The 57,671-nt window shown below is 37.9% G+C and carries 49 protein-coding genes and 1 CRISPR repeat array (1 of these 50 running past the window's edge); of the genes, 19 read left to right on the forward strand and 30 right to left on the reverse strand.

From position 1 onward, the window contains the following. The first annotated feature begins 144 nt into the window (after positions 1-144). Entirely contained in the window at positions 145-279 is a 135-nt protein-coding gene (locus DSM02_RS20730) for a site-specific integrase (RefSeq protein WP_317128242.1), read from the forward strand. Positions 280-663: 384 nt separating this feature from the next. Here the strand turns inward: DSM02_RS20730 and DSM02_RS12235 are convergent, their stop codons facing one another. From DSM02_RS12235 to DSM02_RS12260, 6 genes are all read right to left on the reverse strand, one after another. Then, positions 664-1,767, reverse strand: coding sequence for a hypothetical protein (locus DSM02_RS12235; RefSeq protein ID WP_128765910.1), 1,104 nt, complete (start codon positions 1,765-1,767; stop codon positions 664-666). Positions 1,768-1,848: 81 nt separating this feature from the next. Next, positions 1,849-2,577 carry a Qat anti-phage system TatD family nuclease QatD gene (gene qatD / locus DSM02_RS12240; protein ID WP_128765911.1) on the reverse strand — a complete coding sequence of 243 codons (729 nt, stop codon included), beginning with the start codon at positions 2,575-2,577 and terminating at the stop codon, positions 1,849-1,851. A gap of 2 nt (positions 2,578-2,579) precedes the next feature. Continuing rightward, positions 2,580-3,911 (reverse strand): Qat anti-phage system QueC-like protein QatC, encoded by a 1,332-nt coding sequence (qatC, locus tag DSM02_RS12245; RefSeq protein ID WP_128765912.1) that lies wholly within the window; start codon positions 3,909-3,911, stop codon positions 2,580-2,582. Next, entirely contained in the window at positions 3,908-4,741 is an 834-nt protein-coding gene (gene qatB / locus DSM02_RS12250) for a Qat anti-phage system associated protein QatB (protein WP_128765913.1), read from the reverse strand. The genes qatC and qatB overlap by 4 nt, the downstream gene beginning before the upstream one ends. 3 nt (positions 4,742-4,744) lie before the next feature. Next, positions 4,745-6,583, reverse strand: coding sequence for a KAP family P-loop NTPase fold protein (locus DSM02_RS12255; RefSeq protein ID WP_128765914.1), 1,839 nt, complete (start codon positions 6,581-6,583; stop codon positions 4,745-4,747). A 178-nt stretch (positions 6,584-6,761) separates the two neighbouring features. After that, the gene (locus tag DSM02_RS12260) at positions 6,762-7,001 is read right to left on the reverse strand and encodes a helix-turn-helix domain-containing protein (RefSeq protein ID WP_128765915.1); all 240 of its coding nucleotides are present in this window, start codon (positions 6,999-7,001) and stop codon (positions 6,762-6,764) included. Between the two features lie 457 nt (positions 7,002-7,458). Between DSM02_RS12260 and DSM02_RS12265 the strand changes: the two genes are divergently transcribed. The 7 genes from DSM02_RS12265 (at position 7,459) to DSM02_RS12295 (ending at position 14,097) form a co-directional block, all read left to right on the forward strand. Continuing rightward, complete coding sequence (locus DSM02_RS12265) at positions 7,459-8,250, forward strand: sigma-70 family RNA polymerase sigma factor (protein WP_128765916.1); 792 nt, start codon at positions 7,459-7,461, stop codon at positions 8,248-8,250. A gap of 2 nt (positions 8,251-8,252) precedes the next feature. Continuing rightward, on the forward strand, positions 8,253-9,350 hold the full coding sequence (locus DSM02_RS12270) for a hypothetical protein (RefSeq protein ID WP_128765991.1): 1,098 nt from the start codon (positions 8,253-8,255) through the stop codon (positions 9,348-9,350). A gap of 1,222 nt (positions 9,351-10,572) precedes the next feature. Then, entirely contained in the window at positions 10,573-10,857 is a 285-nt protein-coding gene (locus DSM02_RS12275) for a hypothetical protein (RefSeq protein ID WP_128765917.1), read from the forward strand. Positions 10,858-10,979: 122 nt separating this feature from the next. Then, positions 10,980-11,381 (forward strand): DoxX family protein, encoded by a 402-nt coding sequence (locus DSM02_RS12280; protein ID WP_128765918.1) that lies wholly within the window; start codon positions 10,980-10,982, stop codon positions 11,379-11,381. Positions 11,382-11,383: 2 nt separating this feature from the next. Then, positions 11,384-11,806, forward strand: coding sequence for a DsrE family protein (locus DSM02_RS12285; protein ID WP_128765919.1), 423 nt, complete (start codon positions 11,384-11,386; stop codon positions 11,804-11,806). A 21-nt stretch (positions 11,807-11,827) separates the two neighbouring features. Next, positions 11,828-13,480, forward strand: coding sequence for a bifunctional metallophosphatase/5'-nucleotidase (locus tag DSM02_RS12290; protein WP_382402998.1), 1,653 nt, complete (start codon positions 11,828-11,830; stop codon positions 13,478-13,480). A gap of 11 nt (positions 13,481-13,491) precedes the next feature. Continuing rightward, complete coding sequence (locus DSM02_RS12295; protein ID WP_128765921.1) at positions 13,492-14,097, forward strand: TlpA family protein disulfide reductase; 606 nt, start codon at positions 13,492-13,494, stop codon at positions 14,095-14,097. Between the two features lie 578 nt (positions 14,098-14,675). Here the strand turns inward: DSM02_RS12295 and DSM02_RS12300 are convergent. From DSM02_RS12300 to DSM02_RS12310, 3 genes are read right to left on the reverse strand one after another with little or no spacing between them, the layout of a single operon-like run. Then, positions 14,676-15,656 carry a type II toxin-antitoxin system HipA family toxin gene (locus DSM02_RS12300; protein ID WP_317128243.1) on the reverse strand — a complete coding sequence of 327 codons (981 nt, stop codon included), beginning with the start codon at positions 15,654-15,656 and terminating at the stop codon, positions 14,676-14,678. A gap of 5 nt (positions 15,657-15,661) precedes the next feature. Continuing rightward, positions 15,662-15,985 (reverse strand): HipA N-terminal domain-containing protein, encoded by a 324-nt coding sequence (locus DSM02_RS12305; protein ID WP_317128244.1) that lies wholly within the window; start codon positions 15,983-15,985, stop codon positions 15,662-15,664. 2 nt (positions 15,986-15,987) lie between these two features. Beyond that, complete coding sequence (locus tag DSM02_RS12310; protein WP_128765924.1) at positions 15,988-16,200, reverse strand: helix-turn-helix domain-containing protein; 213 nt, start codon at positions 16,198-16,200, stop codon at positions 15,988-15,990. A 600-nt stretch (positions 16,201-16,800) separates the two neighbouring features. Here DSM02_RS12310 and cas9 point away from each other — a divergent pair. The 4 genes from cas9 (at position 16,801) to DSM02_RS12330 (ending at position 27,148) form a co-directional block, all read left to right on the forward strand. Beyond that, entirely contained in the window at positions 16,801-21,063 is a 4,263-nt protein-coding gene (cas9, locus tag DSM02_RS12315; RefSeq protein WP_128765925.1) for a type II CRISPR RNA-guided endonuclease Cas9, read from the forward strand. Positions 21,064-21,073: 10 nt separating this feature from the next. Continuing rightward, a complete protein-coding gene (cas1, locus tag DSM02_RS12320) occupies positions 21,074-21,991 on the forward strand; it encodes a type II CRISPR-associated endonuclease Cas1 (protein ID WP_128765926.1) in 918 nt (305 codons plus the stop codon). Further along, a complete protein-coding gene (gene cas2, locus DSM02_RS12325) occupies positions 21,991-22,338 on the forward strand; it encodes a CRISPR-associated endonuclease Cas2 (RefSeq protein WP_128765992.1) in 348 nt (115 codons plus the stop codon). Before cas1 ends, cas2 begins: the two co-directional genes overlap by 1 nt. Before the next feature lie 173 nt (positions 22,339-22,511). Then, positions 22,512-26,047: a CRISPR direct-repeat array (repeat unit 46 nt; unit sequence CCTGTGAATCCTCACTAAAATTAGCATTCTGAAAGCAATTCACAAC). Positions 26,048-26,338: 291 nt separating this feature from the next. Continuing rightward, on the forward strand, positions 26,339-27,148 hold the full coding sequence (locus DSM02_RS12330; protein WP_128765927.1) for an endonuclease/exonuclease/phosphatase family protein: 810 nt from the start codon (positions 26,339-26,341) through the stop codon (positions 27,146-27,148). A gap of 1 nt (position 27,149) precedes the next feature. On the opposite strand, the gene DSM02_RS12335 is transcribed toward DSM02_RS12330, so the two are convergent. The 11 genes from DSM02_RS12335 to DSM02_RS20390 form a co-directional block, all read right to left on the reverse strand. Beyond that, complete coding sequence (locus DSM02_RS12335) at positions 27,150-28,061, reverse strand: hypothetical protein (RefSeq protein ID WP_128765928.1); 912 nt, start codon at positions 28,059-28,061, stop codon at positions 27,150-27,152. Continuing rightward, complete coding sequence (locus DSM02_RS12340) at positions 28,061-29,323, reverse strand: ABC transporter permease (protein ID WP_128765929.1); 1,263 nt, start codon at positions 29,321-29,323, stop codon at positions 28,061-28,063. The genes DSM02_RS12335 and DSM02_RS12340 overlap by 1 nt, the downstream gene beginning before the upstream one ends. A 2-nt stretch (positions 29,324-29,325) precedes the next feature. Beyond that, positions 29,326-29,718 (reverse strand): hypothetical protein, encoded by a 393-nt coding sequence (locus DSM02_RS12345; RefSeq protein WP_128765930.1) that lies wholly within the window; start codon positions 29,716-29,718, stop codon positions 29,326-29,328. Between the two features lie 3 nt (positions 29,719-29,721). Then, positions 29,722-30,024: an excalibur calcium-binding domain-containing protein gene (locus DSM02_RS12350; protein WP_128765931.1), complete on the reverse strand. Its 303-nt coding sequence runs from the start codon at positions 30,022-30,024 to the stop codon at positions 29,722-29,724. Positions 30,025-30,055: 31 nt separating this feature from the next. Beyond that, a complete protein-coding gene (gene yidD / locus DSM02_RS12355) occupies positions 30,056-30,394 on the reverse strand; it encodes a membrane protein insertion efficiency factor YidD (protein ID WP_317128245.1) in 339 nt (112 codons plus the stop codon). Continuing rightward, positions 30,322-30,558, reverse strand: a complete 237-nt coding sequence (locus DSM02_RS12360) for a hypothetical protein (protein WP_128765933.1) — start codon at positions 30,556-30,558, stop codon at positions 30,322-30,324. The genes yidD and DSM02_RS12360 overlap by 73 nt, the downstream gene beginning before the upstream one ends. 65 nt (positions 30,559-30,623) lie before the next feature. Then, positions 30,624-31,085 (reverse strand): SH3 domain-containing protein, encoded by a 462-nt coding sequence (locus DSM02_RS12365; RefSeq protein ID WP_128765934.1) that lies wholly within the window; start codon positions 31,083-31,085, stop codon positions 30,624-30,626. 408 nt (positions 31,086-31,493) lie between these two features. Then, positions 31,494-31,661, reverse strand: a complete 168-nt coding sequence (locus DSM02_RS20385; RefSeq protein ID WP_164918307.1) for a hypothetical protein — start codon at positions 31,659-31,661, stop codon at positions 31,494-31,496. Between the two features lie 109 nt (positions 31,662-31,770). Further along, a complete protein-coding gene (locus tag DSM02_RS12375) occupies positions 31,771-32,436 on the reverse strand; it encodes a response regulator transcription factor (protein WP_128765936.1) in 666 nt (221 codons plus the stop codon). An 11-nt stretch (positions 32,437-32,447) separates the two neighbouring features. Next, the gene (locus DSM02_RS12380) at positions 32,448-34,391 is read right to left on the reverse strand and encodes a tetratricopeptide repeat protein (RefSeq protein ID WP_128765937.1); all 1,944 of its coding nucleotides are present in this window, start codon (positions 34,389-34,391) and stop codon (positions 32,448-32,450) included. A gap of 80 nt (positions 34,392-34,471) precedes the next feature. After that, a complete protein-coding gene (locus tag DSM02_RS20390; protein WP_164918308.1) occupies positions 34,472-34,639 on the reverse strand; it encodes a hypothetical protein in 168 nt (55 codons plus the stop codon). A gap of 484 nt (positions 34,640-35,123) precedes the next feature. On the opposite strand from DSM02_RS20390, the gene DSM02_RS12385 reads away from it, so the two are divergent. Next, positions 35,124-35,810, forward strand: coding sequence for a hypothetical protein (locus DSM02_RS12385; protein ID WP_128765938.1), 687 nt, complete (start codon positions 35,124-35,126; stop codon positions 35,808-35,810). 157 nt (positions 35,811-35,967) lie between these two features. Here the strand turns inward: DSM02_RS12385 and DSM02_RS12390 are convergent, their stop codons facing one another. From DSM02_RS12390 to DSM02_RS12410, 5 genes are read right to left on the reverse strand one after another with little or no spacing between them, the layout of a single operon-like run. Further along, complete coding sequence (locus tag DSM02_RS12390; RefSeq protein WP_382402997.1) at positions 35,968-37,029, reverse strand: cellulase family glycosylhydrolase; 1,062 nt, start codon at positions 37,027-37,029, stop codon at positions 35,968-35,970. 1 nt (position 37,030) lies between these two features. Then, a complete protein-coding gene (locus DSM02_RS12395) occupies positions 37,031-38,056 on the reverse strand; it encodes a glycoside hydrolase family 43 protein (RefSeq protein ID WP_128765939.1) in 1,026 nt (341 codons plus the stop codon). Between the two features lie 5 nt (positions 38,057-38,061). After that, the gene (locus tag DSM02_RS12400; protein ID WP_128765940.1) at positions 38,062-39,129 is read right to left on the reverse strand and encodes a glycoside hydrolase family 43 protein; all 1,068 of its coding nucleotides are present in this window, start codon (positions 39,127-39,129) and stop codon (positions 38,062-38,064) included. A gap of 44 nt (positions 39,130-39,173) precedes the next feature. After that, on the reverse strand, positions 39,174-40,709 hold the full coding sequence (locus tag DSM02_RS12405) for a RagB/SusD family nutrient uptake outer membrane protein (protein WP_128765941.1): 1,536 nt from the start codon (positions 40,707-40,709) through the stop codon (positions 39,174-39,176). A 29-nt stretch (positions 40,710-40,738) separates the two neighbouring features. Continuing rightward, entirely contained in the window at positions 40,739-43,855 is a 3,117-nt protein-coding gene (locus DSM02_RS12410; protein WP_240674049.1) for a SusC/RagA family TonB-linked outer membrane protein, read from the reverse strand. 302 nt (positions 43,856-44,157) lie between these two features. On the opposite strand from DSM02_RS12410, the gene DSM02_RS12415 reads away from it, so the two are divergent. Beyond that, positions 44,158-48,147, forward strand: coding sequence for a hybrid sensor histidine kinase/response regulator transcription factor (locus tag DSM02_RS12415; RefSeq protein ID WP_240674050.1), 3,990 nt, complete (start codon positions 44,158-44,160; stop codon positions 48,145-48,147). A 465-nt stretch (positions 48,148-48,612) separates the two neighbouring features. Here DSM02_RS12415 and DSM02_RS12420 read toward each other — a convergent pair whose 3' ends face one another. Continuing rightward, positions 48,613-48,819 (reverse strand): hypothetical protein, encoded by a 207-nt coding sequence (locus DSM02_RS12420; protein WP_128765942.1) that lies wholly within the window; start codon positions 48,817-48,819, stop codon positions 48,613-48,615. Between the two features lie 335 nt (positions 48,820-49,154). Here DSM02_RS12420 and DSM02_RS12425 point away from each other — a divergent pair, with 335 nt between their 5' ends. From DSM02_RS12425 to DSM02_RS12445, 5 genes are all read left to right on the forward strand, one after another. After that, a complete protein-coding gene (locus DSM02_RS12425; RefSeq protein ID WP_128765943.1) occupies positions 49,155-50,228 on the forward strand; it encodes a sensor histidine kinase in 1,074 nt (357 codons plus the stop codon). Next, positions 50,221-50,898, forward strand: coding sequence for a response regulator (locus DSM02_RS12430; RefSeq protein ID WP_128765944.1), 678 nt, complete (start codon positions 50,221-50,223; stop codon positions 50,896-50,898). Before DSM02_RS12425 ends, DSM02_RS12430 begins: the two co-directional genes overlap by 8 nt. A 203-nt stretch (positions 50,899-51,101) precedes the next feature. Next, positions 51,102-51,398, forward strand: a complete 297-nt coding sequence (locus tag DSM02_RS12435; protein WP_128765945.1) for a hypothetical protein — start codon at positions 51,102-51,104, stop codon at positions 51,396-51,398. Continuing rightward, positions 51,391-52,953 carry a TrkH family potassium uptake protein gene (locus DSM02_RS12440; protein WP_128765946.1) on the forward strand — a complete coding sequence of 521 codons (1,563 nt, stop codon included), beginning with the start codon at positions 51,391-51,393 and terminating at the stop codon, positions 52,951-52,953. The genes DSM02_RS12435 and DSM02_RS12440 overlap by 8 nt, the downstream gene beginning before the upstream one ends. 22 nt (positions 52,954-52,975) lie before the next feature. Next, positions 52,976-53,653, forward strand: a complete 678-nt coding sequence (locus tag DSM02_RS12445) for a potassium channel family protein (protein ID WP_128765947.1) — start codon at positions 52,976-52,978, stop codon at positions 53,651-53,653. Between the two features lie 608 nt (positions 53,654-54,261). Here DSM02_RS12445 and DSM02_RS12450 read toward each other — a convergent pair. From DSM02_RS12450 to DSM02_RS12460, 4 genes are all read right to left on the reverse strand, one after another. Beyond that, positions 54,262-55,641 carry a glycoside hydrolase family 43 protein gene (locus tag DSM02_RS12450; protein ID WP_128765948.1) on the reverse strand — a complete coding sequence of 460 codons (1,380 nt, stop codon included), beginning with the start codon at positions 55,639-55,641 and terminating at the stop codon, positions 54,262-54,264. Between the two features lie 569 nt (positions 55,642-56,210). Beyond that, entirely contained in the window at positions 56,211-56,435 is a 225-nt protein-coding gene (locus DSM02_RS12455) for a hypothetical protein (protein WP_128765949.1), read from the reverse strand. Continuing rightward, positions 56,432-56,578, reverse strand: a complete 147-nt coding sequence (locus DSM02_RS20395) for a hypothetical protein (protein WP_164918309.1) — start codon at positions 56,576-56,578, stop codon at positions 56,432-56,434. Before DSM02_RS20395 ends, DSM02_RS12455 begins: the two co-directional genes overlap by 4 nt. A gap of 212 nt (positions 56,579-56,790) precedes the next feature. Next, positions 56,791-57,671: the 3' portion of a TolC family protein gene (locus DSM02_RS12460; RefSeq protein ID WP_128765950.1), read on the reverse strand. Its footprint extends 544 nt past the window's final position; 881 of the gene's 1,425 nt are visible here — the last part of the coding sequence; its start codon lies beyond the right edge, outside the window — the gene reads right to left on this strand; its stop codon occupies positions 56,791-56,793.

Genomic DNA, 57,671 nt, shown 5'->3' on the forward strand with positions numbered 1-57,671 from the left:
CAACTGGCACAAATCGAACCGATACAGGCTTAACTAAAAACCCAAAAGTGGCACAATTCAAACCGAAATGCCTGGCACTAACCGACCGAAATCAGTGGCACAATTTGATCCGAGTTATCCAGACACAGCTTTGCCACTCAGGCTATGCTTCAGGAAGTGCCGTTACAGGCTATATCAGAAATGTTAGGGCATACGAGCTTAAATACTACTCAGGTTTATTTAAAATCGCTACCCAGTACGGTATTAGACGGGTATAATGAACGCATCGTGATGCTTTGATAGCTAATTAGAGATACTTTATTCCCCTAAAAAAGCAGGGTGACTCCACAATGAGTCCACAGTGAACCCACACTGCAACCACACTTTTCCATTCTTTTTGTGGGTAGATATGGGTTTATAATGGTAAGAATGTTGAAGCATATAAGAGCATCTGAGCCTTTAGATTACCGCATACGAAGTCGGTATAGAAAGAGTGGAGCTATACAAACAGGCCTTCTAAAAGCTTTAGTACCTGAAAAAAGGGTTTGTATGTTATATTAGGATTAATTCAGATAAAATACACATTTTTTAATATTTTCTCTTAGAAAGATTAATAAGGAACTCCTTTTACGTTATCTTAATCTTTTTATGTATGCAGCTATCGAACCGGGTCGAAGTAAAAAATTATTCAATGAGAAACTCTCGATCAAGATTATTAGACTTTCCAAATCTAATATATCCTTTAGTGATTAAATTATAAATAAAAATGTCTTTTAAATAATTTAAACTTTTTTGATCATTTATACCTATCGGGTTTTTAATTCTGTCCTCTAAAACTTCGATTATTCGTTTTATTATTCGATCTTTTTTATGCCAGCTCTGATTTTTAAACTTTTTATTAGCATGTCTATTTGTTATCGATCTTTCAATACTACTTTCTAGAAAGAATTTTGTTTCAAAATAATCTTCGTGTTCTTTTGCGTAAATATGGCAAAATGTCGTTATGAATGAGGGAGATTTAAGTTCTTCTGTAATATTTTGAATTTTCCGATACTTAAAGTTTTTATATAACAGGCTTAGGAAAATAAAGCCTAAAATTATTATTAAAACTAGGTTAAAATAATCTAGTTTGATTGGTAAGAAGTCTAAAAAAATAGCACTTAATCTTTGTATTTGAACTGATATATTTATAAGGATCAAAAGGAATGCAGAAATTCCTAACACTAAAAAGCTAGACCTCTTGGGTTCGTAATAATTTTTTAGTTTGTCAGTTAATTCTTGAGATTTATCCTTCTGGATTTTTTTTAGGGTTGATTTTAATTTTTTGTTTTCTTTTTCTTGTTTTTTTATTACTTTCTTTAAATCAAGTATATCTTTTTCAAGTCTTAGTATTTTACTTCTATCATTGATTTTTTCATAGTCATTTTCAAAGAGTATTAAAGAGCTGGAGGATTTTAAGTTGTGTCTGTCTATGTAGATTTTAAGTTCTTTTAATAAATTATTTAAAATACTAAATCGTTCTTTGGCTTTTTCTTTTAATTTTTCGTCAACCTTATCAGGGTGAGTCAAATTTCTTTCTTTGTAAAGTTTATCATGTAGTTCAATAATAGAAACCTCATCAGAGATATTTAATTCTTTTTTGATCTTTTCAATAATAGTCAATTCCAAGTTAGTCATAAAATTTTTGCTAGCGCGTCTATATAGGTAACCTATTTTTTGGCGAGGAGTTTGCAGAAGAAAATTAGAGATAGTAAATACAAAATTATCAAACGGCTTAAATAAAGTCAATAATGATTTTAAAAACTGCAATTAGCTTCTGAAAATAAGCTAGTTAATTAAAAATATTTTATGGATAAAATTTTCTAATGACTATTTTAAAAGCTTTTTGAAATTCTTGTTTAAAGATAAAATTATATCATTTACACTTAATTTTTTTAATCTAGCAAGATCGAATACCATCTCTTGAAATAATAAGGAGTGGTATTCTTGATTTTGAGATAGTGTAAAGGGGGCATCAGATTCTAATAATAAACGATCTATAGGTAGCTTTTGTAGAATCTTTCTACCATTATTTGATTTTAACATTTTTAAGTTAAATGAAAAATAATAACCATTGTTAAGGGCTGTTTCTATTAGTTTTAGAGGTCCCGAGTACCAATGGAGAATTATTTTACCGGGAAAATTGGACCCAATGATTTGTAGAACTTCTTTCTCAGCTTTACGGCTATGGATCGTAATAATTTTATCTCCACAACTTCTACAAGCAGAAATTATTTTTGTAAAAACATCTAACTGCTTATTAAAATTAGCAGCGGATTTTCTGTGTTTATCCAAACCTATCTCACCAATATAGCGTGTTTGATTTATGAGTTCAAGATATTTCGGCAATTCATAGTATCTTTCAGAAACTAATTCAGGATGAAACCCTAATGCCGCCCGGAGATATTTTGTACCTAGACTGAGACTTCTAGAATAGAAAAATACACTTGGACTATTAGTCACTGCAATAGTATAGCACTTATTAGTTTCAATTTGTTTGACTAAAGCTTCAGGATCACCCATAAGATCTAGGTGAAAATGGGTATCGTGGAAATTCATGATTATGGATATAGGAATTCTGCTACTTCTTCCATACCAGTTTTATATATACCAACATAATCTGATAATTCGTACTTGTTTGAAAATGAAAGAGGTCCTGAATTCAGGACTTCAAAAATTAGAGATTTCTCAGAAACACTTTTTAAACGTTCCAATGCTAATTGAAAGGCTCGCAAATCTTCACGAGACTTAGATTTTAAAGAATTAGGATTATTAATAATATCGTGAATATATACAGTATCTTCTATATTTGCTTTTTTTTCAGCAGCCTGTCTTATAATACAAGGCACACAATATCCACAATTAACACCTGATTTCCCACCTTTTTTCCATCTGTTTTGATCGGGATGAGAACAAGAAAGTGTATCCTTGTTAAATTCTCGCAATAGTTCTAGGTTTTCACAGTTTAACGCCATAGAACCTTTAGTTTTAGTTTGATACGGGTTGTAGATTTTATTTTTAATACCTAAATGATAGAAGATATTTTGAAGTAGATAGATGTAATAAGGATGAGTAGTGCGCGTGCTATGACTACTTAATCTCGTGCCTGTTAGAGGAACATTTAATGAAATAAGTCCATTTTCTGGAATAATAAAATCTATTTCTTCCCCTAGGCTATTAGCAATGGTAAGACCAAGAGAAACAAAAAGAAATGAACGCATTCTACTGCTTATATCAGCAGAAGGTGCATTTTTTTTGACTGGTTGAACCCAGAACCGAAATGTCTCGAACGATCTATCTCCATATTTGTTTTTCAAAGCCCCAAACAGTTTTTGCTGGGCTTTTCCTTCAGAACCTCGCTTATGATGACTTACAAAAGCCATACGATTTCCTTGTTCAAGATAATCAATAGCACCGATGAAAGAATCCATTCCACCAGAAAAAAGCGCTACTTTATCAATTTTCCAGTCCTTATTTTCTTGTAAAAATTTTAACTGCTTTTCTTCCTTAATTAATTCTCTAAAATTAAAAAAACATCTATCTCCACTGAGAAATGATAAGGTATTTTCAAGTTCTTCCTTGATTTCTTGCCAAAGTTGTGGTTTTGCAACTGGTATATAAATTTCGAAATAGCGACTCCATCCTTGAAAGCCAAAAATCTTTCTAGAGTATATTTGGTCAATAACATAGAGACCTATAGCTAAGTGAAGAAGATCATTTGCTTCTTCCGAGGTAGTGATAGCACACTTTTTTAAGATATCAAAAACATTGGTTGTTACAATAGTTTCTGATAATCCTCTATCGTTCGTAAAGATGGTCAAAACATCTTTTTCTTCTTTGAAATTGAAGTTATCTTGTCTATGTTGCTTAAGAATTACTTTTATTTTTTTCATTGTTCCAAGGTTGTGTAGGCTAGTTCGAAAATATCTGTAACCAAGTCACGTCCAGAGCCTTGTGCTAGATCAAAGTCTTTCAGGTTAGCACTCTCTATTCCCACTTTAACTTCCTGTCTTATAAAATCTTTCATCTGATGCTCTAACTCAATTGCCTTATTTTCTGACAACTTATTTTTTTCTAGAGCCATACCAGCTTCATATACCCATTTTTTAAATATATAAGCAATTACATATTCTATTACAACTTCTTTGATAAGAGTTATGTTCAGAAAATCTAAACTATTCAAATCTTGGCCATCTTCTTCCAGACGCTCATACAATTTTTGCGTGGCGATTATGACAGCAGCTCTGGCAATTGCTTCATCGTTCGTGGAGCCGACAGGTGCAATTTTGTCGGCGATAATTGCTAATACTTCTTCGCTAGACCTACCAATATGGCTTGTCAGTCCTAGTTGAGATAGTGTTTCTGATACCCCCTGTGAACTTAGATTATTTAGAAAACTAATATATCCTCTTCCGATATTTATACCTACTGCCGCAGAAGTGGTGGCTTTTTTTACACCCCCTGTTTTATGTATATAGTTGCGTATCGCAGTTTTGAAAGTGGTTCTCGATGGATTATTTATATACTTAGTGAAATTTGATTTTACAGACTGAAAATTACCGGTGGATTCGTGAATAGTTATATCAGGATTTACTTTTTCATTATTATCGTCTTGCACATCCTGTTGTTCTTCTTCTGTCGGCGGAGGTGAAGCTGGTGGGGCCCAGTCAGGTAAAAGTGGGGAAGATCCTGGGATTCCAGAACCTGATTTAGATGTTCCCATGATTTAGGATTTTATCAATTTTTTCTTTGCTATTGAGGCAAGGGGTTTATTAGAAACGGATTTACTCCATCTTGAGATAAGGTCTTTGACTTTTTCTTTGTGGCTCCCAGTTTTACCGATTTCAATCACCTGAGTTATTGCTGCTAAAGGAATACGTGAATCCGGCTGATCTTCTAACATAGAGAGTAGCTGAGAGTTTAATTCAGTACGAATCTTGCAGAAGTTAAAAAGTATTTCAAGAGGAGATCCATCCCCGCTAACCTGTTCTGTTTGAACGAATTTTTCCTTAAGGGATTCGAATACCGTCACCGCGTCACCCTGACTTAATTTTTTAGAATTATGCAGAGCAGTGCTACGTATAGTCTCTGATCCCTGTATTAATTTACGAAAGATTTCCTGAGCTTCCGAACTCATACGTCGTATATTAGAACCCATAATAGACAATTTGTCTCTAGAGACATAAAAATATGGCTGCAAATCAACACCCTCAAGAGAAGGTTTAGATATCAGCCAGTTTTTAATCCATGGATCTTCAAGCAAATCAAAATGCTTTGACGAATTTTTCTTAACTTCAATGGAATCTTTGTTATGATCTAGGGCTAATTCTTCTAACGTACCCATCTCATTAATTATCCCTTTATTTTGCGCTTGTTCTTCATAAAAATCCTCAAAAGTCTCTCCTTTAAAATATTCCAATAACATTAGTTTTGCCAGAATTCGTTTCTCAAATTTTTCATGAGTATTTGCAATCATTTTAGACCTTAATAATAGTGTGTTTAAAAAACGTTTAACTTGTCGAGGATTTCCATTAAGGCCAGATGCGAGTACAGGAATAATTTGTTCTGAAAGAAGAAGCGCTTCCTTAAGAGATTCAGGAATGTCTTTTATAAACTCATTTGCATTATTGAAGTTTAATGAAAAGCCTGATTGATTTTCATTTTTTTTGCGTAAAATTATTTCTCTTACAATTTCAAATTGTTCATTTTCAAGATATAATTGGCAAAATAACAGGTTTACATAAATACTCAGTTCTAATTCACTAAGAGGTGGAATACGAATGGGATATTGTATCATTTTCTCTAAATAATCGCGTCCCACTTCACTGTTATCTCCAGGAATTTCTGGAAACCTCCTTCGGACTGCATACTTTATTAGACGTTCATCGGCACCTATTACAAAAGCTGTTTTTTTAGTGAATAAAAAGAGTTTAATAGCCTCTAATGTTCCTATTATGGTTTCATGTGTACAACGATCCAAATCATCGATAAACACTATTATTTTCTGTATTTTAGTCTCAGCCACAAGATCTTCAAAGTTTTGATGAAAATTTTGAATATTATTTCTGATAAGTTCATCTGGATTTTCTTTGTCTATCTTCAAGTAATTTTCATAGTCAAAATCTTTTCCTTGATTTAAAATATTTGAAAGAGCTATACCAGCAATACCTACTGGGCCTGTAGCTATACCCATACCATATTTAATTACTGAACCTGTAACTTTCAGAATGTCTACCTTTCGTAGTAAGCTTAATGCTAGTTTTTTAGCTTTTTCGTTAAGCGTTCTCTCTCTAATTACTTCATCAAGTATTCGCCCTAATAATACAGTTTTGGTATCTTCATAACCTTCAAAAAGCCACCCATTGAATTTTATTACCAATATATCTTTCTCATTTTTATAGGTGGTCTCAATCATGTTCATTAAGCTTGATTTTCCACCACCCCAATCTCCAAATATTCCAATACTGCAAGGCAAGAGTTGGTCATTGTCTATGATGGTTTTGGAAGCATCAATGAGATTCTTAAAATTAATAAAGTCTAAATGAGTTTCATTATCGCTCCACATATAAATCAATTATGTAAGGTTTTATAAAAGTGATTTAAATAGCTGCTATGCAGATTTAAATCACTTTTATAAAACTAAACAATTTAAAATACAGTGTATTATGGATATCTGTAATAATCGAGCTTTTAAGAAAAAAAGTTTCGGTTAAGTTTATAGAGGAATATCAAATCAGGCTATTTTAAACCTTATTAATTGGGAAATCAAAATCGAAAAGTTCTCGGGGATGTATATCTAAACCTTTGGCAAGTTCAATGATAGTTTGGAATTCCAGACTTTTTTGGCCTTTCTCAATTTTTGAAATGGCACTAAAATCAAGATCACATTTTTGAGCTAGCTGTCTATAACTTAATTTAAGTTCTGTTCTCCTTTTAAGAACGTTTTCTCCAAATTTTAAAAGATATGTTTGATCGGAAATCATTTGACAGCCTTGTGAATAAGCAAGCTCACAAATTTTAACATAAATAATGTAGGTAGTACTAACTACAATTTGTTTTTTTTTATATATTTACCTCATAATTATATATTTGCGAAACTTCTTAGCATAACATATTAGAAGCATTCGCTTTGAATCTCGAATCAAAAACTGGTACTTTTTAGCAACGAGAGGATAAGCCGGGATGCTCACGACCCGGGCGTGGGCTCTCACTTATTGTTGCGCGGTATACCAGTACCTTGATTCGATAAGTTGAGACCTGCGCCTTTTTGTATTATTCTCAGCATTTCTCAACATTCAAGCTATGCTTCTTATTTAATGAAGCCTCGCAGCTATACCCTAATTTAAAATGTGCTCTTGGGCTGGTATAATCATACACCTGCTTAAGATCAGTACACCCTTATTTTAAAACTATGTGGAATAAATAAAAACGGGTACAGTTATGAAGCATTATCCCAGTGAAATACACTTTGAGTCTTTTAAATCGGGCTGCAGCCAGGCATTTAATGCGTTATACAAACACTATTACCGCCCCATCTACTGGATGGGCAGGAGTATGCTTAAAGATGTCTTTGTGGTAGAAACACTCGTACAGGATGCCTTTTTAAGGCTGTGGTACAAACGCGACGATATCGAGTCGCCTCAACACCTGGTTAATTTCCTCTATGCGGTCATTTCCAATGAATGCAAGTGGTTTTACACACGACCGGGGAATCAGTTTCAACGCAGTATTTACTCCTATGACTCTATTCTCAATTATCAGGACTATAGGTGGGGCTATGATCCTGAAGCAGTCGATACGCATCTGGAAGATCAGCAAAACAGCCAAAAAGAATATGAGCAGGTAGTCGGTATATTGCCCTTGCTCGGAACGCGGTTCAAACGCCTTATAGAACTGGGAATGCAACACGGCTTTAAATACAAAACCATTGCGGAGCATATGGGGATCAGCATTAAGGATGCCAGCAACCTGATGAAAGATGCTATTCAGCAGCTCAAAAATATCCTGCAGCAGGAGTGTCTGACTGAGGAGGAACGTTCGGTTTCAGAAGCTTCCAATCCACCCCAGGAGCTGACCGAACAGGAAACCCGGGTATTGACCCTGCGCTGCGAACAGCAGTATTCTTTTGCCCAGATCGCAAACGAACTCAAGCTTTCTCAAAAGGAAGTACACCGCGCCTTTACGACGGCTTATAAGCTGTTACAACAGCACGAACACTTACAATCCGCTTAATGATGAAAAACAAAACCCTCAGCCTAACTCGCAAGATCCAACTCAATATAGACCTGCCCGATTATGAGGAGCGTAAAGCAGCAATGGCCAAACTTTACGATTGGCAATACTGCTGTTTTAAGGCTTCCAATATCATCGTCTCACACCTCTATGTGCAGGAAATGATCAAGGAATTTTTTTATTTGACCGAGGACATTCAGTATAAACTGGCAGATCAAAAGAAAGACGAAAACGGCATTCTAAACCGCTCGCGTATCAACACCACCTACCGGGTGATCTCAGACCGGTTTAAAGGTAAAATTCCAACCGAAATCTTATCGAGTTTAAACCGGAACTTAGAAAGTGCATTTAAAAAAAATGCACCGGAGTACTGGAGTGGGGAGCGCTCCCTTCAAAATTTTAAAAGAGATAATGGCTTTCCGTTTGGTCCCAACAGTATGTTCAGCTTTAAATACGATGAAGAACGAAATTGTTTTTGTTTCCGACTTTTTAAGATTCCCTTTTGCACCTATTTGGGCCGGGACTTCTCCGATAAGCGGGTTTTGTTACACCGGGTACTCAAAGCGGATACCCGTTTACGCACCTCCCAGATCCAATTAAAAAACGGGAAGATATTCTGGCTGGCGGTCTTTGATATCGAGCAAGAGCAACACGCCTTAAAGCCTAATGTGGTTGCTGAGGCTTCTTTATCACTAGAATATCCCATTACCGTCAAGATTGGTAGTAATCGAACGACTATTGGAACAAAAGAGGAGTTTTTATACCGTAGGCTGGCGATACAGGCCGCCCGTAAACGGGCGATGGCCGGATCGGTACATTCCCGTGGTGGCCACGGGCGCAAACGCAAACTCAAGGCCGTAGAAAAATATAAGGATAAAGAAACCAAGTATGTCAATCAGCGCTTGCACGTGTATAGTCGTAAACTCATTGATTTTTGCGTCAAACATCAAGCCGGTACCTTGATACTGGTAAATCAGGAAGCCAAAATAGAAGCCGCACATGAAAAGGATTTTGTACTTAGAAACTGGAATTATTACGAACTCATGACTAAAATCAAATACAAAGCGGAAAAGGCTGGGATTGAGTTGGTCGTAGGATAAATTTGAACTGAATAAGCGGGTGCTTGTACACCCCTAAGGTGAGATCAAAGATACTCACTAAGTGTAACGGGCACATACAACGCGCGAGCTCATCGTATATTTATACTAGGCGGTAAAAACGGACTTTGAATATAATAATTTGGAAATTTAAACTAATTAAGCGGGTGCTTGTACACCCATAAGGTGAGATTATAGCTACTCACTAAGTGTAACAGGCACATACAACGCGTGACATCTGACTTTTGACAAATGGCGATTTAAAAAATAAAAAACGCTGAACTCCTAACTCAAAAGTCTAAACTAAAAAAGAGGGTGCTTGTACATCCGTAAAGTGAGATTCCAGATACTCACTAAGTGCGACGGAGCACATACAACGCGTGAGCTTGCTTATTAACCAACTCAAGAAACGAAGCCGTACTGATGAAAGAAAAGTAAATGATATTTTGAATGAACTATAAAATGACCTTTAGGGTTGAGGGTACTTGTATACCCGTAGGGTGAGGGTTACGCTCACTAAATGTCATAGGGCATATACAACGGGCGTGAGTGAACTGTAAACTCAAATACTTAGAAATCCTTCCTATTCCAGTTCTCAAACTTTTCGTCATCCAGTTCATTTTAGCACCTTTTATCGCTTTGAACTAATCATCCAAATTCGGAACTCCATTGGTTTTCTGAAAAAAATCTGACACCTGAAATGCAAGCAGATTAAATCGATTTGTCGCAAAATCTTCACTAAAAATAGGGGCTCCCAGAGCTTTTGTCGCAAAAATCTAAAGATCAATCAGTAATAAAAAATTATCAATTAACTGATTACCAACAACTTAATCCATAAATGTATACCGTAACAGCGCGCAGCGTGTTACCCTCTTGCTATACATTTTCCTCCGCTTCGCTCCCTAAAATGCTACTTATTTTACCTGAAGGTAAGTAAAAAAGTTTCCATTAATTTTGATATCAAATGCTGTCAAATTAAATGAGAAGCAAACCCCTTTACTTATTATATCTGGAGCGTTTTTCTGTTTGTAACAACGGTTTAAAAAATCATTGAACAGATAACGGCGTAGCAGATTGAAAAAACGAATACGCTGGGTAACTTAAGTTACAAATGGGTAAGAAGTATTGAATTACATTTGTGCTTATGGTTTTACCCAGGTCTTACATACCAATTTTTTTCACCTTTATCTTTCTGATAAAGTTTATTGCTATTGATACGAATGCAGTGAGTTTACTATTCAAGGGTTCAGAGACCACTTTTGTAAATCCCTATTGTAAAAAGAAAAACTCCCCAAAGCAAACCGGTCAAACTAAAAACCTGACAAAATCTGAAACCGAAACCTATACTATTTTGATTTTGAGTGGTTTTTGTGCCTCGCCATTACAGGTGACCTTTAACAACTGGGAGACATCGCTTGATGTGAGTACTCCGGTACCACCTGAAGAATCACCTTCGGCATTAATGTATCGCTATTCTGATAACGACTCTCCCCCTCCCCGAATGGGTTGAGTCCCTCCTCAAGAGAACTTATAATGTACTTGCCCTACCGGCAGGATCAAAGTGTTCTCAATTGGTACGAACCTTTACGGTAACGTACTTCATTTAAATTCACATCTATAACATTAGTAACAATGGCTACTACAATTCGGGTAAGCCGTCGTTCCATTCAACTGTTACGCATACTGATAAGCGGTATTTTTCTCGTGGCGGGTTTTAATCACCTCGTTCATGTAGAAGAAACAGCTAAACGTATAGAACAGGCCAGTTTTAAGGGTATTGCCTATTTCTTTGGTGATCCCCAAGTGCTGATTGTTCTATCAGGTATTGTAATGCTAACAGCTGGTTTCCTGTTCCTTATTGGGTACAAAACCAAATGGGCGGCATTGCTGTTAATGGCAGTACTCCTACCCATCACACTAACCATTCAGGTAGGGCAAATAAACACATTGGGCCCTCTCTTTAAAAACATAGCAATTTTTGGCGGACTTCTCTTTTTTGTATGGAACGATACCAGTAACCTTTTAAAAAAATAATCATGAAATTCTATTTATTCAGTTATATCCTTTTGATACTAAGCACCTTTAATACGGCTAAAACACAGGCACAGGAAAATCAACCAACAAAAAGTAATTATGTGGTACTCACTAAAAAAGTACCTCAATTGCAACCCATACTCCTCACAGCCGAAGCCCTTCGGGCTGAACAGGGCGATTCTTTTGGGGATTTTCAGGTCATTATTTGCGGAAAAGAAATTGGAGATATAACTCAGGATGACCTAATTACCCCATTCATTGAACGGGCAAAAAAAGCAGGGGTCCAGATAATAGCCTGTGGATTTTCACTGAAGAAGTTTAAGGTGAGCAGAGCGGCGGTACCTTCCGGGATTAAAATTGTGGAAAACGGAATCCTGCACAATTTCCGGTTACAGCATAAAGGTTATAAAAGCTTAAGTCTTTAAGAACATAAGAAAGAGATGAAAATGATTCACAGATTTAAATTAAACATCCTTGTATTTTTGAGCTTGCCCGTAATACTGGTGAACTGTAAAACCGAAAAGGTCAAGGCTACAGATCGCCCAAATAGCTCAGGGGATACCTTAAGTATAACCATCCTGCAAACTGCGGATATTCACGGACAGCTGGATCCGCATCCCGAACTTTTTCGCGAAGATGGAAAAATCGTATTCAGGGAACGAGGGGGACTGGCCCATGTAAAAACCCTCTTTGCTGAGGAGCGTAAAAAGAGTCCCGGTCGCACACTTATTGTGGATGGAGGTGATTTAATACAGGGCAGTGGGTATACAGCGCTTTCTCAAGGTAAGGTAATGCCCGAAATCATAAAGAACATGGGGTACGATATTATCATACCCGGCAACTGGGAAGTAGTTTATGGAAAAGAGGTGATGATGGAAATCATGCAAGGCTATGACACAGAGGTCATCGCGCAGAATATGGTTCACAAAGGGAGCATGGACCTCTTATTTCCTCCTTATTCAATTCAGGAAATTGAAGGGATTCGTCTGGGGTTTATAGGGATTAATGATCCAGATGTACCGGTGCGACAGAATCCCATATTCAGCAAGGGTATCGGGTTTAGTGGTCTTACCGATGATCTTAAGAAGCACATGGAACACCTCAAGTTACAGGAGCGTGTGGACGTTCTTTTTCTGGTTACCCATTTGGGCATATTTAAGCAGGTAGAGCTGGCGAATAATCCGTTGGCAGCGCAAGCCGATTATATTTTGGGCAATGACACTCATGAACGGGTACGAAAACCCATAACGGGTAAATATGCCAAGGTTACAGAGCCTGGAGCCTTTGGTTCTTTTGTAGGTAAGTTGATCTTGCATTTTGTAAACGGAGAACTGGTAGGTGATGATTATGAACTTCTTGATGTTGACCCTGAATTATACCCTGCAGATCCGGGGATTCAGGATTTAATAAATAGGAAAAAAGCGCCCTACAAGGATTCTCTGGAAACCGTGATAGGGTATACAAAAACTCCGCTTTACCGCTATCTCACCGTTGAAAACCCGATGGATAATATGATTACGAATGCTGCCCGCTGGAAAACCGGCGTGGATATTGCCATTTCAAACGGCTTTCGCTTTGGAAACCCTATAGTACCTGAACCTGATAAACCTGCACCAATCACCCGGGCCAATTTATGGAATTTACTTCCTGTCAACGAAAAAATCAAAACAGGTAAAGCTACCGGAATTCAGATTAAGAACTGGTTAGAACAGGAAATGCACAATGCGTTTTCTCAAAAACCCACGGAGCGTTTTGGAGGATGGCTCGTCCGATTTTCGGGTATGAACGTGGTTTTTAACAGTCAGAATAAGAAAGGGCATCGTATTGAACGTATCACCGTAAATGGAAGACCCATGCAGGATGATGTGTATTATACCCTGTCGGCCTGTTTGCGTCCCGGGGATCCCATAGATAATTTATGCAGGATGCCAGATGTAAAGGATGTTGAGGTTAAAGATTATACGATACATGAGGCAGTAGAAGACTATTTAAAGGAAATGTCGCCCGTTTCCCCTAAGCTGGAAGGTCGGGCGTATTGTGAATATCTGGGAACTGAATCTTTTTCAACAGTTCCGGAAACAAATTATGAATTTCATTAAAAAAAATAATTATGACTATAAAGAGAAAGTGGGTTCAGTATGTTGCTCTACTGGGTATTGGTTTTATTGTGTATAGCACTGGGTTTCTTACTGAAATCAGTGCTTTCGCACAACGGGGTTTACTTGAAACGGGATTGGTGAATCCCGATCTAAACGATAGGGAGCAGTTAAGCAGCACCCATACTGATGCCCAAACGCAGCCTCTTGTACCTAAAGCCGATTTCAACTTTGAATTAAGGAGTTCAGATGGTGAGCTTACAAATTTAAAAGCATTTGAAGGGAAAGTCATTTTTCTGAACTTTTGGGCCACGTGGTGCCCTCCGTGTATTGCAGAAATGCCCGGTATTAATAATCTTCATAAAGAAATGGGAGACGAAGTTGCTTTTATAATGCTGTCTTTTGATACTGATTTTGAAACAGCAAAAACGTATATCAAACGCAAAGGGTTTAATTTGCCCATTTACAGTCCTGTATCTGCTATACCGTCAGTTTTTAGTACCAATGGGCTTCCTACAACGTACGTTATCGATGCCCATGGGGACATTGTTATGACCCATCAGGGTATGGCCGATTATGATAACCGGGAATTCCGGGATTTTTTAAAGAGCTTAAAATAAGCTGGTCTGGTAAACTGTACTGGGGTCCCATTTACTTATTATATCTGGAGCGTTTTTCTTGGTGTTTCATCCAGCTCAGAACGCTTCAACAACCACCTTTTTTAAGATCAAGGCAACGAAAAAAAGGATCTGAATTGCAGTTCCATTTACTTCCCATAGCGCCATCGCGTTTCCTTTTCGACAGACTTCCTTTTAAAATTTAGCAAGGAAGCGCTTTTATAAAAAGTGCGACAGGGGAGCCTGGTTATGCAAAGCGGCTCCGGCTAAATTTTAGTTCTTAACCGAAAAGGAAATGGGTGCTGTGCAGGATGTCAACTACCAGTTTGGAGTTGGTTAAAAGTTTCTTGTAAAACGCAAACTTGAAGTCAGCAGGATCAGCGAACGCAATCCTCCCGACAGCTGTCGAGATCTGGGATTGGGTTCAAGATTTTGGAATAAACCTCTTTTTCTGGAATGAAACCCTTCGACTTTGCTCAGGACAGGCCTTTTGCGGAATGGAGGAAAATGGGGTTTATTCCCATTCTACATTATCCATTTAAGAGCTTTTAAGTCCTTAAAAAGCAATAGAAAATAAGGAATTATAAGTTAGGCTTAAGCCTTTTAAGTCGTCGCTGATAGGCTTGTAAATAATTTCGTTTAGATTGCTCATTTAAAAAAGAAGCCTGAACCAGCTGTTCTACGTGTTCAGCACCACCAAGCATGGTAGACATAATCTTGTTGAATTGCATTTCAGTTAACTTAATTTTATCTGCCAGGGTCGTAAACTGGGTATAAATGCTTCCTTGCCCGTCCTTTCCGGACAATAAACCATCTAAGGCAAAAACCGCATCATCTACGTGCATCCGGGTATTGAGTAAATCATAAGCCGGACTCAAGCGATGATCTCCTAAAGGAGTCTCCAAAATCGAAAAATTCTTGAGGTGTGCATCTCCATTCGAAAATAAATAATTAAAGACCAATACTTGAAACAGCTTAGGAATTTCTGTCCTATAAGCTGGCAAATACGTCTTCATCAATTCGAAAAGTTCCAGATAATAGCCATCATATTTATAATGTGCACCGTGTGTTTGTGGTGTTTTACCTGCAAGTGTAGCAAAGTCTTCTTTAGCAAGTTTACTTCCGTCCGCTGCAATATCAAATCGTTTCGTTAAATAGGCAGGATCCCCATTCTTAAAAAATATCAGTGCATTTTCTGCGGTTTCAATTTGATAAACCTGCCGCGCGAGTTGCATGGTAAGATGTTCGTTTGCCGGCATTTGATCACTGCGCTTTGCTGCATTAGGGATAGGTTTTAAAATATATGCTCCTTGTTCTCCTTCGTGAATTAACCGCAGTGTATTCTTCTCTAAAAGAACCGAAAATTTCTCCTGCACACCCGATATCGAAATACGCTTTTGATTATCTCTAAAGATCTGGCTTTCGGGCAACCCAGCACCCGGTGAATCATAAGAAAGTATATGGGATACTTTTCGGTTATTGAACATGCGTTTTAGGCAATTTCTACTGTAAGTTGTATGACCTTCAACCAGGGTTCCGGGGCAGTATTGAATGGTAGGCATATCCATTAGCTTTCAGAAACTCGTTTTAGGGTTATGGCACCAATAGTATCATAAGCAGCAGTAGTGAGCAAAATGCCAAAATAATCATCGGTATCCAGACGCATTTCGGTACACACCACTTGCCGATTGGTCCCTTCCGGCAACATATTATAAAAAAAAGGAAATAAATAGGGCGATTGATAAGTCTGTTGTGATTTGGGCAGGGTCAAACTTATTGCAGGTTTATCGGGGTTATTCAGCCAATCTTCCAAATAGTTAAACTCAAAACCTCCATCATCGTGCTGAATGAGCGATCCGGCTTCTTCTTGTTTATATAAAACTTTAGCCATCCTCATACCTCAATAGATTTGAGTTGCAGCGTAAGTTCTAAGCCCAAAACCGACGTGAGTTTCTCTAAGGACTCCAGGGTGGGATTCGCTTGCCCACGCTCGATCTTATATAAGGTATTTACACTAATCCCAGCCAGATCGGCAACTTCATATTGCGTAATCTTAAGATGATCCCGTCTTTCTTTTAATTGAATTCCAATACTCTTTTTAGACATAATTTACATCCTTAAAAATCACATTATACTGTGATTTTAACCCTATTCCTAATAATACAAAGCAAAAATACATATAATTTCACATTAAAATGTGATTATAGATGTGTTTCCCAAATACATTTGGCCTTCTAATCCAAATTTCACAAGATACTGTGATTTTCAGCAGCAATAAGCTCGTTCACATAAACTACTTCCGAGTAAATCCAAAGACATTTAATCTTAATCAGGCGAACGCAATCCTTCCGCTAGTACGGGAGAAAGCATTGGGATAAAGATTTTGGAATAAATGGCTATTTCCGTCCCGAAATTCCGGGAGAAGCTTTTTTACGGAGTGATTATGAATGCTAAAGTTGTGGATAATAGGGTTTATTCCCCTTACTTAATTCATTTCTTTTATGGATTTTTAAAGCTTGCTTGGGAATAAATCTGAGTAAATAATTGTGTTGTATAGAATTCTGTAAGATGATTTCAATTCTAACCTTTATATTTAACTAGATAAAATAAAAAATCCCACGGAGTACGCAGGATTTAAGATTTTTCTTCGGCTTATAGCCTTATTGTGAATTGCTTTCAGACTGTAAATATAAATAAAAAATAATTATGTGCAACTTAACCTTAGGTATTGACCTTGGCACAAACTCAATTGGATGGGCTATTAGGGACACTACAGAAAATGATAATCAAATTATTAAAAATGGGGTGTTAATTTTTGATAAAGGTGTGGGAGAAGAAAAAGGAATTGAATTCCCTAAGGTAAAAAAACGTACTGAATCTCGTGGGAAACGCAGGAATTACCAAGCCGAAAAATATAGAAAATGGGAATTACTAGAGTTTCTTATTCAAAATGAGATGTGTCCGCTAAGCATTGACGAACTCAATGAGTGGCGAAAATATTCTAAGAAAGACAAAAGAAAATACCCTCAAACCGAAAAGTTTCTCAACTGGCTTCGCTTTGATTTTAACGGTGATGGCAAACCTGATTTTCATTTACTGGGAGGAGACAAGCACGAGAGCTATTACCTCTTTAGAATGAAAGCTGTAAGTGAGGAGGAAAAAGACAAAAAAGTATTGCAAGAAAACCCTCAAATTTTAGGTCGTGTTTTTTATCATTTGGTACAAAGAAGGGGTTTTAAAGGGCGAGATGAAGAGGAAGCAAAAACAATGCTTCAAGGCTCTAAAGATGGCACTACAAAGGGGCGAAATGAAATTTCCGAATATATAGACATCTATAAAAGTTTAGGTGCTGCACTTTACCATTACCAAAAAGAGCATTCCAAAAACTATGAAAAAGTCCGTATTCGCCAACGCTATAACCTTAGAAAAGATTACGAAAATGAATTAAAAGAAATTTGCCGGGTACAAGGACTAAGTGATAGCGATTACAAGAAACTGCAAAAAGCGATCATTTGGCAACGTCCTTTGCGAACACAAAAAGGATTAATAGGTTTATGTACTTACGAAAGAAACAAAAGAAGAGCACCCATAAGCCACCCACTATACGAGGAATACCGAACTTGGATCTTTATTAACAACCTTAAAATTGAAGCTCCGGAAGGAGAAGCATTGGATGCGTATCTTAAAGAAAAAATCTATCCCTTATTCCTAAAAAGCGGAACTGATTTTAAGCTTAAAACAATTCTTGACCGTATAAATAAAGACGGGGGAAAAGTACATTCCAAATTTGCTGATCGCCCAGACACCAAAGTATTATCTGCTAAATTGCTAAAAAAGCTTGAAGAGGTTCTAGGTGAAAGTTGGAAGGAAGATTTTAATTGGAATGCTTTTTTTGTACGTGAAGCACAACCTTCAAAAAAGCAAGATGAAGTTTATACTGTGGAGGATATTTGGCACATCCTATTCACCTTTGACAATGAAGAAAAGCTTAAAGAATTTGCCTCGACTAAATTAGGCTTATCTGAAGAAGCATCTACAAAATTTTCAAAGATAAAACTGCAACAAGGCTATGCCTCCTTAAGCCCTTCGGCTATAAAAAAAATACTGCCCTATCTTCAAAAAGGGTTCTTATACCCAAAAGCGGTTTATATGGCAAACCTTCAAAAAGTGCTAGGAACATACGAAGTTTCAGAAGATTTGATCAATCATTTTGCCAGCGAAATCGATACTATTTATGAAAATGCCGCTACAGAGAAAAAATTAAACAATATTTTAAATAGTCTTTTTCGAACTGAGCTTGTTTTAGAAGGCGATTATCATTTAGCTGAACATGAAGATTTAGATGATGCTGATTTAGATTTAATTAAACAAAAAATAATTGAAATACTTGGAGAAAAAACTTGGAGCGAAACCGATGAAATCACTCAAAAACAACATTTCGATTATGTAAGAAAACAGTATAAGCAATTTTTACAAAAACCGCTTCAAGCAAAAAAAGCAGGCTTTATAGAGCAACCTCGCATTCACGATCAGATATTTAAATATTTGCAAGAACATTATCCTGAACAAGTCCCTCACGAAAACATAAAATACCTTTGGCATCCTTCAGAACAGGAAAAATACCCCAATGCGTCTACCTATCAGGAAATCAACCTAAAAAGCAAAACCTTTTTTATCAAAGAAGCTGAACTGGATCGTTTTTTACATAAAAATCCGGATGCGGAGGCTGAAGGTATTTCTCTTGAATTATTAGGCGATCCAGAACCTATAAGTAAGGGATTTAAAAACCCCATGGCTTTAAAAACATTACATAAGCTAAAACAGCTGCTAAACTTTTTGTTACATACCCAACAAATTGATAAGCATACCCGGATTGTCGTAGAAATAGCGAGAGAGCTAAACAACGCTAATTATAGAAAAGCATTAGAAAAATGGCAAAGCGAACGGGAAAGAGAAAATGAGTCTTATAAAAAACGTATTACAGAAATCAATAAAGAATGTAATACCAGTTTTGACATAAACAACAAATCCCTTATACGTAAAATAAGACTTTGGGAAGAACAAGACCGCAAATGTCTCTATACTGGGGAAGTCATCAATATGTGCGATGTGCTTAACGGGGAATATTATGACATAGAGCACACCATACCCGCCAGTATTAGCTTTGATAGTGAATTGAAGAACTTAAGTCTGGCGAATAAAGACTTCAACAATAACATTAAAGGGAAGAAGTACCCTACCCAATTAGACAATTATGATGATGCTTCAACATTTAATGGCAAACGAATTGAGCCTATTATAAAAAATATAGAAAGTCTTTTTGGTAAACGAACAGTTTATAAAAAGAAAGTCAAGAAAGGAGGGGTTGAAAAAGAAATTACCGTTGAAAAATGGGCTAAAATCGCTGATTTAGAAAAAAAATTGGACGGTTTAAAAAACCTAAGTTATATTGACTCGAAAGATGCCAAAGATTATAAAATTCAACAACGTCATCTATTAAAATTCAAACTGGATTATTTAAAACAAAAACTGCAAACCTTTACTATTGAAGAATATAAAGCAAGTTGGCGAAACAGTCAACTACGGGATACCCAAATAATGACGAAGTATGCTGTTCCCTATCTAAAAACCGTTTTTAACCGTGTAGAGGTTCAAAAAGGAAATGTAGTGAACGATTTTAAAGAAATTTATAATGTAAAATTGTTTGGAAATAAGAAAGACCGCACCAAACACAGTCACCACGCTGTTGATGCTGCCATTTTAACCTTGATACCAAAACCAACAGAGCGTGACCAGATTTTAACAAAATATAATCTAGCTAAAGATAATGGTATCGCAAGAACTTATCACGAGCAGCCTATAGACTGGAAAGACTTTAAAACGTACTACATTAAACAAATTGAAGAAGAAACACTCATAAATAATCTAAAAGAACAACGTACCCTTACCTCGACTTTTAAAAAAGTAAGGAAACGTGGAAAAATAGTGAAAAAAGAAAATGGTAAGCCAATATGGGCAAAGGGCGATACCATTCGAGGGCAATTACACGGCGAATCATTATACGGTGCCATAAAACAGGCCCAACGTGATGAGGATAACAAAATTGTATTTGACGATAACAAGAAAATGATTTTAGAAGAAGAAATCAAACTTGTTATTAGAAAACCCTTGACATATGCCAAAGATGCCGCTTCCCCAGGCTTTAAAACCCTTAAAGAAATAGAAAAGGTAATTGTTGACCGAGCTTTATTTGAAATGATACAAACTCAGGTTGATAAAGCCGAAAGCTTTAAAAATGCCTTAGAAAAAGGGATTTATATGCTTAACAAAAAAGGAGGTAAAGTTAACAAAATCAGACATATAAGATGTTTTGACAGGTTGAAGCATTCAACCGCTGTAAGGCCGCACGACCACGATTTTGTTTCAGATAAAGAATATAAGCAAACCACCTATGCGCAGAACGGGGAAAATGTATTTTGCCTTTTTTATAAAGGAGAAGTAAAAGGAAAAGAAGAGCGGGCTATTAATGTCATTGGGATTTTTGATCTTGCTAAACTCGATATCAAGGATGAAAAAGATTTTTATAAAATCCCACTTTTTAATTCGATCAATAAGAAAAAAACAGAACTCCCCTTATATGCAGTTTTGAAATCCGGTCAAAAAGCTATTTTCTACAAAGAAAATTTAGAAGAATTAAAAGATCTCAACGAGAAAGAACTGTCTAATAGAATGTATAAAATGTACCAGTTTGAACAGGGAAAAGGCGGGGATAAAATAAAATTCAAACATCATTTAATTTCCGGAGCAAATACCGAAATAGTAAATGGCTTACCAAAAGGATATAAGGAAGCCTCTGAATATGGCTGTTTCGATGAGCAACCGCTAATGAGACTTACAGCCGGTAATTGGAATTTCGCTATCGAAAACCAAGATTTTGAAATGAATTTAGATGGGAAAGTTAAATTTTAAAATCTAACATATGATCAAGCGCACTCTCTTTTTTGGAAACCCCTCATACCTGAGTACCCGCAACGAACAACTTGTGGTCAACTTTCCGGAGGAAGATAAGAAGGAGGCGAGCATCCCTATTGAAGATTTAGGCTATATCGTGCTAGAGGACCCCCAGATCACCATCACCAATGGGCTCCTGATGAAATTGGTTCAAAATAAAACGGCTGTAATCACCTGTGATAAACAACACCTGCCCTGCTCTATGATGCAACCTTTGGTGGGCCATACCGAGCAAACCGAGCGTATGCGGCATCAACTCAATGCCAGCCTTCCTCTTAAAAAAAACCTGTGGCAACAAACCGTAAGTGCAAAAATTTACAATCAGGCCTTACATTTAGAATTCAGAGGAAAAAATGCATTAAAACTCAAACGCTGGAGTACGGATGTAAAAAGTGGCGATACCGGAAATCTAGAAGCAGTTGCTGCAGCGCATTATTTTCAAAATCTATTTAATGAAGTATTTGGATTTAGCCGGAATCAGAAGGGAGTTGCACCGAATAATCTACTCAATTATGGCTATGCCATTTTAAGAGCAGTAGTGGCAAGAGCACTGGTAAGCAGTGGGATGCTACCTTCGGTTGGAATCTTTCACCGCAACAAATACAACGCGTTCTGTCTCGCTGATGATATTATGGAACCCTACCGCATTTATGTAGATGCTTTAGTTTATGATATTGTGGAAACCGGCTGTAATATTGAAGAACTCTCCAGAACACTTAAAACCGAACTTTTACGTATTCCTGCCCTGGACGTTTATATTGATGGCAAATGGAGCCCCCTGATGAATGCGGTAAGCCGCACGACGAGTAGCCTGTATGATTGCTTTCTGGGAACCAGCCGTAAGATACTCTATCCTGAATATACAGTCAACAGATTGCGTGAATGATGCAGGAAAACAACTTCTCAAGACTTAACCAATACCGATCTATGTGGGTACTTGTATTTTTTGACTTGCCAACGGAGACACGCACGGAACGTAAGGTCGCAGCACGATTTAGGAAAAACTTACTCGATGATGGGTTTGCGATGTTTCAGTTCAGTATCTATATGCGCTTTTGCGCAAGTCGTGAAAATGCCAGCGTTCATATACGACGAACAAAAAATAATCTTCCAAAAAAAGGAAAAGTCTGTGTAATGCAAATAACCGATAAGCAATTTGGAATGATGGAACTCTTTCACGGTCAAAAAGAAGTAGAACCCGAACAACCTTCACAACAACTTGAGCTTTTTTAATTGCTAATGTCATCCTGAGCCTGTCGAAGGGAGACACGTGCAATTTGCTTATCTAGTCAAAACAGAATGAAATTTTTTATCGTCCTAGCAGTCGAGATCATCTTTAAACCTCAATTTTTTAAATCCTAAAAATTAACATAAAAAACAGGATACCAGCTTTTTATGGCGGGTATCCTGTGAATCCTCACTAAAATTAGCATTCTGAAAGCAATTCACAACTTGCAATTCAAGGAATAAGAAGGTATAACACCTGTGAATCCTCACTAAAATTAGCATTCTGAAAGCAATTCACAACCTAGGCTCATTTATGAAAAACACCGACTTCCTGTGAATCCTCACTAAAATTAGCATTCTGAAAGCAATTCACAACTGAACTCGCATAAATCCCCATCATTCAAAACCTGTGAATCCTCACTAAAATTAGCATTCTGAAAGCAATTCACAACTTACAGTCCTGTCAGCTCAGGACTTAGAGCCTGTGAATCCTCACTAAAATTAGCATTCTGAAAGCAATTCACAACTATTCGTGTTCAAATAAACAACCAGTCTACCCTGTGAATCCTCACTAAAATTAGCATTCTGAAAGCAATTCACAACTGATCTGTTCTGTTTATTTCAGAATTGTAACCTGTGAATCCTCACTAAAATTAGCATTCTGAAAGCAATTCACAACCAGACGGAGAGCCTACACCATACGCGAAGACCTGTGAATCCTCACTAAAATTAGCATTCTGAAAGCAATTCACAACTACCCATTCGTTTTTTAGAATAAATGATATCCTGTGAATCCTCACTAAAATTAGCATTCTGAAAGCAATTCACAACCGAAAAGGATTGGCGTAATAATTTCGGAGCCTGTGAATCCTCACTAAAATTAGCATTCTGAAAGCAATTCACAACCGTGATGCCGCGTACCATTAATATTGAGCCCTGTGAATCCTCACTAAAATTAGCATTCTGAAAGCAATTCACAACTCTGGATCTCGCAACCCGTTTAGATGGAGACCTGTGAATCCTCACTAAAATTAGCATTCTGAAAGCAATTCACAACTAAAAAATAGGCCAGGGCAAACAACAAAAGCCTGTGAATCCTCACTAAAATTAGCATTCTGAAAGCAATTCACAACTAATGCTGTCCGAACCATTCAGACAGTTTGCCTGTGAATCCTCACTAAAATTAGCATTCTGAAAGCAATTCACAACTTGTACTCTTCCGTTTCTTTTTTGCCTTGACCTGTGAATCCTCACTAAAATTAGCATTCTGAAAGCAATTCACAACATTTACGGTTGAGTTTTTTGCCATCCGTAACCTGTGAATCCTCACTAAAATTAGCATTCTGAAAGCAATTCACAACAATAGGTTAAGCATAATTTAAAATTGATCACCTGTGAATCCTCACTAAAATTAGCATTCTGAAAGCAATTCACAACTAATGATGCAATGCGAAAAAAATACGGTAACCTGTGAATCCTCACTAAAATTAGCATTCTGAAAGCAATTCACAACCCAGAGCCTACACACGCGAAAAACCCTGAACCTGTGAATCCTCACTAAAATTAGCATTCTGAAAGCAATTCACAACTCCCAGACTATAAAGCGATAGAAGATAAATCCTGTGAATCCTCACTAAAATTAGCATTCTGAAAGCAATTCACAACCGCAATAATGGAATTAGTAAATCAACCGGACCTGTGAATCCTCACTAAAATTAGCATTCTGAAAGCAATTCACAACCTATAAGATCTTGTCTGGCTATTTCATTTTCCTGTGAATCCTCACTAAAATTAGCATTCTGAAAGCAATTCACAACTAATTGTTGAAAATGGTAGGCAAATCATTTCCTGTGAATCCTCACTAAAATTAGCATTCTGAAAGCAATTCACAACTAAAGCGTGGAGTATCTACGCTATGGATGACCTGTGAATCCTCACTAAAATTAGCATTCTGAAAGCAATTCACAACCTTAGCGCCTCGGGCGTGTCGCATAGTGTCCTGTGAATCCTCACTAAAATTAGCATTCTGAAAGCAATTCACAACTCCAGAAACATTTTTACTGGTTCTGATAAACCTGTGAATCCTCACTAAAATTAGCATTCTGAAAGCAATTCACAACTTAGCACGCCAGACACCCGCATGATCTTTGCCTGTGAATCCTCACTAAAATTAGCATTCTGAAAGCAATTCACAACTTTGCGAAGGAATTTCAAAACGGTTTTAATCCTGTGAATCCTCACTAAAATTAGCATTCTGAAAGCAATTCACAACTAGGAGACGGTGCCGCTAAATCATTAACGCCCTGTGAATCCTCACTAAAATTAGCATTCTGAAAGCAATTCACAACTAAAAGCCATAAAGCAATGCTAGAAGGTAACCTGTGAATCCTCACTAAAATTAGCATTCTGAAAGCAATTCACAACAGGCATTGCACGCTAGAATGCACGACGGCACCTGTGAATCCTCACTAAAATTAGCATTCTGAAAGCAATTCACAACCTTAGTAATTTTGCTATTCCTGTCTATGTTCCTGTGAATCCTCACTAAAATTAGCATTCTGAAAGCAATTCACAACTCTAGTTCGTTGTCATAAGTACCCAGAAAGCCTGTGAATCCTCACTAAAATTAGCATTCTGAAAGCAATTCACAACAGAATCGGTTTGAATTCATCTTGACAACGGCCTGTGAATCCTCACTAAAATTAGCATTCTGAAAGCAATTCACAACTTGAAAATGCGCGGTTAAAAAAACCTACCCCCTGTGAATCCTCACTAAAATTAGCATTCTGAAAGCAATTCACAACTTAGTATTTACTTTAAACTCACGCAATCCCCTGTGAATCCTCACTAAAATTAGCATTCTGAAAGCAATTCACAACTTGCGCTGGGACCGCATAACGCTATAGCTCCCTGTGAATCCTCACTAAAATTAGCATTCTGAAAGCAATTCACAACTACTTATCATTCGCTTTAAAATCGCAGACACCTGTGAATCCTCACTAAAATTAGCATTCTGAAAGCAATTCACAACTTGAAAATCCTGTGAATGAAAAACTTCTTCCCTGTGAATCCTCACTAAAATTAGCATTCTGAAAGCAATTCACAACCCAAAGCTTACGGCGCTGAAGGTCTTTTCACCTGTGAATCCTCACTAAAATTAGCATTCTGAAAGCAATTCACAACTGAAGTTATAGATACACACGCTTACAGCGGCCTGTGAATCCTCACTAAAATTAGCATTCTGAAAGCAATTCACAACGATAAAGACACGCTTGCAAAAAAGATAAACCCTGTGAATCCTCACTAAAATTAGCATTCTGAAAGCAATTCACAACAAAGCTACTGATACAAATGGGAAAGTACGTCCTGTGAATCCTCACTAAAATTAGCATTCTGAAAGCAATTCACAACTTTCCGATCTTCTTATCACTCCAATTTCTTCCTGTGAATCCTCACTAAAATTAGCATTCTGAAAGCAATTCACAACCTAGGAAATGTTTCTGGAAATCACGGTTATCCTGTGAATCCTCACTAAAATTAGCATTCTGAAAGCAATTCACAACTCCGTGCTTTTAATAGCTGTGGAAGCTATTCCTGTGAATCCTCACTAAAATTAGCATTCTGAAAGCAATTCACAACTATCAGATATATCATAAACCCTATCTAATTCCTGTGAATCCTCACTAAAATTAGCATTCTGAAAGCAATTCACAACCTTGAGTAACCCCTTTTTGCTTTCTCAATCCTGTGAATCCTCACTAAAATTACTATTCTGAAACCTCCAAAAACAACTTTCCGATTCAAAAACAAACACCGATTGAAATCCTATACCTTCGTCAAGCAACGACTAAAATCCAAGGTTCAGCGGAGCTAAAGCAATTAATAAGCTTTCCAAACTTATAGTAAATACTATTCTAAAATTAAACATCTGACGAGTATAGATTTCTGTAAATTTCTTTAGAGGCATAATCCGTATTTTTAGCTTTCTAGCCAAATTAGATTTTCGATGAAAAAATGTATACTATTAATTTTACTTTTTTGTTCTTTTTTATCCTTTTCTCAACAACAAGAGTTTACCCTTGTATCCTGGAACATTAGAGACTTTGGAAAGACCAAGAACAGTAAAGAACTTGATCAAATTGCAGAAATAGTAAGGGATGTAGATCTTATTGCGGTTCAGGAGGTAGTTGCGGGTTATGGTGGAGCGCAAGCAGTAGCAAGACTCACAGATATTCTAAATCGAAAAGGCTCAAAATGGGATTACGTAATCAGTAATCCTACAAACAGTTCTAAATATGTCACCGAACGTTATGCCTTCATTTGGAAAACTACTAATATAAAAATCAAAAACAGAGGCACGTTAATCGTAGCGTTGGATTCTGAAGTAGAGCGCGAACCCTTTACTATAAATTTCTATTTAGATCAAAAGGTCTTAAAGGTCATAAACTTTCATTCGAGACCTCATAATAAAAATCCAGAGACCGAAATAAGTGCCATCTCGCACCATATTATCAACGCTATAAAAGGCCCTGTACTTTTTGCAGGAGATTTTAACGTTGTGGAGCAGGATCCCGTATTTGATGCATTAAAAGGTAAGGGTTTTACTCCCGCATTAGTCGGCCAAAAAACGACACTTAAAAGAACTTGTACCGGATTGAATTACCTGAATTATGCAATTGACAATATATTTTATTCGAAAGAAATAATTTTTCTGGAAAGCGGAGTGCTGGACTTTGTATTGACTTGTGATCAATTAGATCAGGCTCGTAAACTTTCAGATCACTTACCGGTTTTTATCAAGTTTAGTCTGTATTGATTTACTCTCCCCAAATAAATTCTTGAATGATTCCTTTCATATCTGAAGGCAACAAAGCTTGTTTAATCTCATAGTTCTCAACTCCCATTGCCTGAAACCAATCTTGCCAATATTTAAAGATCACGTCTTCCTCATAGGGATTTTTAGGGTCTGGATTGATACCCAAAACCAAAACCTCTAAATCTTCTAAATTTTTATTTGCAGGTATAAAGCCGTACTTACCCCCAGTTATTTTTTCTTCCCATTTACTGGAATTGAGTCTAAAACTTTTTACGGTTTGCGGAGTAAGATAAGACGTTAGATGCTCTTCTTCCAGTAATGTATTTTTATGATAAATATATCCATCTGTAAGAAGGACAAGAATATTTCGGTGATTCTCTTCAATACAAAAATCGTTTACTTTGTTCTTAAAAAACCTCCAGACATCAGACCCTACATAAGCATCATCTAAAATCGCAGCCTCGTAAATAAATTTTGGTATGCTGTCATACGCATCAGAAACAGATAGAATTTTATCCTTTGTTGCATTATCCCGTGTAAATTTTAGCTTCAAGTCCTCTAACTTTTTGTTGAGCTTCTTATCAGCTGGCTCTGGGTCAATGTAGAGTTGTATTTGATCATTAATCTTTAAAGTTCGCTTATTTCTCAAATGAACTTCGAAAGACTCTGCGATAGAATTGATATATCCCAAATCCCTAAGGTAAAATTCCATTGCTGCATCTGGATATTTATCTGGATTGATGCGGTCTGAAAGGTCTAATAATATACTTAGATTCAAATCGGGTCTATTTGAAGATAGCTTCACTACAGATTCTTGTTCCTTATCTAATACCTTAATTTCCTTTGATTCTTTCTTACAAGCTTGAAGTAAGAGAATCAATAATGTGAGTGTAAAATAGTTTTTAATTCCCATTAGTTTACAAGTTTATACAGACGCCCTTCGTAGTCTTCATTATCTATATTGTATTTTACCAGATGAAGCTTTTCTTGCTCTTCACAGCTTTTGTAAAGTTCCTCGCGCCTTTTGATTGCATCAAAGTTATCAGCTATCGCTAAAAACCATCCTTTTACATATTCTGCGTGGTAGGTTAAGTAATGTTTATTTGAGAAGACAAATCCGTCAATAGTGCGTTGTAAATCCAGTATTTTCCCCTCAAAACCTGAAATTTCTTCTTTTATGGGAGGTAGCTTTTCTTCAATTTTCAACAATTCAAGTTCTTTGTTTTTAATCTCCTGTCGCTTTGAGCGAATAAAGGATTTGATAAGATCAAAGTTTTCATACTCTTTCATAATAAAATCGAATACCAAACCCCAAATAATGTAGACGATAAAACCTGCAAAAATAATCCCCCAGAACTCAACGGAAGAGAAAGCTATAGAAAGATCAAAAGCTGGAGAATCTGGTGTTTTATAAAAATCGTAAAGTTTCTGTTCAATAAGATACGCCAGGATTGCATCAAAAATAAAGGTGATTGCAAACAACATGAATATCTTGACATAACTCAAAACCCCTTTTTGTTTTTGAAACATATGGATCAAATATCCCAAACCCATAAAGGCAAAAGGTATTGTAGCTACAAAGACAGCCTCAAGCCATCCGTCTGCTAGTGCTTTAGAAAATGCTTCCGCATCAAAAATGGCTTCCCCCAATTTGTCCGAATCAAAATTCTTGAAGAATGCCGAATAAGAAGCTGAAATATAAAATACCAACAGGTAAAGGGTTATCGGAAGCAAAACAAATAAACCGATGTAAAACTGGGCTTTAGGTCGTTTATCAACTTCAAGTCCGTAAACTTCTGGATTGCGTTTTACCTCAACCATATCATTCTTAAAGGAACGTATTTTCTCTTCTATTGAAGTAATGTTTTCTTCCAGAAGGCTGAGGGCCGTTTTGCGCTTTTTGAGTTCGGTTTCCTGTCTTCCTTTTTCATCCAGATAGGGAGCTTTAAGTTCCTTTTGCAGCTGGTCATTTTCCCGGCACTTCCCCTTATAGTCCATATAAACTTCTTCTAGACAGGTTCTAAAAACCCGGTGGTTTCCTTCTGCCTGTTTTGAAGAGCCATATCCGCTCTCAAAAAACGTCAATTTTACTTTGGTTGTATCTTCAACCGCTACCGGTTTTTCTTCGACAAGGGTTTCATTTTTTACTGTAAATATGTTTTTTAACGGACTCATAATTACTCCTGTATTAAGTTCATCAACTCCTGCTTAGGGAGGTTTTCTTTTGCTTTTTCTAACAGAAAAGCAGTAAGTGCTTCTATATTATCTTCTAAAAATCCAAATTTCAGGCAGTACTTTTTAAGCGTGGTGAGTTCGTCAGGTTCCACTTTATGATCTGCCCAAATCATCAAAGCCAAATCGTAGAGATACGATAGTTTCTCTTCGGTTGAATCTGGAACCATCGAGTTGTGGGAAGGATTCAGCAGAATCGCATCAAGCTCAGCTTTGGTCACTCCACGCTCTTCGGCAAAATGGTAAAGCATTTTCATCTCTAAAACATCAAAATTATCGTCTGAGAATGCCATTTGATACAGGCGCAGAAAATGGCTTTTTAATTCGGTAGATATCATAGTTTAATTTTTAGGTAGGTTTTCACAAGGAATTCCGTCATTATCAGAATCCAGGTTTTCAAGGCAAGAAGGATTTTCATTGAATTCTTGTTGAGCCTGGGCTTGACTGTTATAATCAGAGCATTTTCTAGTAGGACAATCCGATTCAGGATTACACGCTTCTATTCCCAAAATAGAAACTATTACTAGCATTAAAAGGGAGCAACCCTTTTTTGATTTGGGCTTCGATTTTGAGGTGGATTTGCTCGTGTAATGTCCCTGAACATAGGTTCCGTCTTTTCTATAATAGCCTTTTCGGTATCCCATTGATTAATAAATAAAAAGTTGAAATATTGATTTAAAAGATTTCCGGTTTAATAGTTTGACTATCAAAGCTCTTTCCGCCGGCAGATATAATTACCCGTTCTTCTTTAAGAATATAATAGCCTGGTCTACAGTGATTATATCTAAATCTTAAAGCTTTCAATCCACCTAAAAATCCTTTTTCTATAGTTATTTCATAGACATAATGTGAGCAACTTTTCTTAAATAAACACCGTCTACGACTAGTCTTTGGAATTACAAACCAATAAAGTTTGATAAGTATGAGAAGAATAATACGCATTAGAAATTCCGAGAGAATACTACCATTTGATGTGCTGTAGAATAACCTTGTTCTCCCCCGAAGCCAAAACATCCCTGAGTAGACTGAACATAACTACTTACGCTTTCAAGTCTTTCATATTTCCAACCACCAGCAGTCTGATTTCTTATCAAGGTTTCTAACTGCTCGGCAACTTGTTTTGTATTTTCTTTATTACGATCTATTGAAGCAATAAAGGGCATGACTTTGTATTCCATTTAAGATTATTTTGAGTCTATAAAATTTTACTATTAGAATTATAGCAACAGGAAAATGAATAAGATTATTTCAAAAAATTTTTATGCACATAACCTGTGGTTTCATTACTAAGGACTTTCACTCTCAACCAAGACTCCAATACCTCCAGAACTTCGACTTGTTGATCTTCTTTTAATTTCTCAAGTATTTTTGAAGATGCAGAAGGCTTCTCTCTAAGATTTAGAACGGGTGAATTAACGATTGCCTGCTGCCCTATTGAAAATTTTGATGCGGTAGACTTGCGAGTTACCGTGGTGGATCGCGAGGGTGTTGACCTCACCCGGCTGCACACCCCGCAACTCCCGCCATTTTTTGCACAATGTTTACAACCCGTACAATTTTTACAGGCGCTACAATATGCAGATCCCGTACAGCCACGCCCTTCTTCACAACAAGAGGTTGCGACGCGAGTATCTGATAGAGTAACCTGTGCGTTTAAGCTAAATGAGGCCCCAAAAAACAATATTAAAAGAAGTACGTTTTTCATAAAATGAATTACCTATTGGGTATGACAAGGATAAGAACAGTAATAACAGCCGTTAACTTGACTGTATGTTTTTTCAGCTTCCTTTACAGCATCTTTACAATTATCAAACTCTCCGAGGTATTTATTATCGCTTGGGAAATAATCACATCCACTTTTGTGAACTTCGTGGTCTCCATTGCTCTGGGCTTTTCTGTTTACATAATAACTTGTCATAATTCCTGAATTTTAATTCTTACACCCTTTTTTAGCACACGTGATACTAGCCGTGACATCAGTCCAATGACTTAGATGGTCATTTGTATTAACCCCGCAACCGGTAGTGCCTCCTTATAACCTTTGTGTACTTCTCCTGTTGAATCGTGTCTTACTGCCATAATTTTTAAGTTTTAAATCTAGTTTAGAATTTGTCTAGGCATGTTGTATCAATTTCCAATTAACCCCCTTATTGTTGTATGGTGGCATTGTATTTCCTTTAGAAATTGGTGCCGTAGTAGTAGGCAGTGAAGTAACTTTCCATACACCAGATTCTGGACATTTTTCACCTGTTTTTGCAATTGTACCTATTGGCTTTTTCATTTTTATGACTTTTAAATTAATAATTACCCAAACCTAAGCCTATTAAAAACCAATGCCTTACAGATATCTGTAAGGCATTGGTTTTTTTGACATAAAATGTTTCCGTATTTCAGATCAGGCCTTCCCGTATGAGTTTAGCGACCAGTTCGGTGGAATTTTTGGCTCCAAATTCAGCAAAAAGATTACTTACCCGCTTATCTATAGCACTTTCACTATTGGGCCTTAAATCCTCCTTCTTCAGTTTGTATCGAATCTCTTTTTTACTTAGTCCTTCTGCAAGATTTTTTAAAATAAACAAATCCAGCTCATCCAGTTCAAATACATTCTTAGCTGTATTGAGATCAATTTGAGGAGATAGATATGTGTTTCCATTTCCTATTTCGTGCATTGCTTTAACTAATTCATCAAGACTTTGCCTGCCTTTACACACGTAAGCATTAATATGATACGTATCAAAAAGGGATTTGATTTTAACCGAATTCTCCTCCATAGAATTTACGATGATCCTTAAATCGGGTTGTACCTTTCTGGCAGCATCGATCAATGCGACGCCAGAGGTTAACTTTTGAGGGATGTGGTTTTCTTTAAAAGAAAGATCGGTTATAAGCAGGTCATAGGCCTCTTGATTATTGAGAGCTGCTTTAAGGCGGTTAAATGCCTTATCACAATAATACTCTTCCTGAATTTCTGCGATATTTAATTCTGATTTTAAGGTATCAACAATACTCTTGTTGTCTCCCTGAAAATCTTCTGCGATCAAAACTTTTTGAAACATAAAAAGACTCTTTAATAATTGGGTATTTTGATCACAGACTTAAATCCTTTGTCTTGATCCGATTCAAAAGTAATGGTTCCTCCGATGGCTTCCATACGCTTTTCTGTAATGAAAAGTCCGTTTTTCTCAAATCCTTTAGAAGTATCAATCCCTACACCATTGTCTGAATATCGAATTTCAAGTTCTTTTGCGTGGTGCATCAGATTTAAAGTGACAAGGCTGGCTTGGCTGTGTTTGCTCATATTGATAAACAGCTCCCGTAAGACTTTATAAAGCGTTATTTTGGTCACATTGTTCAGGGATTGCCAGGATATATCTTTACCACCCACAATAAGCAGGCGTGTTTCTTCTGGTTTATGTGAGTCAAGCATGGAGTAAAGAGCCTCCTTAAAATTTACACCGGTATCTACGGCATTGATCTCTCGGGAAAAATCCCGACTTTGTTGATAGAGCTTATCAAGTTCGTCAAGCACTTTTTCGGGATCAGCTTTACTTTGCACCATAAGCATCAAATGGTGTAAACCGGCCCCAAAATCATCGTGTAACCGTTGTGACAGAGCTGCTTCGGTAGCAAAAGAAGCCTCCACCCGATCTGCTCGGTTTTGTGCCTTCAAGCGTTTAATGCGTTGTCTGTTTGAATAATATCCAATCCCCAATACAATGACCAACAAAACGGTACCTCCAAGAAACCAATACCTTATATTACGTTCTTTTTCCGCCTCAAGTTCGGCTTCGGCATTCTCCTTTTCAAGCCGTAGTATCGATTCCTGCTTGATGCGGTCGTCATACTTATACTTGGCAAACTGAGTTTTGACCTTGAGTTCATGTTTATAAAGGCTGTCTTGTAAAAAAATATATCGATCTCGTAAGGCAATACGATTAGGAAAAAGTTCCATCTTATACTTAAGTGCATCTAGTTCCGCTCGCGGAGCTTTAATCAATTTTGAGATTTGAATGACCGAATCTAAATATTTTGCTGCTTTGGTTGGGTTTAACTGGCTATAGTATTCCCCTAAATGCGTATAGCTGGAAAGCATCCCTCTTTTGTCATTTGCTTGTTTACGCAAGTTTAGGGGCCTTAAAAAAGACTCCTTATTTGTAGATTTATGTGATAACCATGTCGCATAAGCCAAATTATCTAAGACACGAGCGTATTGAGAACTTTTTATTTTTAATGAGGAGTTATCTGCTATTTCATTTAAGAGTTTAGCCGCTCTAGCAAATTCACCGTTATCTATATAAGTGGCTGCTAAATTATTTTTAATACCTACACTATTCTCTTCACTTTCAGTCAAAGCTATAGCGTTTAAATAAAACTCTTCAGCATCTTTATAGTTGTAAAGTTTACGATGATTTGTTCCTAAAGTGCTGAATGCAGAAGCCACATCATTTTTATTCCCTCTATCCAGATATTGCAAAGCTTCGGTTAAGGTTTCTTTACTTCCAAAAAAATCACTTTGATTCTTTTGAACAATCCCCATACTCAATAGGTTTTTACCAATCCAAACACTATCATTTAATCGTTGAAAATAATTTCTAGAATTATTATACCTTAAGAAAGAACTATCAGGTTTTTGAGCAATAGCTTCATAGTAATACCCCATTAAATAATTCTGCCTTGCTAGAAAAAGTTCGTTTTTAAGTTCTTCAGATAACCTTCTCAAAACTTTATCATATTTAATCAAGCTATCATATTGTCCCAAAGAAAAATGCAACCAGTTTTTTTGATATAAAATCCTCAGGAATAAGGTGTCTGATGGAATAGTACTGCCTAATTTAAACGCCTTTTCTGTTAATTCGTATTGAGTTTTTAAAGGTAAATCCACATTTTTGGATTTTTCAAAATATTTAAGCGTACTGTCTATACGAGAGGTTGTAGTATTTTGAAAAACTCTCTGTTTCTCTGTGCAAGAAATGAGCAGAACATAAATGAGTAAGAGTAGCGTTTTTTTCAAAAAAGTTTTTAGCTAAACTACTAAAAAAAAAAGAGCTATACCTTCTGGCACAGCTCCTCTTTATTCAGGTTCAAATTCAATTAGTCTCCCATACCTTCTGGTGGCGGTGGTGGTGGAAGTATATCTTCATCATCCCCCTCAGTGGCTTGAGTGCCGTGAATTAAATTTTCTTCATAAGCGTCTGCGCTGCACGAGGTGATTACCCCGTTTAATGCCACAATGAATATGGCCAGTATTATTTTTTTCATCGTTTTAAAATTTTGTGATTAAACAAAGGGGTGGCCGTCCGGGGTTTTCCCAGCTTTTTGCTTTACAGCCACCATTGAGTTTTGGAGTACTCCTCTTGTTTTTTTGGAAAGTGGAAATCTTATGCAGCAGCCTTTAGCTACTTTCCAAATTGGCCTTAACCACTGCATTATAGATTTCCGTAAGAATGAGTGTTCTAGAAAAGCTATGTTAGCAAGACATAGCAGCAATCATTCTCTGGGACAAAGTAAAGGGAAGCTAAACGTGTAGTTGCAGACAGGTTTTGGACATTTTTTAGACAAAAATTGGACACCAGTAAATTCAAGGGTCCACGAAGAATCAGTCTAAAAAATGTCCAATGATAATTTGTATTTTTAGGATAATATGGGGGAAGAAACTAAGAAAAGAATTGTATTACAAGCGTTTGAAAAAGCAAAGGTGTCTTGTCCAGGTGACTCGATAAACGCTTGGAGCAATCATATCTCAATGACAATTGACACACCTAGTGCAAAAACCCTAACTAAAGCCTATAATTATTGTACTAGTGAAGGCAAAAATGGCAGTAGGCCTAGCAAGCATACCCTCAATAGGCTTTGCAAATATTTGGGATATAATGATTTTGCTGAGTTCGTTGAGAAAAACAAAGTAAAGGAACGCGTATATGATTCGCCTGATATAAGCCAGAAAGACGAAAATGATGACTCATCCGTAGGCACAGCAACTGTAACGAATCAAAAAAATTGGCGTTCGATCTCTATTTTTGGGACGTTTGCCCTTACGCTAATAATTGCGGTTTATTTTATCGCTGAGAATAATGCATCCGAACTGGGTGCGTCTGTAAAATGCATGACCTGGACCGGAACTGTATACGAAGAAATATCCTGCTCCGCAGGTTCCTATTCTGAATATGGAACTGCAATTGAGCCGTATGATCAAAAACGGTTTGAGAACTTTAGACGTATCGATGTTGATATCACGACCTTATTTTTTTCTGAACAGAATCAAAAGCCATTGGTCTGGTATTATAAGAATGAAACTGGAGAAATTGAATACTATACTGCTCCAGGAGTTCATCCGGTAAACGGGAAAACCTTAAAAGCTGTGACCGAATATATCATTGAAAAATATGTCCCTATTCATCAGAATAAATCTTCATCATTTATTCGTGATTAAATCAGCTGCTTTCAAGTAGGATAAAGAAGAATCTAAACGAAATTTTAAAATCGGGTGTACGATTCGGTGAGTTATTGAAAAATAGCGTCTTAATCAAAAAGACCTTCTTTACAGAAGGCCCTTTTGATTAAAAATAATAGGTAAAATACTTACTCTATTATTTAGTATTCTTTTTATTAAGCTTCTTAATTAGATTAATCTCATCTTGTCTATAGGGTGTTCCATCTTTTCTGAAAACATCATGAAACCATTCTACCGGTTCTTCGCCAGATTCTATTGGAGTATCCCAGGCATAAATCGTATTGGTTTTTCCATTAACAAGTCCCCAATTAATCGCTCCTATATTGTATTCTGCCAGCATAGGTAGGGTGTTTGAAAATCTGTTGTTACGAGTGCGTGCCATATATTCGGTACAAATCATAGGCCGATCGTGAGATTTAAGCAGTTGTATAACCCGACGATGCCAGTCTGGACTTTCATAATCGTGATAGGTGATAATATCTGAATTTTGTGCCTGAAAAGCATTCAGTTCTGTAAAGCTCCAGTCCCATAATCCCGCAGATAACGGTTGAGAAGGCTTTACCTCTCGTGCCCAGGCAAAAACATTCTTAAGCAGGGGCATGCTTTCCGTTTTCTTACCACTATTACCGGGCTCATTATATAAATCCCACAACAACACGCGATCATCGTTTTTAAAGGTTTCGATTATATCCTGAACATATTTTTTAAGTTCAGGTGAGTTAGCCATGTCCTTTGAAGCAGGGTATCCCGGATCTTGCATCCACCCGCTATTATGTACTCCGGGTTTTGGAGCTCGCTGTTTGCCTATCTCAGGATTAGGATCCCAAACATCATCAAAAATGACTAAAATCGTTTTGATGTTGTGTTTATCCGCAAGGCCTAAATAGGTGTTTACACGCTTTTTAAAACCTTCGGGGTCTGCTTTATAAGCCAGGCTATGCAAATAAACACGCATGGTATTAAAACCTATGTCTTCAGCATAACCCAGCTCCCGATCTATGGTTTCTGGATCAAAGGTATCTTCCTGCCACATTTCGAGCTGATTGATTGCGGTACTGGGTATAAAATTAGCTCCGGTAATCCAGTCTTGAGCGGCATACCAGGCATCTGCTTTTTCTTTACTCCAACGCTGCTGAGCGTGTATGGTCGATAGACCTGCCAAAAGACAAATCATAAATAGTGTAAGCTTTTTCATCATTTTAATTTGCTAAGGGTATTGCTAATTTGGTTTGTGTAGAAAAGGGAACTCCAAGGTTGGGCGTGCCATCGTCATTCCAGTTAATCTTTTGCATTCTGGGTGACCGTTTACCACCACAACCGTCTCCGGGATTGTCATTTGCATGATATAAAATCCAATCTTCAGAACCATCGGGAGACTTAAAAAAAGAATTATGTCCGGGAGCGTACACCCCATTTTCCTCCGATTTTATAAAAATGGGCTTCGACTTCTTATCCCACGCCACCGGGTCTAACAAATCATCTCCTGTAAATTCAATAAGTCCTAAAGAGTAATAATCGGTCCAGCATCCACTGGCAGAGAAGACGATAAAAACCTTACCATTATGTTCTAAAAACTGAGGCCCTTCATTTACATTCACGTGTGGAGGATTTTTAGCGTCATTTAAATCTCCCTGCTTTTCCCAGTTATGCGTAGGCTCGGCGAGTAAGACCCGGTTACCTTCAAGAGTCCAGGGGTTTGACATTTTTGCTATATAAATATTCTGCTGTTCATTAACATCTCCTTCCCAGCCAGACCATACCATATACAACTGATCTTTATAATCAAACACATTGCCATCTATAGCCCAGCGATCGGGATGCGCAGCAAGTTTGCCTTTAAACTCCCAGTTTTCACTAAACGGGTCATTGCTGGTATTTTGAATCGCATACATTCTGTGATTGGTATTATCCCCGTCATCTGCTGCAAAATAAACGTACCATGCCTTATCTATAAAGTGTATTTCTGGAGCCCAGATCTCGTGACTGTAGACTGTTCCTTTAGGTGGAATCCAAATGGTTTTAGACTCTGCCTGGCGTAGGTTTGCTAAATTCCTGGTTTTGTAAAGAACAATGCGGTTCCCTACGGTATGGGTATAGTAATAAAAGCCATCAACATAAATACTATATGGGTCTGCTCCCGAATCTAAAACCGGATTCTGAAAAGATTGTGCATAAACTACTCCATTCATTAAACAGGCGATTAAGCCTATAAGTACTATTCTCATTCAAATTAATTTTGTGCAGGTTGATCGATTTCAAGACCTGTTGCAACAGGTTCTCCAAAATTGGGCTTTCCGTTTGAGTCAAAAGTAAAGGACTGCATACGTACCGTTCGGCTTCCTGAACAGCCCATACCCGAATTGGGATTTGCATGATATATGAGCCAGTCTTCAGAACCATCAGGAGATTTAAAAAATGAATTATGACCGGGACCAAAAGCATTAGCCGACGGTTTTTTAGTAAACACAGGTTGATCAGATTTAATCCAGTCTGAAGCAACCAACGGATTCCCATTTTCCTTCAGCGTGAGCATTCCCAGAGCATAATCATCGGTACCGCAAAAACTGGCAGAATAAACCATAAAATAGGTGTCAGGACCTTTTAAAACCTCAGGGGCTTCATTAACTCCAAAGCCATTACGCTCCCAGCCGTATTCTGGCTCTGTTAATAAAGTGACGTCACCAGTAAGCGTCCAGGGATTAGTCATCTCAGAAATATAGATTTTTTGAGTGAGGTCTGTATTGGTCTTATCCGGCCTTCCAGACCACAGAAAGTATCGTTTTCCTCCGTGCTCCATCACCGTGCCGTCAATTGCCCAAAAATCGGCCTGATCGCTATAAATCTTCCCCTTATCTTCCCAAGTTCCCTGCATGGGATCGCTATTGGAATTTTCAAGCACCCAGGTACGCTGATTGATATCATCCCCGTCACCCGCCGTATAATAAATGTACCATTTACCATCGAGTTTAAAAATTTCAGGTGCCCATATATTTCTTGAATTAGGGGTGCCCGCCGTAGGTCTAAACACTTCTTTAGACGTGGCAGAAGCTAAATCTTCAATCGCTTCGGTCTCCCAAAGCCGTAGCGCATTGCCCACGGTATGCATATAATAGTAGGTATCACCATCTTTAAAAACAAAGGGATCTGCACCGGTTATCAATGGGTTTGTAAAAGTGGTTTCTTCTACCGGTTCAATAATTTCAATGGGTGGATTATCACTCTTGGAGCAGGAAAGACCTGCTCCAAATAAGACGATCACACACAGCGCTATTACCACTAGTTCATTTCTTTTATTCATTCTTCTCATAGACTTCAACTTACGCCCCATTTTAGAGGTTGTAATTAATAATTGGGATTTTGAGTAAGATTTGGATTTAAATCGATATCCCGTTGTGGAATGGGATAATTCTCATGTTTTCCTACCACAAAATTCTGAAATTCAGGATCCCTGGAGCTTAATTCAGGACCCAGGTCACCCCAACGCTTAAGGTCAGCAAAACGCCAGGCTTCACCTGAAAGCTCAGTAATACGTTCGTGCTTCAGTTGCTCCAAAAATTCATCCTGATTTAAATTAGGCATTGCTGTAGAAAGCGGTGCCAGCCCGGCACGTTCCCTTACACGGTCTACATAAGCATATGCTTCCTGAGTGCGGTCTAAGCCATTTAAAGCTTCAGCATACATCAACAACACATCTGCATACCGGATGAGCCTGTAGTTGTTAGGTGAACGAAAACCTTCCTGATTTTTCCAGTGATCGTTCAGTAATTTTCTAAACCAAACACCATTTGCATTAGGACCATTACCATATCGGCTGCTGAAACTTTGACCGTAAACCTGCGTAGCATCTGGCCCTGCAGGATCCATAAAGTCAAATATAAATGAAGCAGCAAGACGCGGATCCCGATCTCCACTTACGGTGGTTTCTTCTAAAAATTCATCAATAAGCCATCTGCGAGCAGCACCATCATTAAAACCAATACCTGGAGGTGCATAAAACTGGGCTATAGAAGTTCCGGTATTATTTACACGGCTTTCATCAACATCATTATCAGTGGTTTCAGAAAGGTTCTCCTGAAATTGAATTTCGAATACAGACTCTATATTATTTTCTGTAGAGATCAGGAAATTATCCCTATAGTTTTGGGTGAGGTCATATACATTCGCTCCAGGTCCTTCTACCATCCATTCGAAGGCTGCCGCAGCTTCAGTAAATTGGCCTTGTTGCAAGTGCGTTTTACCTAATAAAGCGTATGCAGCTCCACGTGTTGCTCTACCCAGGTCAATTCCTGTATAAGATACTGGCAGGGCTGCAATGGCATCCTCAAGATCTGCGGCGACCTGAGCATAGGCTTCAGCTGTAGTTGCATTAGGAGGCGTATCTAATGGCTGGGAAGGTTCAAGCATGAGTGGAGGTCTACCATAGTAAAGGGTCAGATTAAAATAGAAAAGCGCTCTTAAAAATTTTGCTTCTCCTATCAAACGAGCTTTTAGGTCATTATCCATCTCAATCTCAGGCACGTAAGCAATCACCTGATTGGCCCGAAAAATACCAACATACATATTTTGCCAGGTTTCTGCAGTAAGGTTTTGATTGTAATTATTTTGGTCAAAACTCATCAGATTGTTTAAGCCAATATCCCCACCAGATCCAAAGCCCTCGTCAGCATGCAACGAACCATGATAGTACATCCATCGGGAATAGGTTGAGGCTGTTCTGTAAAACGTACTGTATATAGCATTGACTCCTTTTTGTGCATCGTCAGCATTTTGCCAAAAGCTGGCAATTGTTGGTGAATTAGGGTTAGGTTCATCAAAATCCCTATCGCAGGATGTAAAACCTAATACAAGTATTAGTCCTAATTTATATATCGTTTTCATATTGCTTATGTTTTTGAAATGATTCATTCTTAAAATCCTACGTTTAGTCCTACTGAAAAAATACGTGAAGATGGATAGTTTCCTGCATCAACCCCGGGTTCCAGGTTAATGTTAGCTCCTACGACATCAGGATCTAAACCAGAATATCCGGTGAAAGTGAGCAGATTCTGTCCGCTTAGATAAATACGGGTGTTCGCAATTCCATACTGGTTTAAGAAACTTGCCGGCAGATTATAGCCTAATTCTACATTGCGCACTCTTACATAAGTTCCGTCTTCTATCCATCGATCTGAGTTGCCACGGGTATTTGAAATAATACCACGGTCTGCAGGCTGACCTCCGTAAGCATATGCAACACCCAGTCTGGGGTCTGAAGTATTTGTATTATCGGGTCTCCAAGGATTTATAGATCTTCTGTAATTTGAATAGCCATAGCCATCCAGTTCACGTCGTACATCATTGTATAAATCGCCTCCAAAAGATCCGTAAAGCTGAACGCTCAAATTAAAGTTTTTGTAAGCTGAATTGAATTGTAAACCTGCAGTAAAGTCTGGCCAAGGAGAGCCTACATACATGCGGTCCTTATCGTTAATATCATCATTAGAACCGTCATCTACAGCATTTACATATCTAATATCTCCCGGCTGAGCATAAGCTGCCTGAGCCTGATGATCTTCAATTTCCTGCTGATTCTGAAAGATACCGTCTGTTTTAAGTACGAAATATTCACCTATGGAGCGCCCCACCTGTGAACGGGTATTTCCTACCTGAATATAATCGCGGGGTAATCCTGTTTCTTCATCAATTCCCAAATTACCCAAAGCAAGAATCTTGTTACGAATAAAGCTGATGTTACCCGCAATATCCCAAGTAAAAGATCCAGTAGATCGGGGTCTGTAACTAAGGTCAAGTTCCAAACCTTTGTTTTCTATAGAACCAATATTTACAATAGGATCTCCCTGTAAATTCCCCAAATAGGAAGGTAAAGGCTGAGGCAGCAATACATCATCTGAAACTGCACGATACATATCAAATGTAACATTAAACTGACTGTTGAAAAGTGAAGCGTCAAAACCTAAGTTGGTTGTTTTCTTTTCTTCCCAACGCAAATCTCCGGAAGCCAGTCTGGCTTGCGTGGCACCGGGTACGCCGGTTTGATTTGGTCCAAAAACGGCATTAGGCCCTTGATTGAGAAAACCGGTATATTGATAAACTCCCAGATTGGCAGAACCCAGCACCCCATAAGAACCTCTCAGTTTCAGACTAGAAACCCACGATACATCAAAAAAGTTTTCATTAGAAATACGCCATGCTCCGGCAATTGAGGGAAAGTTACCTCTTCTAAATTCCGGAGAAAATCTGGAATCCTTATCAGATCTGAAAGTCAGTGTCAATAAGTATTTATCATCATAGGTGTAATTTAAACGACCCAGATACGAATCAATTAAATATTTAGTCATTTCGCCGGAGGCATTGCGATCGCCCGGTAAATTGCTGGTAGACGAAATTGTTGTAAAGTAATTTTCCCCAAATTGAGCTAAAAACAATCCGCTTCCTGCAGTGTAATCGGTTTGATAGGTTTGTTGGGTATAACCAGCTACCCCGTTAAAGCTATGTTTACCGAGGGTATAATCAAAGTTTAATGTATGCTCAAAAAGATAGCTCAAAAACTGAGAGCGAGTTTCATTTACGCTGCTGTTTTCGGGAGATTGGTTTTGATACCAAGATCCTTCTTTACGTACATTTTTGGTTTTATCAAAACTGGTTTCAACACCGGCATTAAAACGGTATTTGAGTCCATCTACGATTTGAAAATCAACAAAGGCATTACCTAGTATTTTGACATAATTAGCAGAAGTAGAAGTAATGTTTGAAATCGCAGCCGGGTTACGCGCAAAGGTATTTACCGTATTGGTAGAACCATAGCCCCAACCACCAGGGTTAGAATCAGAAATTAAATCATCACTTTGCACCGGAATAATAGGAACGTTACTCCACATATCAAACCAGGGGTTACCTACAGCAAAACCACCGGTAAAAGGACTGTCGTTTCTGCTGTTAGTTAACGAGAGGTTTTCTCCAAAAGTAAATCGACCTTTTTCGGTCTCACTATTAATACGTAATGACATGCGATCAAACTTACGGCCTATTAAAGTACCCTGATCTTTAAAATAGCCGGCAGAGAACGCATAGGTATGCGTCTCGCTTCCTCCCGAAAGCGTGGCATTAATGTCCTGAACAAATCCCGTGCGCAGGCTTTGATCGCTCCAATCAGTATTTACCTCGCCATCCCAATTGGCTACGGCAGGCTGCAATGTATAGCCTGCAGCATTGTAAGCATTGGTATTGGTAATTACATATTCTGAAGCATTCATCATATCATACTCATTAGGGATGGAGGATATGCTGTAACGTGTATTTAGCGTGAATTTTTGTTTACCGGCTTTACCTTTAACCGTAGTAATGATAATTACACCATTTGCAGCTCGTGACCCGTAGATTGCAGCCGCAGAAGCATCCTTTAATACCTGAATGCTGGCAACATCATTGGGGTTAATGGTAATATTGGGATCTGCAAACATCCCGTCAATAATGTAAAGCGGACTCGCATTTCCGTAAAAAGTGCTTAGCCCACGTATGTTAACCACCGCATTCTGCCCGGGTGCTCCCCCATTTCGTACATTTATTCCGGGTGAAAGACCCTGCAGTGCTTCAGGTACAGATCGTTTTACAACATTTTCAGTCGCTTCGGTATCCACGAGCCCTGTAGCTCCCGTCAGGTCCTTTTTACTTACGCTTTGGTAGCCTATTACCACAACCTCATCAAGGGCTGCAATATCTTCTTCAAGCTGAACATTGATAGTCGTTTGACTACTCACAGCAATTTCTTTGGTTTTAAAACCCACATAACTGAATACAAGTATATCATCAGAACCTGCTTCAATAGTGTAAAAACCATCCATATCTGCAGCTGTACCCGTTGAACTGCCTTCAACCAAAATATTAGCAAACGGGATAGGCTCCCCTTCAGTATTCGTTACGGTTCCGGAAATGGTTTTGTTTTGCGCAAACGTTTGAGCGAATGAAAGCAAAAAAAGCATCAATAACCCAAATGTTTTAAAATAGAAATGTTGATTAGTTCTCATAGAATTTCGTTTAGAAATTTTGATTAATTATGAAATTGCAACAAATTGAATTCTTTACTCTGTCAACTGATTTCTCCTAACTCCCAAACAGACAAGCTGTCAATTCAAAAATTCTTAATTTAGCTGTATTGTTTCTAAGAATCTATCAATTTTGAGAAGCAATTATTACCGATTCGTCGCTTTACAAAAGAGGTTATAATATTTGAAATGAGAATTATGCTTGTATTTCAATCTTTCTACAAAACAGGTCAACATCAATAAAAAGTTAAACCCGGGAGTGTTCTGAACTAAATAGTAGAAGAATGAGACAATTTGATTTTATATGGTATCAGTTAAATAACGTGCTTTGCAGTATGAAAGCTTTTGGTTTTATACTTCTTCAATTTGTGCTGGTTGCAGGATTCAGTCAGAGTCGTTCGTTTCGCAACTATCAGGTTGAAGACGGCCTGTCTCACAATTCGGTCATTAGCATGTTGCAAGATCATCGGGGTTTTATGTGGTTTGGTACTAAAGACGGTCTCAATCGTTTTGATGGCTATAATTATAAAAGCTTTCAGCACATCCCGGGAGATTCCACCAGTCTGGGCAGTAATTTTATACGTTGTCTTTATGAAGTTGAAAACAAAATCTGGGTGGGTACAGATACGGGGCTATTTACCTACGATGAGAAAACCGAAACTTTTAATCTTCTTTACCAAACTAAAGACCAGCCCATTCTGGATATTGAAAGCGATGCTCAGGGAAACATCTGGTTTATTGCTTCGGGAAATCTGCACAGATACAACGTAAAATCTCAAACCGATGAAGTTTACGATCAGGCATATTTTGGACTGCTCACAACAAGTACTGAAGGAACACTTTACGTAGCCACTCAGGATTCGATTTTCTATTACGTTCCCGAAACTAATTCTCTTCAAAAACTTCCAGTAAATGCTGGTGATGTAGAACCGGTAATAACAGAACTGGATGCGTCCCTTTCTCCCAAGCAACTCTATGTAGGGACTAAAGATCAGGGGGTTTTAGTATATTCCATTGCAAGCCGAAAGACAGAATCCTTATTTGAGAAAGATCAAAACCCTTTGTTTGTACGGGATTTTCTGCTTAAAAACACAGGCGAACTTTGGATTGCAAGTGAATCTGGTTTATTCATTTACGACCTAAGAAATCAAACCTTTCAAAACCTGAAAAAAAATTACAACAATCCCTACTCGCTTTCAGACAATGCGATTTATGCTTTGGTCAAAGATCAGGAAGGCGGCATATGGCTGGGCACGTATTTTGGCGGTGTCAATTATTACCCAAAACCTTATACTCCATTTAAAAGATACTTCCCCAGAGTGGGTGAAAATTCAATTAGTGGGAATGCGGTACGTGAAATTGAAGAAGACCGCTATGGCAATCTATGGATAGGCACTGAAGACGCCGGGCTCAACCGGTTTAACCCTGTATCTGGTAAATTTGAAAACTTTAAGCCTCAAAGTGACGGAGGTGACCTGGCACATTACAATATTCATGGTCTTTTACCCCGTGGTTCTCAATTGTGGATAGGTACCTTTGAACACGGCCTAGATGTGATGGATATTCAAACAGGTAAGGTCATTAAACATTACGATTCGCGAACCGGTAAAGGGAATCTTCGCAGCGATTTTGTAGTTTATATCTATGAAACAAAAAATTCAGATTTATACATCCTGACTTCTCAGGGCGTATATAAATATCTCTTCGCATCAGATTCTTTTGAACTGGTTGAAGAATTCCCAGAGATCTATCATTATACTTTTTTGTTGGAAGATCATCAGGGTATCTTGTGGGCAGGCACTTATTGGGATGGTCTTTATTATTACAATCCGGCAACCAAGGAAAAGGGATTTTATAAATACGACCGTAACGACACTACAAGTATAAGTTCTAACGTAATCAACGGCATTTTTGAAGATTCCAGAAACCGGTTATGGATTACTACTGAAAATGGCTTTAACCGATTAGAACGAGAACTTGGAAAATTTACCCGCATCACCAAAAGTGAAGGCCTGCCCGCTAATGTAACCTATGCCCTGCTGGAAGATGATCAAATGCATCTTTGGATAAGTACTTCAAACGGATTGGTCGATTACAATCCTGAAAATGGTGAAACCAAAACCTTTACCAAATCTAACGGTCTCCTGAGCGATCAGTTTAATTACAGTTCGTTTTTTAAAGATGATACGGGCGAAATGTATTTTGGCAGTGTAAACGGCTTAATCAGTTTTAATCCCTCAACCTTTACCCAAAACACGTATAAGGCACCTATTTACATTACAGATATTCAGATCAACAATGAAAAGGTAGCTGTTCATACCAAGGGATCTCCACTCGAAAAATCTATTTCATTTACCCAAAAACTGGAGCTTTCCAGTGAGCAATCAACATTTAGCCTCGCATTTGCTTCCCTAAGTTATACTGCACCCGAAATGACACAGTATTGGTATCAATTGGAAGGTCTGAATAAAAATTGGATCAGTCTGGGTAAAAACCACAAGGTAAGTTTTACCGAACTTCCGGCAGGTGAATATACCCTTAAAGCAAAAGCCCTAAACGGTGACGGGGTTTGGAGCACGAAAAACGCAGAATTACATCTGGAAGTTTTACCTCCCTTTTTTGCAAGCAACACAGCCTATGCACTCTACATACTTTCGCTACTTTTTCTCGTTTTCATACTTTTAAGGTACTACCACATTTATACTCGGGACAAAAATAATCAACGTATTCAGCAGCTTGAAAATGCGAAGGAAAAAGAAATTTATCAGGCAAAGATTGAATTTTTTACCAATATAGCCCACGAGATCAGGACGCCGTTGACCCTAATTAAAAGTCCGCTTGAAAAACTTTTAAAAAGCTCGTATAAGTCTCCTGAAATCCCTAAAAATCTTGGGATTATGGAAAAGAACACCTCCCGCCTGCTAAATCTGGTCAATGAACTTCTCGATTTTAGGAAGACTGAAATGCAACACGTAAAGCTCAACTTCTTTACGGTGAACATTAACGAACTCCTGGAAGAAACTTATTTGCGCTTTAGTCCTTTAATACAGGAACGTGGTCTCAATTTCACCATAATCAAACCTGCAGAAGCAATAATTGCTCAGGTAGATGAAGAGGCCGTCAGGAAAATTTTGAGCAATCTGTATAGCAATGCAGTAAAATATTCCAATCACGAAGTAAGCCTTAAGCTGGAGCGTGATGAAACTCATTTTAAAATAAGTCTGACCAATGATGGTACACTAATCCCACCTCAGCTGCAAAAACGCATTTTTGAACCTTTCTACAGAGTGCCTGGCAAGACAAAAAATCTGGGAACCGGTATTGGGCTGTCCCTTGCCTATTCTCTAACCCAACTACATCAGGGAGATTTGCACTTTGAAAACCAAAACAATCTGAACTCTTTTATTTTACGCCTGCCTTTAAATCAATCCGAAGCTTTAAAAACAGAGTTTAAACCGGCTCTAGTTCAAAATCAAACTGATTTTGAAACTAAAGCACCATTCAAAAAAAATACGCCCTGCCTTCTTATTGTGGAAGACAATCTGGAGCTTTCTGATTTTATTTTCTCAGAATTATCGCAAAGCTATAATGTGATTGCTGTTGCAAATGGGATACAGGCGCTGGAATATCTGAATAAGCACACGATTCAACTTATATTGAGCGACATAATGATGCCCATGATGGATGGCATTGAACTCTGTAAAAAAATTAAAGAAAACCCCAAAACAAAGCAAATTCCGGTGATTCTGCTCACCGCGAAAAGCGCCTTAAACGCTAAAATAGAAGGACTTGAGTCGGGTGCGGATGCCTATATTACAAAACCATTCTCGATGGATCATCTTTTGGTACAAATCTCAAACCTCCTTGAAAACCGGAAAACAATTTTAGATCATTATAGCAATAGTCCGCTAGCTCATCTAAAATCGCTTACACTCTCTGCTTCTGATCAGGATTTTATTTCCAAACTTGATAAAATCATTGAATCGCATATGAAAGATACAGACCTCAATGTAGAAACATTGGCGAAATTAATGAATATGAGTCGTTCTACGCTCTATAGAAAGATAAAAGAGATATCTTCCAAAAGTCCAAATGAACTTATAAATACCAGCCGGCTTAAAAAGGCTGCATTTCTGTTAAAAACTACCGATAAAAAAATCTTCGAAGTTGCAGAGGAAATAGGTTACCGTTCTCAAACCAGTTTTGGTCGCAATTTTCAAAAACACTTTAAAATGTCGCCTTCAGAATTTTTAAATAGTAATGACCCTAATTAAGATTCCAAGATATTTACTTCGTTTCAGATTTATAAGAACATTTAATTATGTTAAAAATGTTAAAGTTTAAATATAGGTGTACGATTCGGTGAGTCATTAAAAATAGCATTTTCTAAAAGCCTGAAAACACTGGCACTCCCAGATCAGTTCGAGTCCCGTCCAGACCGCAAAAGCCTATTCCTAGGCCATGATAGCGTATGTAATAAGATTAATATCTAGAATGAAATTCACGCAAAACCGAATGAAAAGTGGGCAGGAATGCTCGGCTTATTTTTAAAGTTTGCAATGACGTTAAATCAGGAGTATAAGTCTATTTTAAAGGGACTTCATGTTGCTAATTTACAAAAGGCCTAAAACTAGAAAACCGCTCATCCCTAAGGTAGCTATCGGGACGGTTTAAATAAATGAGATTTTATAAGAATTAGGGGCTTGTGCAACGGTTATCGGTGTTACCAAACGTATTTTTTAATTTATTTGTTTCATTATTTTGCACCTTAATTCAATCCAACTTTTAGTTTCTTTTTGAGGAAATACAACTCCTCCATTATAACCTCCTCCTTTTATTCCAATCCTACATTTTTCAGGAATATTTTTTCCGAATTCTTTTTCCGCAACTTGAAATAAGTCAACTCGATAGTCGCTTAGCAAATGAAATGCTGCATATAAAACCATTCAACGAGGATCTTCATTTTCATCCGCTAACTATTTGATCAGAGCGTGTTCTTCAAAAAGTAACCTTTAAGGCTTCACTCTGCTCGACATGCGAAACACTTTGATTACTGATCCCCAGCTCTTGAGTAAGAGTTTCTTATTTCATCCCGAGCAGCTCACGGGTGCGGGCGATCTTTCTCCCGATATGTGTTTTCTTTTCGATTGCCGGTATTTAAAATTTAGAATTGAGGATAGCTTTTATAAAAAGAGTGACTTGAGAGCCTGACTATGCAAACTGCTTATTTTTTATAAAATCTTTATAGAATCTAAAGTAACTTCGTAGAAACAGGAATTTGATGCCTTTAACAATCTATAAAAGATCGAATCCGTATTTGATAAGCGGCTTACTCATTGTCGCAGCAACGCTTATTTCTCAAGTATCAATTCACCATATTGGATATCAGGGAGTAGCTTTGATTTATTTGCTTGTGGTCTCGATAAGCGCTATGCTTTTTGATATTTGGCCGGTTTTAATTACAGCTTTAAGCAGTGCCGTATTGCTTAATTTCTGTTTTATTACACCACTTTACACCTTTAAAATAGTAAGTACCGAAGATGTACTGATGTTTTTTATGTATTTGATTTTGGCTTTGGTCAATGCCGTACTGACCTATAAAATCAGAGATTACAACAGTAAGAAAAGGGACGAAGAAGAAAAGACCAAGACCATAAACCTGTATAATATTCTCTTAAATTCACTTTCTCATGAGTTACGAACTCCTATCGCAACTATAATCGGTTCTATAGATACCATACAGGATCAAAAAGCCAAACTTTCTGAAACCCATAAACAGGAATTGTACGATGAGATTTCAATTGCAGGTTCGCGGTTAAACAGGCAGGTAGAAAACCTGTTGAATATGAGTCGACTGGAAGCTGGCATTTTAAAACCCTCTTTTGACTGGTTTGATGTCAATGAGCTAATTTTTAATGTGCTGAAACAAAACCAGGAACAGGCCGCAAATCATCAGTTAGTATTTACGCCGCAGAAAAACCCGGATCTGGTCTGGACAGATGGCGGTTTTCTGGAAACCATTCTTCAAAATCTTGTTTACAATGCGTTACAGCATACTCCGAAGCAAACCACCATATTAATAGAAGCATGTCTTGAAGGTCAATCTTTAAAAATTAGTGTTTCCGACAATGGGAATGGTTTTCCTAAAGCGAGTATTCCTGTTGCTTTTGATAAATTTTACAAGCTCAATAATCAGGCTACCGGTGGTACGGGATTAGGTCTTTCAATTGCTAAAGGGTTTACCGAGGCTTTGGCGGGAACCATTTCCTTAGAAAATAAGAAAACAGGTGGCGCTCTTTTCAATGTATGTATTCCATCTAAAACGCTTGCTTTAAAAGATTTTGAACATGAATAAAGCGGAGATTCTCATTATTGATGATGAGCCCCAAATACAGAAATTGCTTCAGATCAATCTGGAAAGCAATGACTATAAAGTAGTGCAGGCGCGTACTGCTAAAGAAGGAATTTTAATGGCGGCTAACCATCCTCCAGATCTCATTATTCTAGATATAGGACTACCCGATAAGAGCGGGCACGAGGTTTTAAGCGAACTCCGACACTGGTACGCCAAGCCTGTAATCATTCTTTCTGTACTGGATAATGAAAAAGATATCGTGTCTGCCTTAGATACCGGTGCTACAGATTATTTGACCAAACCCTTTAGAACAGGCGAACTCCTCGCCCGCATTAGAGCTGCAATACGCAGAAGCCAGACCGCAGTTAACGCATCTGTAGTTACTGCAAACGAACTGGAAATTGATCTGGTAGCGCGTATTGTAAAACGCAATAACGAGATTGTAAAACTCACGGCTACCGAATATAACTTACTGGCTCTTTTTGCTAAAAATGAAAGTAAAGTACTTACCCATCAATACATCTTAAAAGAAGTTTGGGGCTATGGCTACCAGACCGAAACGCAATACCTAAGAGTATTTGTAGGGTCACTTCGGAAGAAAATAGAAGAAAACCCAAACAATCCCCAACACCTCATTACCGAGAGTGGCGTAGGCTACCGTTTTCAATAGTCTTTATAAAATCTTTATACCAGCTACCACTTCTTTGATTTAATACATATTCTTTTCGCCTCAACTTTGTATTGTCTAAGAAGCTAAGGTTTTTAAGGGAGTTGAAGACTGTATAGATGTTCATTACAGTTTACTCCTCAAACCCGACTTCTTAATTAAGGGTAGGACACACAGTTTCAACCCTTTTTTAAAAATTCAGTAGGATGGAACAATCAAAGGCAAAGCTGTTTGTCGCTATTTTATTTCAAATGCGAAAGGTGAGCAATTTAACCAACTCCACACTCACCATTCAAGGAGTTGATTCAGAATTGAACAGGTTGATGGGAGAAGTCCTTGCAAGCGAGGAAGAACTTGATTTTTCGGGTAAACTTGTTCCCCTTCAAAAGTATGTGACGACTACCCGGCAAAACCTGAAGGTTTTTGAAGAACTCAACACCCTACTCCTTCAACTTCAAATGCTTCTACAACAATTTGGCACTAACCTGAATCCACATGTATAAGACAATTATCAAACAAATCTCGAGCCTTCTGATTATTCTTGGAGGTGTTATGCTTGTCCCATGTCTGGTAGCTATCCTTTACAAAGAATGGTACTCCTTATTAGGGTTTGCCACTTCGGGAATTTTAACTTCCGGTCTGGGATATGTTGTGTATAAGCTCCTGAGTAAGGCGCAAGAACCTAAATACCAGCAGTCGCTTATTATCGCGGCGCTGGGTTGGCTAAGCATTATCATTATGGGTGCGATACCCTATTTTGTGATTGCACACATCACCCCTCTTGAAGTTATGACTGAATTTATACCTGCAGGAGCTTCGTATTCCGAGTCGAGTATTCTCAATTTTAAAAACATCCTGCACTGTATTTTTGAAAGCACCAGCGCTTTTACCACTACCGGATTAACAATGGCATATCACGAGCCTTCGGTAGGTAAAGCCATCCTTTTTTACCGATGCTTTTCACAATGGGTGGGCGGTGCCGGTTTTATTGTAATGGCTTTGGCTGTGTTTAAACACATTCCCGGGCAGTCTGCTATTTTGCTCTATGGGTCTGAAGCCAGCGGAACCAAGCTAAAAACAAACGTAATCGAGACGGCACGCTCTATATGGAAGGTCTATTTCATCATTACGATACTCATGTTTTTTTATATTGCCATTGGGACCTATTTTATTTTGCCCGATTATCCGTTAGCTGAAAATCTTTTTGATGCCATCAATCATGCCATGGCCGGGCAATCTACCGGCGGGTTCAGTACGCTTGATGACAGTATAGCGGGTTATCATTCTCAGCAAATGGAAATGCTCTTTTTACTTCCGATGTTACTGGGCGGACTTTCTATTCCTTTTCTATACCGCTTTATTATTCTGAAAAAATTCAGTGAAGTCTGGAACGATATTCAAACACGGGCGATACTAATCGCTTCCGTAGTTGGCGGTATTGTATTGTCGTTGTTACTGATGCAGTCCGGTACCGTTCTGGAACCTTTTAGAGAAGGTATTTTTCAATTCATTAGCGCACTGTCTACAACCGGATGGCAAACTTCAGCAATAGGTGACTGGAGTGATCTTTCAATCCTCTTTATCGTTGCTGCGGCAATGCTTATAGGAGGTTCTGCGGGAGGAACTGTGGGAGGTATTAAAATCATTAGGGCTTTGTTATTACAAAAAGGGCTACGCTGGCACATCAACAAGATTTTTCTTTCTGAAAATACCATTAAGAGCGTCAAATTCAACAACCGCTATATGATGCCTGCGGAAATGAATGAAGAATTAGCCCGGTCCGGAATATTTACGTTAATCTATTTGCTGTTCGTTTTTGCTTCAACCATGCTTACCGTGTACTACATGAGTGATGATTTTTCACTGGCTGATGCCCTATTTGAAGCGGCATCTGCACAGGGAACGGTAGGTCTTTCTTCCGGGATATCAGACCCTTCAATGTCGCCGATTTTAGAGACGGTATACATCCTGCAAATGTGGGCCGGCCGAATTGAAATTATACCGGTGCTGGTGCTGGTACGCTTATTCTTTTACGGAACCAAAGCACGAAAACTATAATCTTAATCTTAAAAATACTGTTATGCATATTATCATCGTAGGTTCTGGCAGAACCGGAAAACACATTATTGAAGCCGCCCTAAATGACCGTCAGGATGTTTATGTAATTGAAAAAGATAAAGAAGCCGCCAACTGGGTAGCTACTAATTTTGACTGTGTGGTTATTCACGGAGATGCCACACGGTGCGAAATACTAAAAGAAGCTAAGGCTGAACAAGCAGATGCGATTATTGTAACGACTCACGATGATGCCGTAAATGCACTGGTTATACTTCTTGCAAAAGATATGGGGATTAAACGCCTGGTGAGCTCTGTTAACAATGACGATCTTTTGCCGGTTTTTGAACAGCTTGGTATTGACACCGTTGAGAGTCCGCATCGTTTAAATGGAAGGTATTTGTACAGAGCGGTACAAGGACCTAATGTAAAAGAATTTCTGGATTTAGGAGATGGCTTTGAACTCTTGGAAATTATCGTTGAGCATCAGTCTTCCATAGCAAACAAATTAATCAAAGACCTCAATAAAGAGAAAATCTTACCGGCAGATACCCTGATTAACCTGATTAAAAGAAATAATCAAATCATTATTCCGGAAGGGGATACCCGCATTTTTGTGAATGATATAGTAGTGGTTTTATCACGCAAAAATCAAATCTCTTCGATATCAAAGGTGTTTGGAGCAGCCATTCATTCAAAATAGACAACTTCATACTCCCTAAAATGACTCAGGAATTTCAGATTTATTATTACCTCACAAGTTTAATCTCTATAAATCAATAAGATATTTATTAATGAAAGAAAATAATTACATACGTTTTGATGTTTATACTTAAAGCCTGAAAATACGGGTGTTCCCAGATTGGTTCAAATCCCGCCCAGAAAGAAAGATTTTTTTCGAGCTGATAAAAATAAGCTTTCTGAAAGGATTTCGACAAGCTCAATCTGACACGAGAATACTTTTATATACTTATGATTTTCAATCGCAGCTTATTTTACAGCGGTTTTAACGCGTAAAAAGGCTCTTCCAGAAATTGAGAGGCTTTTTTTTTGGTGTTTCGATAGCTTTTCTTGATAATCTTATCTCAGTGTTTCAAGGCACTCTCAATACCGGTTTAAGCCCAGGTCAGGTAATGTATACTTACCCGAAGACAAACGTAAGTCTTCAATAGCTTTCTTTATTTTAGTTAGTAAATTCCCTAAATAAGAAATCGCTTTTTTAAATAACTCAACATATCATTTGTTGAATCACAAAATGTGGAGGAGAAATCCCCGCACATATTAAGAAGTCAAAACAGCTGGAAAAGAAACTTAGTTGAGCTTCCACCAGTCAAAATAAAACAAATCTTTTTTGCCTTTAAAGACAAAATAGACATCATGAACCCCTTTGATATTTGTATTTACCGGTGCTGTAAAGGTACTCCAGATTCCTTCTTCCCTAGTGGTATCGACTTCCACAGTTGCGATCAGGGACCCATCTATCTCATCGGCATGTATTTCGATATTACCTCCGTAAATGGGAGAAATATTAACTTCAACTGATTTTGCTCCATTTGCAAAATCAACTCCTTTTACTGCTATATAATCGCCATTGTTGATTTCACTTACAAACCGATGATCAGCGATCTTTTGACCTCTGTCCCAGTCAAAATCTCCTTCCCATTCGGTTTCAAAACGGGTTTTTACACCTTCACTCCAGGCCATGGTTTCTGCTTCCACGCGTTGAAAAGGATTAAGGATTCCTACCTGTTGTGGGCCTTCTACGGAAAAATACTCCCTGTTTTTGATGCTCCCATCGGGATTGTATTCCATTAAATCCATATCCACAGAACGGCGTTCGTAAAATTTGGGAGTTCTTTGTTTAAGGAGATCATAACTATGACCGAAAACATAAGATTTCCCTCTAAATTCAATTATACCCGGATGATTACCACGCGTTTTCTCCGATGCGTCTATGATCATTCCTTTATAATCCCAGGGCCCTGTGGGTGAATCACTCATAGCATAACCTATTCCTTCCGGGCAACAGCTAGAAGCATAGGCCATATAATACGTATTCTTTCGTTTCCAAACCCATGGTCCTTCCTGATAATTCTGAGGTGTTGTAGGTTCTTGCATGATTGCTCCGGAATATGAAATCATATCCTCGTTAAGTTTCACATAATAGATTTTTGGGTTTCCCCAATACATATACGCCTGCCCGTCATCATCAATGAGGATGGTAGGATCTATATCGTGGTTGCTATTTTTGATCAGAGGCTTGCCCAAAGGATCTTTAAAAGGTCCATACGGACTATCTGCGACCAAAACCCCAATACCCACTCCTCCAGGCATAGGGCAATACAGGTAAAACTTCCCGTTGCGTTCTATACACTGCACGGCCCAGGCTCCATTCTCGTAAGGCACCCAGTCAAAATCATCAAGTGAAGCGACTGCACCGTGATCGGTCCAGTTTACCATATCAGTGGAAGAATACAATAACCAGTCTTTCATTTTAAATCCCATAGCATCATCTTCATCGTGACTGGTGTATAAAAACACCGTGTCTTTATAAACCAGAGGCGCCGGGTCTGCGGTATATTTCGTCTGAATAACAGGACGTTGTGGCACGATATGCTGTGCACCCATAGGCCCATGAAGTATAAGTGCGGTTAAAAAAATTAGTGTTGTAAAAACCTCTGTGCTCCTCATCGTTTCTTTATTTTTTTTAAAGCTTAGAATGACTAATTACTTTCCGAATCAAAATGTTAGGATCGAATGCATTCCGTTAATTCTTAATTAATGTATTAAAAACACTTAATTTTTCAAATATAATAAATTAATGCAATCGATTTCGTAAATATGATTTAAACTGGCCTAAACAGAATTAGAAAAGGCTTTAAAAAGGTGCTCCATATTAATATCGGGTTTGTCGTATTAAAAGCTGTTGGGGGGACTTGCATGCGCGCCTGAAAATTTCCACATCAAACTTTTTATTCACTGCTTTTTACCCATTACGGTTACCGTACAGGCGCAGAACACCAAAATAAATAGCTTGAAAAATAAATTGGTATATAATATTGATTCTATTTTTAAAATTGAATAATTCCATAATAAACATCGGGTAGACATTTAGTTTAAGGAATTTAATATATCTTCTTTTTGTCAGTTTAGAAGGCGTAAACAAGGATTTGTGATGATGAATCCAGGTCTACTTTGTAGACTCCGATTTCATTTTCTATGTTAGGGTAAAAGGATTAGTTTTCAAGCCAATAAGATCACTACGATTCTAAATCTTCTTTACGTTTAAGGATATAATGATAGGTATTGCTTCCCTTATAAGTCGTTATGTAACTGTCTAAATATTCATAGCCGTTTTTATCCATAAAATTCAAGGCATCAATCATAGAATTAAACAAAAGACGTTCTCCATTTTCATCTTTTATTTTGGTGTTTTGGTTACCCATTAAATTGCCCTCCTGACCAAACTGAATTTCAATGTTCATTTTTTACTCATCGTTCTCGGGGTACCTTCGATTTCGATATACTTAATATCAATATCTGCTATGGGTTTATCATTTACGGTTTGCGCGTGCCCCTCTAACGTGATGATCATGAATACAAGTGCCATCAATCCAAATTTCTTCATTTTAAGGTATGTTTAAACGTTAAAATAGATTTGCTAAAAAACCATCAAATACAATACCATGCTTCTGATTTTCGCTACCTAAAGCATATCGTATCAACTTCTAACTAATGAGAATATGGATTGACGCACCAGAACTACGTGTTGATGAACTACATCAAATTGGTTATTTTCATTTCGAATCTTTACCAACGTATTATCCTAAATATAGCGTCTTACCGAATTGGGTTCCCCTGATAAAACTCCAGCACTTTATCGCGCAAAAGATACGTGTAGTGGGTATTGGTTAAATTGATTCGGGCGTTATCCAGGCGGTTTTTACTGGTGATGTATTCTACACTGGTAGCCACACCCAGGTTGAAGCGCGCCTCATTGATGGCAAATGATTTTTCATAAGCTGCAACCTGCTCTTGCAGCAACTCATAGTTGGTCGCCGCAGCATCCCAATCGTTATACGCCTGTGCGATGTTTTGTTTCAGCGCACGTTTGGTTTCAGCCAGAGCAACCTCAGCCCGACTCTGCTCAACCTTTTGTAGTTGTACATTGTTCTTTGCCCGAAACCCGTTAAACAACGGGATGCTCACCGATACTCCTACTGTAGAATTGAGGTTGTTATTTAACTGATCGGTATACGAGATGCCGCGAGATTCAAACTGCGTTTCTTCTGTAAACACACTATAATCTGTTCCCGAAATGCTTACAAAATCGGCCGTCTCAATAAGTTGATTTCCCGTTTCTTCAAACAAACGGGCGGCGCTGGAGTAGTTGGTATTCAGGTTGGCAAACAGGCTGATCTCGGGGATGTATTGCGAGCGTGCAACCGCAACTCCTTTGACCGTAGCCTCAAGCCTTAGTTCACGAGCCTTTATAGCTGCAAGACTTTGCAGGGCCTGCTCGTAGATGCCAACGGCAGACAGTTGCTGGTTTTCAAATTCAGTTATCAGAACCAGATTTTCTGCTTCAATTTCCGCATCGGTATTCAGTAGAAACTTCAGGTCTTCAAGGGCGTTGTTCAGACTGTTGGCGGCATCGGTTATGGCATTTTGATCTGTGGTCAGTTGTCCCTGCAAATCGTAAAAATCAGAAGGATTGCCGG

This window comes from Leeuwenhoekiella polynyae, assembly GCF_004104075.1.
Lineage (GTDB): Bacteria > Bacteroidota > Bacteroidia > Flavobacteriales > Flavobacteriaceae > Leeuwenhoekiella > Leeuwenhoekiella polynyae.

Excerpts from the sequence above, each read along its gene's own strand:
- DSM02_RS12440 (WP_128765946.1), top strand. The coding sequence starts at position 51,391 with ATGTATAAGACAATTATCAAACAAATCTCGAGCCTTCTGATTATTCTT.
- DSM02_RS20385 (WP_164918307.1), bottom strand. The coding sequence starts at position 31,661 with ATGAAAAAGCCAATAGGTACAATTGCAAAAACAGGTGAAAAATGTCCA.
- cas2 (WP_128765992.1), top strand. The coding sequence starts at position 21,991 with ATGCAGGAAAACAACTTCTCAAGACTTAACCAATACCGATCTATGTGG.
- DSM02_RS20395 (WP_164918309.1), bottom strand. The coding sequence starts at position 56,578 with ATGAAGAAATTTGGATTGATGGCACTTGTATTCATGATCATCACGTTA.
- DSM02_RS12385 (WP_128765938.1), top strand. The coding sequence starts at position 35,124 with ATGACAATTGACACACCTAGTGCAAAAACCCTAACTAAAGCCTATAAT.
- qatD (WP_128765911.1), bottom strand. The coding sequence starts at position 2,577 with ATGAATTTCCACGATACCCATTTTCACCTAGATCTTATGGGTGATCCT.
- DSM02_RS12450 (WP_128765948.1), bottom strand. The coding sequence starts at position 55,641 with ATGAGGAGCACAGAGGTTTTTACAACACTAATTTTTTTAACCGCACTT.
- DSM02_RS12300 (WP_317128243.1), bottom strand. The coding sequence starts at position 15,656 with ATGCCTACCATTCAATACTGCCCCGGAACCCTGGTTGAAGGTCATACA.
- DSM02_RS12260 (WP_128765915.1), bottom strand. The coding sequence starts at position 7,001 with ATGATTTCCGATCAAACATATCTTTTAAAATTTGGAGAAAACGTTCTT.
- DSM02_RS12455 (WP_128765949.1), bottom strand. The coding sequence starts at position 56,435 with ATGAACATTGAAATTCAGTTTGGTCAGGAGGGCAATTTAATGGGTAAC.
- DSM02_RS12305 (WP_317128244.1), bottom strand. The coding sequence starts at position 15,985 with ATGGCTAAAGTTTTATATAAACAAGAAGAAGCCGGATCGCTCATTCAG.
- DSM02_RS12350 (WP_128765931.1), bottom strand. The coding sequence starts at position 30,024 with ATGGGATACCGAAAAGGCTATTATAGAAAAGACGGAACCTATGTTCAG.
- DSM02_RS12270 (WP_128765991.1), top strand. The coding sequence starts at position 8,253 with ATGAAAAACAAAACCCTCAGCCTAACTCGCAAGATCCAACTCAATATA.
- DSM02_RS12400 (WP_128765940.1), bottom strand. The coding sequence starts at position 39,129 with ATGAATAAAAGAAATGAACTAGTGGTAATAGCGCTGTGTGTGATCGTC.
- cas1 (WP_128765926.1), top strand. The coding sequence starts at position 21,074 with ATGATCAAGCGCACTCTCTTTTTTGGAAACCCCTCATACCTGAGTACC.
- DSM02_RS20730 (WP_317128242.1), top strand. The coding sequence starts at position 145 with ATGCTTCAGGAAGTGCCGTTACAGGCTATATCAGAAATGTTAGGGCAT.
- DSM02_RS12310 (WP_128765924.1), bottom strand. The coding sequence starts at position 16,200 with ATGTCTAAAAAGAGTATTGGAATTCAATTAAAAGAAAGACGGGATCAT.
- DSM02_RS12335 (WP_128765928.1), bottom strand. The coding sequence starts at position 28,061 with ATGGGAATTAAAAACTATTTTACACTCACATTATTGATTCTCTTACTT.
- DSM02_RS12405 (WP_128765941.1), bottom strand. The coding sequence starts at position 40,709 with ATGAAAACGATATATAAATTAGGACTAATACTTGTATTAGGTTTTACA.
- DSM02_RS12390 (WP_382402997.1), bottom strand. The coding sequence starts at position 37,029 with ATGATGAAAAAGCTTACACTATTTATGATTTGTCTTTTGGCAGGTCTA.
- DSM02_RS12330 (WP_128765927.1), top strand. The coding sequence starts at position 26,339 with ATGAAAAAATGTATACTATTAATTTTACTTTTTTGTTCTTTTTTATCC.
- DSM02_RS12295 (WP_128765921.1), top strand. The coding sequence starts at position 13,492 with ATGACTATAAAGAGAAAGTGGGTTCAGTATGTTGCTCTACTGGGTATT.
- DSM02_RS12375 (WP_128765936.1), bottom strand. The coding sequence starts at position 32,436 with ATGTTTCAAAAAGTTTTGATCGCAGAAGATTTTCAGGGAGACAACAAG.
- DSM02_RS12280 (WP_128765918.1), top strand. The coding sequence starts at position 10,980 with ATGGCTACTACAATTCGGGTAAGCCGTCGTTCCATTCAACTGTTACGC.
- DSM02_RS12360 (WP_128765933.1), bottom strand. The coding sequence starts at position 30,558 with ATGGAATACAAAGTCATGCCCTTTATTGCTTCAATAGATCGTAATAAA.
- DSM02_RS12415 (WP_240674050.1), top strand. The coding sequence starts at position 44,158 with ATGAGACAATTTGATTTTATATGGTATCAGTTAAATAACGTGCTTTGC.
- DSM02_RS12345 (WP_128765930.1), bottom strand. The coding sequence starts at position 29,718 with ATGATATCTACCGAATTAAAAAGCCATTTTCTGCGCCTGTATCAAATG.
- cas9 (WP_128765925.1), top strand. The coding sequence starts at position 16,801 with ATGTGCAACTTAACCTTAGGTATTGACCTTGGCACAAACTCAATTGGA.
- DSM02_RS12285 (WP_128765919.1), top strand. The coding sequence starts at position 11,384 with ATGAAATTCTATTTATTCAGTTATATCCTTTTGATACTAAGCACCTTT.
- DSM02_RS12420 (WP_128765942.1), bottom strand. The coding sequence starts at position 48,819 with ATGGTTTTATATGCAGCATTTCATTTGCTAAGCGACTATCGAGTTGAC.
- qatC (WP_128765912.1), bottom strand. The coding sequence starts at position 3,911 with ATGAAAAAAATAAAAGTAATTCTTAAGCAACATAGACAAGATAACTTC.
- DSM02_RS12435 (WP_128765945.1), top strand. The coding sequence starts at position 51,102 with ATGGAACAATCAAAGGCAAAGCTGTTTGTCGCTATTTTATTTCAAATG.
- DSM02_RS20390 (WP_164918308.1), bottom strand. The coding sequence starts at position 34,639 with ATGAAAAAAATAATACTGGCCATATTCATTGTGGCATTAAACGGGGTA.
- DSM02_RS12445 (WP_128765947.1), top strand. The coding sequence starts at position 52,976 with ATGCATATTATCATCGTAGGTTCTGGCAGAACCGGAAAACACATTATT.
- DSM02_RS12365 (WP_128765934.1), bottom strand. The coding sequence starts at position 31,085 with ATGAAAAACGTACTTCTTTTAATATTGTTTTTTGGGGCCTCATTTAGC.
- DSM02_RS12290 (WP_382402998.1), top strand. The coding sequence starts at position 11,828 with ATGATTCACAGATTTAAATTAAACATCCTTGTATTTTTGAGCTTGCCC.
- DSM02_RS12340 (WP_128765929.1), bottom strand. The coding sequence starts at position 29,323 with ATGAGTCCGTTAAAAAACATATTTACAGTAAAAAATGAAACCCTTGTC.
- yidD (WP_317128245.1), bottom strand. The coding sequence starts at position 30,394 with ATGTTTTGGCTTCGGGGGAGAACAAGGTTATTCTACAGCACATCAAAT.
- DSM02_RS12430 (WP_128765944.1), top strand. The coding sequence starts at position 50,221 with ATGAATAAAGCGGAGATTCTCATTATTGATGATGAGCCCCAAATACAG.
- DSM02_RS12395 (WP_128765939.1), bottom strand. The coding sequence starts at position 38,056 with ATGAGAATAGTACTTATAGGCTTAATCGCCTGTTTAATGAATGGAGTA.
- qatB (WP_128765913.1), bottom strand. The coding sequence starts at position 4,741 with ATGGGAACATCTAAATCAGGTTCTGGAATCCCAGGATCTTCCCCACTT.
- DSM02_RS12265 (WP_128765916.1), top strand. The coding sequence starts at position 7,459 with ATGAAGCATTATCCCAGTGAAATACACTTTGAGTCTTTTAAATCGGGC.
- DSM02_RS12425 (WP_128765943.1), top strand. The coding sequence starts at position 49,155 with ATGCCTTTAACAATCTATAAAAGATCGAATCCGTATTTGATAAGCGGC.
- DSM02_RS12255 (WP_128765914.1), bottom strand. The coding sequence starts at position 6,583 with ATGTGGAGCGATAATGAAACTCATTTAGACTTTATTAATTTTAAGAAT.
- DSM02_RS12410 (WP_240674049.1), bottom strand. The coding sequence starts at position 43,855 with ATGAGAACTAATCAACATTTCTATTTTAAAACATTTGGGTTATTGATG.